The sequence below is a fragment of the Methylobacterium sp. NMS14P genome (assembly GCF_028583545.1).
Classification (GTDB): Bacteria; Pseudomonadota; Alphaproteobacteria; order Rhizobiales; family Beijerinckiaceae; genus Methylobacterium.
The window spans coordinates 6,127,118-6,184,788 of the sequence record NZ_CP087106.1 but is presented as its reverse complement, the minus strand read 5'-3'; the positions used below and the strand labels follow the sequence as shown (position 1 = coordinate 6,184,788).

The following is a 57,671-nucleotide window of genomic DNA, read 5'->3' as shown; positions in this document are numbered from 1 at the left end:
GGTCCCGGGTCACCTCGCTGTGCTCGTGATGACGGTGAGGACACCGCCCGAGGGCTTCAAGCGGAAACCGTCTTGGCCGATCGGGCCCGCATCCGGACACGCTGTACCGATCCGGCTCAGCGGGTCAGATGCCCCAGCGGCAGGGCGGTGGTGTACTTCACCTGCCCCAGGGCGAAGCTCGAGCGGATGTTGGCCACGCCGGGGATGCGTGTGAGGTGATCGAGGACGAGCTTCTGGTACTGGCCCAGATCCTCGACCACGACCCGGAGCATGTAGTCGGCCTCGCCGCTCATCAGGTAGCACTCCATCACCTCCGGGCGGCCGCGCACCGCCTCGTCGAACGCCCGGAGCGCGGCCTGGGTCTGCTTCTCCAGCGACACGTGGACGAACACGTTGACCGCGAGCCCGAGACTCAGCGGGTCGACCACCGCCACGCAGCCGCGGATCACCCCCGCCTCCTTCAGGTCGTTGACGCGCCGCCAGCACGGCGACGTCGACAGGCCCACCCGCTCGGCGAGGTCCGCGATGCTGATCTCGCTGTCCTGCTGCAGGCATTCGAGGATGCGCAGGCTCGCGGCGTCGAGGGTGGCCGGACGTGCGGGCATGGGTTCTGTCTCCGGTCTCGAGCCGCTTCGCGCAGCCTCGCGAGATCCGACAGCCACCGCCACGACCCGGCATGATTTGCCGCCTATCGTCGGCGTCGCGGAATATCAATCCGCCTGCTGGGGCATTGCAGCAAATATTCGGCATGTCCCGCCGCAGCGATCCCCGTATGATCGCGCCAGCCAGGGAGGCCGCGCCGATGAACGCCATACCGCCGAAAGCCACGATCGCGCGGTCCGCCGAGGTCGATCACGACCCGGCCGAGACCCAGGACTGGCTCGCCGCGCTGGAATCGGTCTTCCGCACCGAGGGCGCGGCCCGGGCCCGCTTCATCCTCGACCGCCTGGAGCGGCGCTCGAAGGAGATTGGCATCCTCGACGAGGCCCTGCCCTACTCGCCTTACCGGAACACGATCGCGCTGGAGAAGCAGCCGCGCTACCCCGGCGACCTCGACATCGAGGAGCGCCTGACCTCGATCATGCGCTGGAACGCGCTCGCCATGGTGGTGCGCGCCAACATGGCCTACGGCGAGCTCGGCGGCCACGTGGCGAGCTACGCCTCGGCGGCGGAGCTGTTCGAGGTCGGGTTCAACCACTTCTTCAAGGGCGGCGCGGACGGCGACCTCGTCTATTTCCAGCCGCACTCGGCGCCGGGCGTCTACGCGCGGGCCTTCCTCGAGGGCCGCCTCTCCGAGGAGCAGCTGAAGCACTACCGCCAGGAGATCGCCGGCGACGGGCTGTGCTCCTACCCGCATCCCTGGCTGATGCCGGATTTCTGGCAGGTCCCGACCGGCTCCATGGGCATCGGCCCGATCCACGCGGTCTACCAGGCGCGGTTCATGCGCTACCTCGGCGACCGGGGCCTCGCCGACACCGGCGGCCGCCACGTCTGGGGCGTGTTCGGCGACGGCGAGATGGACGAGCCCGAATCGATCGGCGGCCTCGCCCTGGCGGCGCGCGAGAACCTCGACAACCTGACCTTCGTGATCAACTGCAACCTGCAGCGGCTCGACGGGCCGGTGCGCGGCAACGGCCAGATCATCCAGGAGCTGGAGAGCCTGTTCCGCGGCGCCGGCTGGAACGTCATCAAGGTGCTCTGGGGCTCGGAGTGGGACGGGATCTTCGCCCGCGACACCAACCACGCCCTGCTGCGCCGCTTCGCCGAGACGGTCGACGGCAAGTACCAGACGCTGGGCGCCAAGGACGGCGCCTACAACCTCGCCCACTTCTTCGGCGAGGATCCGGAGGTGCGCGAGCTCGTCGCCCACATGTCGGACGCCGACGTCGACCGGCTGAAGCGCGGCGGCCACGACTTCCGCAAGCTCTACGCGGCCTTCGCGGCCGCCAAGGCCACCAAGGGCCGGCCCACGGTGATCCTGGCCAAGACCAAGAAGGGCTACGGCATGGGCGGCGCGGGTGAGTCGCGCATGACCGCCCACCAGGCCAAGAAGCTCGACGTCGACGCGCTGCGCGCCTTCCGCGACCGGTTCGCCCTGCCGCTGTCGGACGCCCAGGTGGAGGGCCTGGCCTTCTACAAGCCGGCCGAGGACGGCGCCGAGATGCGCTACCTGCGCGAGCGCCGCGAGATGCTCGGCGGCGTCCTGCCGGCCCGCCGCCGCACGGCGCCGACCGTCGCGGTTCCGGCGCTCTCGACCTACGCGGGCTTCGCCCTCGAGGCCGGCGGCAAGGAGATGTCGACCACCACCGCGGTGGTGCGCCTGTTCGGCAATCTCCTGAAGCACAAGGATCTCGGGCCGCGCATCGTGCCGATCGTCGCCGACGAGGCGCGGACCTTCGGCATGGCCAACCTGTTCCGGCAGGTCGGGATCTACGCGCCGCAGGGGCAGCTCTACGAGCCCGAGGATGCCGGCTCGATGCTCTACTACCGCGAGGCCCGGGACGGACAGCTTCTGGAGGAAGGCATCACCGAGGCCGGGGCGATTTCGTCCTGGACGGCGGCGGCCACGTCCTACAGCGTCCACGGCCTCTCGATGCTGCCGTTCTACATCTACTACTCGATGTTCGGCTTCCAGCGGGTCGGCGACCTGATCTGGGCGGCGGCCGACCAGCGGGCCCGCGGCTTCCTGATCGGCGCCACGGCCGGCCGCACGACGCTCGGCGGCGAGGGCCTGCAGCACCAGGACGGGTCGAGCCACATGCAGGCGGCCGCGATCCCGAACTGCCGGGCCTACGACCCGGCCTTCGCGTACGAGATGGCGGTGATCGTCGACCGGGGCGCCCGGGCGATGATGGAGGAGGGCGAGGACGCCTTCTACTACCTCACGGCGATGAACGAGAACTACGCCCAGCCCTCCATGCCGCACGGGGCGGAGGCCGGGATCCTGAAGGGCATGTACCGGCTGTCGGGGCCTGAGGCGGGGAGCGCCGCCGTGCGGCTCCTCGGCTCCGGGGCGATCCTGCCAGAGGTGATCGCCGCGGCGGCGCTGCTCGCGCAGGATTTCGGCGTCGCGGCCGAGGTGTTCAGCGTGACGAGCTTCAGCGAGCTGGCCCGCGACGCCCGCGAGGTCGAGCGGCAGGCGATGCTCAACCCGGAGGCCGAGGCGCCGGTCAGCCACGTGGCGGCGCTGCTGCCGGGCACGGCGCCGATCGTCGCGGCGAGCGACTACGTCCGGGCCTACCCGCAGCTGATCGCCTCCTATGTCGGCGCGCGCTTCGTCGCCCTCGGCACCGACGGGTTCGGCCGCAGCGACACCCGCAACGCGCTCCGTCGGTTCTTCGAGGTCGACCGGCAGCACGTCGTCATCGCCGCCCTGCACGCCCTCGCCGAGGCCGGCAGCGTGCCGCGCGCCACCGTGGCAGACGCCATCCGCCGCTACGGCATCGCGGCGGACGCGCCGGCGCCCTGGACGATCTGAGGCCGCGCGCCCCCTCAAGGGGCGCCGCCCGTCCCACCCCCTCTCCGAACGCCCGACCTACGGATATCCGCCCGCATGAGCGCCGCGCTGCAGATCGCCCTTCCGGATATCGGCGACTACCGGGACGTGCCGGTCATCGAGCTTCTGGTGAAGCCCGGCGACCGCCTCGCGGTGGACGACCTGATCCTCAGCATCGAGTCCGACAAGGCGACCATGGAGGTCCCGTCCCCGGTCGCCGGCGTCGTGCGCGAGTTGCTGGTGTCGGTGGGGTCGAAGGTCTCCGAGGGCACGCCGATCCTGACGGTGGAGCCCGCGGAGGGCGGCGGGGCCGAGACCGCGGCAGAGCCGTCTGCCCCGGCCGCAACGGTGTCGGCTTCCGGGCAGAGCGCCGATCCCCTCTCCCGAGCGGGAGAGGGACAGGGTGAGGGATCGGAGTTTTCCGGAGACGGCGCCCCCCTCACCCCAACCCACTCCCGCACGGGAGAGGGCGCCGGTCGCGCCTCGCCGGAGCCGGTTCAGGCCGATCCGATCCAGGCGACAAGCGGCGACGTGCATGCCAGCCCGTCCGTCCGCCAGCTCGCCCGCGAGCTCGGCGTGGGACTCGACCGCGTTGCCGCGACCGGGCCGAAGGGGCGGATCCTGCGCGAGGACGTGCACGCCTTCGTCAAGGCGGCCCTCGGCGCGCCGGCCCAGGCGCCCGCCGCCGCGTCCGGCATCGGCGCCGGCCTGCCGCCCTGGCCTGAGGTCGACTTCGCCAAGTACGGGCCGGTCCGGCGCGAGCCGCTGTCGCGGATCCAGACGCTGTCGGGCGCCAATCTGAGCCGCAACTGGCTGACGATCCCGCACGTCACCAACTTCGACCGGGCCGACGTCACCGAGATCGAGTCGTTCCGGGTCGGACTCAACAAGGAGACGCGCACCCCGCCCGCCCGGGTCACCATGGTGGCCTTCCTGATCAAGGCGGCGGCCTCGGCGCTCCGCGCCTACCCGCGGTTCAACTCCTCGCTGGAGGGCGGCGACCTCGTCCTCAAGGACTACGTCCATGTCGGCTTCGCGGTGGACACGCCGAAGGGCCTGATGGTGCCGGTGGTGCGCGACTGCGACCGCAAGGGCCTGATCGAGATCGCCACCGAGATGGCCGCGATGGCCGAGAAGGCCCGGGCCGGAACCCTCCCGGGTTCCGACATGCAGGGCGGCTGCTTCTCGGTCTCGTCGCTCGGCGGCATCGGTGGCGACGGCTTCACCCCGATCATCAACGCCCCCGAGGTCGCCATCCTGGGCGCGGCGCGCTCCCGCACCGAGGCGGTCTGGGACGGCGAGGCCTTCCAGCCGCGCCTGATCCTGCCGCTCAGCCTCTCCTGGGACCACCGCGTCGTGGACGGCGTCGCCGCCGCCCGCTTCCTCGGCCACGTGGCGTCGGTCCTGTCGGACCTGCGCCGCGCCCTCCTGTGACCGCCGCCGCCATGCCCGAGACGCTCGACATCCGCGTCCCCGACCTCGGCGACTACGCCGACGTGCCCGTCATCGAGATCCCGGTGGCGCCCGGCCAGCCGGTCGCCCGGGACCAGACCCTGCTGGTGGTCGAGTCCGACAAGGCGACGCTAGACATCCCCTCGCCGGCGGCGGGCCGCCTCGTGGAGATGCTAGTCGGCCTCGGCGACACCGTCTCGGCCGGAACCCTGGTCGCCCGCCTCGCGGTCGAGGCGCCCGAGGCGCGCGCCGAGCCGGCTCCCGCGCCGGCCGCCGCGCCAGTTCCGACCGCGCCGCCGCCGAGGCCGCGGGCGGAGGCGGGCTGCGACCTCCTGGTGATCGGCGGCGGACCGGGCGGCTACTCGGCCGCGTTCCGGGCCGCCGATCTCGGGCAGCGGGTGGTCCTGGTGGAGCGCCACGCGACCCTCGGCGGCGTCTGCCTCAACGTAGGCTGCATCCCCTCGAAGGCGCTGCTCCACGTGGCCGCGGTGACCGAGGAGGCCGTCCGGCTGGCCGCGCACGGGATCAGCTTCGGCGCGCCGACGGTCGATCTGGAGAAGCTCCGGACCTTCAAGGCCGGCACCGTCCGCCGCCTCACCGACGGGCTCGCCCAGATGGCGCGCCAGCGCAAGGTCGAGGTGGTCCGCGGGACCGCGCGCTTCACCGGCCCCGACACGGTCTCGGTGGCGCTGCACAAGGGCGGCACGCGGGACCTTACCTTCGCCGCCGCCGTCGTGGCGGCGGGCTCGTCGCCGGTGGCCCTGCCGATGCTGCCGGACGATCCGAGGATCATGGATTCCACGGGGGCGCTGGAACTGCCCGCCGTGCCGCGCCGGCTTCTGGTGATCGGCGGCGGCATCATCGGCCTGGAGATGGCGACCGTCTACAGCGCGCTCGGCGCGCGGGTGGACGTGGTGGAGCGCCTGCCCGGCCTGCTGGAGGGCGTCGACCGGGATCTCGTGAGCGTCTGGACGAAGCGCAACGCGCACCGCTTCGACCGGATCCTGACGGGGGTCGAGGTCGTGTCGGCCGAGGCGAATCCGGACGGCATCGCCGTGACCCTCTCGGACGCGTCCGAGCCCCGGACCTACGACCTCGTGCTCCAGGCCGCCGGCCGCCGCCCGAACGGCGCGACGCTGGGTCTCGACGAGGCCGGCGTGAAGCTGGACGGCGGCTTCGTGCCGGTGGACGCCCAGATGCGCACGAGCGTGCCGCATATCTTCGCCATCGGCGATTGCGTCGGCCAGCCAATGCTCGCCCACAAGGCAGTGCACCAGGGCCACGTCGCCGCCGAGGCGGCCGCCGGCCACAAGGCCGGGTTCGACGCCGCCGTCATCCCCTCCGTCGCCTACACCGACCCGGAGATTGCCTGGGCCGGGCTCACCGAGACGGCCGCGAAGGCGGCCGGGCGGGCCGTGGAGGTGGCGCGCTTCCCCTGGGCCGCGTCGGGTCGGGCCATCGCCAACGGCGCCGATTACGGCCTGACGAAGCTGCTGTTCGACGCGCAGACCCGGCGCGTCGTCGGCGGCGCCATCGTCGGCCCGAGCGCCGGCGACATGATCGGCGAGGTCGCGCTGGCGATCGAGATGGGCGCCGACGCCACCGATATCGGGCGGACGATCCACCCCCACCCGACACTCGGCGAGACGATCGGGCTCGCCGCGGAAGCCGGCCTCGGCGTCTGCACCGACCTGCCGCCGGTGACCCGTCGGTAGGTGCCGCGTCGGGCCCGGATTCGGTCGGCCCGTCGCGCGGCCGGCTCGACGGATCGCCGCGTCTTGTCTAGATCTCGCCCCGCGTCGCCGACTCGGCCGGGAAGCGGCCCGGTCGGCGCGCTCTGCCGGGCCTCGATGCTGCGGCACTTGGCGAAGATCTGGTGGTTCAGCTGCGAGGATATGGCCCGAGATGCTGTGGCACACCGGGAAGTCTTTCCGCCATGCCGTCCGCATTGTGCCGCTACTGGCGCGGGATCGATCAACGCGCGAGGACCCGCGGCGCACGAGGCCCGCAGCGGGGTTCCGCCTGCCGCCCATGGCCCTCGCGGTGCTGCTGGGATCGGTCGCGGTGACCGGATCGCCGGCCCGGGCACGCGATGCCGCCGTTGCGCCGAAGCCGGCCGATGCGCCGTCACCCGCCGAGGGACCGCAGGCGCTCATCGCCTCGCTGCGCAGCCGCATCCTGGCGGCGCACAGCGCAACCTTCGCTCTCGAGAGCTGGTGCGCCGACTACAAGCTCGCCGGGGATCCGCACCTCGTGGCGGAGCGCGTGTCCGTCGCCGACAAGCCGCTGACGGCCGCGCAGCGCGCGCGCCTGGCGATCGGCCCGGACGAGCCGGTCCGCTACCGCCGGGTCCGCCTCGCCTGCGGGGACCGCGTCCTGTCCGAGGCGGACAACTGGTACGTGCCGGCCCGCCTCACGCCGGAGATGAACGCGACGCTGGACAGCACCCGCACGCCGTTCGGCCGGGTCGTCCGCCCGCTCGCGCCGGTGCGCAACACCGTCGAGGTGCGCGCCCCGGTCCAGAGCGCCGTCCCCGGACCGAACGACCCGCTCTTCGAGATCGACGCCGTGCTGTCGACCGGTGCGGGGCAGCCGTTCTGCGAGGTCGTCGAGACGTATCTGGGCGGTGCGCTGCCGCAGGCATCGCGGTAAGAACCCGGCCGCGTTCTCGGTTGGGAGGAACAGGAATGGGTTCGAGGCTTCGTCGCACGATTCTGGCTCTGCTCGCGACGGGCGCGGCCTGCGGACCGGCCCTGGCGGCCGACCCGGCCGGCGTGTGGTTGACGGAGACGGGCAGCTCCCGGGTCCGCGTCGCGCCCTGCGGCGGCGGCTATTGCGGCACGATCATCAGCGCGCCCGGGAAGGGGCTCGACGCGAAGAACCCGGACCCGGCCCTGCGCGGCCGCAGCGTCGTCGGCGTCCAGATCCTCGACGCGCGCCAGCCCGAAGGCGGCGGCTTCTCGGGCTCCCTGTACAACCCGAACGACGGCAAGACCTATTCCGGCTCGCTGAAGCTCACGGGGCCCGACGCGCTCGAGGTTTCCGGCTGCGTCATGAGCGTGTTCTGCAAGCGGCAGACCTGGACGCGCGTGAAGTAGGCTTCGGCCTCGCCATCCGTCCGGCCTCGCGGCCGCGTCGGAACAGCGCGGGATCGAACGCGCGCGCCTGAGGTTGCCCGGGTCTGCAACCGACAAGGATTCTCATGACTCGGACACTACTCGCCGGCCTCCTCGCCCTCACCACCGTCGCGCCGGTGAGCGCCCAGGTCGAGACCCGGCCCGGCGGCCCGGCGCCCGGCGTGCCGGGCGTCGTGAGCCAGCAGAGCGACACGACCGGGAACGATGCCGCGGTGACCTATTCCCCCACCGGACGGCCCGCCGACACGATCTCCAACAACTCGGCGGCGGCGGGCAATGCCAACCAGCCGTCGCGGGTCGCGCCGCAGGGCAGTGGCGGGGGCGGCAGTCGGTGACTCTCGCCCACGATCGCGCCGGATGATCAGGCGCGATCCGCCGTAACTTGAGCGGCACGGGGCTCCTCGGCGGGGACGATACGCGAGTCCGGCGAGACCGCACAGATCCCGCGGAGCACGCTCGGCCCGCACCGGCGACGGTGCGGCCTGTCCGCGTCTCGGCGCGTCTCAGGCGGCCTCGGTGAGGGCCTGCGCGACGGCGTCGAGGGCGGCCTCCGCCCCGGCCCCGTTCGGGCCGCCGGCCTGCGCCATGTCGCGGCGGCCGCCGCCGCCCTTCCCGCCGAGCGCGCCGGCGCCGGCCCGGACCAGCCCGACCGCGTCGTAGCGCTCGGTCAGATCGTCGGTGACGCCGACCACCAGACCCGCCTTGCCGTCCGGTCCGACGCCGACCACCGCCACGATGCCGGAGCCCAGGCGCTTCTTCTCCTCGTCGACGATCGGCTTGAGGTCGCGCATGTCGAGCCCCTCGATGACGGAGCGGCGGAAGGCCACCCCGCCGATCTCGGTCTGCTGCGCGCCCGTGCCCGGGCCGCCCTCGCCGCCCATCGCGAGCTTGCGGCGGGTCTCGGCCAGCTCGCGCTCCAGGCGCCGCCGGTCCTCCATCAGCGCGGTCAGGCGGTCGGGCGCTTCCGAGACCGGCGCCTTCAGGATGCCGGCGAGCGCGGCCAGCGTCCGGGCCTCCTCGGCCCGGTGGCGGCGCGCCGCGTCGGCCGTCAGCGCCTCGATCCGGCGCACGCCCGCGCCCACCGCGCTCTCCGCCACGACGGTGATCGCCCCGATGTCGCCGGTGCGCGCGGCGTGGGTGCCGCCGCAGAGCTCGACGGAGAAGCTCTTCGGCTTCCCTGGGCCGGTCGCGTCGTCGACCGGCAGGCCCATGGAGACCACCCGGACCTCGTCGCCGTACTTCTCGCCGAACAGCGCCCGGGCGCCCGACGCGATGGCGTCGTCCACCGCCATCAGCTTGGTCACGACGGGCGCGTTCTGGAGCAGCACCGCGTTGGCGATGTCCTCGACGCGGGCGAGTTCGTCGGCCTCGATCGGCTTCGGATGGCTGATGTCGAAGCGCAGACGCTCGGGGCTGACCAGCGAGCCCTTCTGGGCGACGTGGTCGCCGAGCACCTGCCGCAGGGCCTCGTGGAGCAGATGGGTGGCCGAGTGGTTGGCCCGGATCGCCTTCCGGCGGGCGTTGTCGACCTTGAGCTCGACCGGCTGGTCGAGGCTCACCGTCCCCTCCTCCACGGTCACGTGGTGGACGAACACGTCGCCGAGCTTCTTCTGGGTGTCGGTCACCCGCGCCCGAACGCCCGGCGCCAGGATCAGGCCGGTATCGCCGACCTGGCCGCCCGACTCCCCGTAGAACGGCGTCTGGTTGACGAGCACGAGGCCGGTCTGGCCCGCCTCGAGGGTGTTCACCTCGGCGCCGTCGCGCAGGAGCGCGGTCACGATGCCCTCGGCGGTCTCGGTCTCGTAGCCCAGGAACTCGGTGGCGCCGACGCGCTCGCGCAGGCCGAACCACACCGTCTCGGTGGCCGCCTCGCCCGAGCCCTTCCAGGCCTCGCGGGCCGCCTGCTTCTGGCGCTGCATCGCGGCCGCGAAGGCGTCCGTATCCACGCCGATGCCGCGGGCCTTGAGGGCGTCCTGCGTCAGGTCGAGGGGGAAGCCGTAGGTGTCGTAGAGGGTGAAGGCGGTGTCGCCGGAGAGCTTGTCACCTTCCTTGAGCTCGCGGCTCTCGGCGTCGAGGATCGACAGGCCCCGCTCCAGGGTGCGGCGGAAGCGGCTCTCCTCCAGCTTCAGGGTCTCGGCGATCAGGCTCTCGGCCCGCATCAGCTCCGGGTAGGCCTGGCCCATCTCGCGCACGAGGGTCGGCACGAGGCGGAACATGGTGGGTTCGCGGGCCCCCAGGATCTCGGCGTGGCGCATGGCCCGGCGCATGATCCGGCGCAGCACGTAGCCGCGGCCCTCGTTGCCCGGCAGCACGCCGTCGGCCACCAGGAAGGAGGCCGCCCGCAGGTGGTCGGCGATCACCCGGTAGGACGCCATCGTGGCCGGCTCCGGCGCGCGCGAGACCGCGTGGGCCACGGCGTCGATCAGGGCGCGGAACAGGTCGGTGTCGTAGTTCGAGTGGACGCCCTGGAGGATCGCCGCCATGCGCTCCAGGCCCATGCCGGTGTCGATCGACGGCCGCGGCAGCGGGTTCCGGACGCCCGGCTCCAGCTGCTCGTACTGCATGAACACGAGGTTCCAGAACTCGAGGAAGCGGTCGCCGTCCTCGTCCGGGGAGCCGGGCGGGCCGCCCTGCAGCGCGGGGCCCTGGTCGATGAAGATCTCCGAGCAGGGGCCGCAGGGGCCGGTATCGCCCATCTGCCAGAAATTGTCGGAGGTCCCGATCCGGATGATCTTGTCGTCGGAGAAGCCGGCGATCTTCTTCCACAGGCCGGCGGCCTCGTCGTCGTCGGCGTAGACGGTGACGAGGAGCTTGTCGGGCTTGAGGCCGAACTCCTTGGTGATCAGCGTCCAGGCCAGCTCGATCGCCCGGTCCTTGAAGTAGTCGCCGAACGAGAAGTTGCCGAGCATCTCGAAGAACGTGTGGTGGCGCGCCGTGTACCCGACATTGTCGAGGTCGTTGTGCTTGCCGCCGGCCCGCACGCATTTCTGCGCCGTCGTCGCCCGGTCGTAGGCGCGCTTCTCCATCCCGGTGAAGACGTTCTTGAACTGCACCATGCCGGCGTTCGTGAACATCAGCGTCGGGTCGTTCTTCGGCACGAGGCTCGAGGAGGGCACGACCTCGTGGCCCGCCTTGGCGAAGTAGTCGAGGAAGGTCGACCGGATCTCGTTGACGCCGCTCATCGGGGCTGACTCTGGCAGTACGGACGGGAAAGGGCGGCCGCGCGTCATCCGCCCGGCGCCCGCATGGCGCCCTCTTAAGGAGGGATGCCGCGCGAGTCACGGGCGGCCTGCCCCGAAATCTCCTCGGGACGCCGCAACTCGGCCACAAGCGCGGCCGTGTTGTCGCCACATCTGTCAAGCGATGGTGAGTCCGTAGCGCCACAACGGCGTGTGGAGAGTCGGGATAACGATGCAGGGCCGCACGGTCGGATCGCCGAGGACCATCACCGGTAAGCAGGGCCATTTCGGCTCGGGCCGCGCCGACGTGATCGCCGCGCAGCCCATGCTGGGCCGTGCCCATGGCAGCCGCCCCGCGCTGTTCCGCTCGCTGCTCACCGTCTCGATGATCGCCGGCGGGCTCAGCGCCGCGCTGATCGGATCGGGCGTGGACCTCGCCAAGGTCGGCCTGTCGCCCGCCGTGTCGGTGGCGGAGGCCGCCACCGAGATCCCGATGCCGCGCCCGCGGATCCACACCGTCGCCCTCAGCACGCCGCTCGATCAGACGCCGCTGCGCGCCGCCGCCAGCTTCGCCGCGGTGCACGACCTCGACACCGAGCTCGGCTCCAACACGGTCGACCGGGTGTCGTACGACTTCCTGCTGTCCGAGAGCGCCGTCGGCGACCCGAACGACATCCTCGAATTCGGCCCGATGAAGATCCGGCGCCACCTCGTTCAGACGATCGTCCGGGCGGCCCAGGCCGTCCAGACCGATCCGGTGCTCCTGATGGCGGTGGCCGACAAGGAATCCAGCTTCGTCACGGCGGTCCAGGCCAAGACCTCCTCGGCGACGGGCCTCTACCAGTTCATCGAGCGGACCTGGCTCGGCGTGGTGCGCGACTTCGGCGCCAAGTACGGGCTGGAGAAGGACGCCGCGCTGATCACGTCCGACGCCAACGACCGGCCGGTGATCACCGACCCGGCGGAGCGCGCCCGGGTTCTGGAACTGCGCCGCGACCCGTACCTGTCGGCCCTGATGGCCGGCGAGATGCTGAAGCGTGACGCGGCCCGCATCGCCCTGCGCATCGGCCGCGAGCTGACCCTCGGCGAGGTCTACCTCGCCCACTTCCTCGGGCCGGACGATGCCCAGGAGTTCCTCACCAACGTCGTGAACAAGCCGGCCGCCGCCGCGGCGACCCTGCTGCCGGGCCCGGCCCGCGCCAACCGCTCGATCTTCTTCGCCGCCGGGCGCTTCGTCGGGCGCGGCCGCCACCGCAAGCCCCTGAGCCTGTCGGTCGCGCAGGTGCACGAGAAGTTCGAGGCGATGATGAGCACCCGCGGGACGCGCTACCAGAACGTCCGCGCAGTCTCCGGGATCATGGCGTATGCCGACGCCGAAGCCGGCCTCGCCACGCAGTAACGGCTCTGTGACGCCGGACGGGATTCCGAGCGCCCGGCGCAACCAGCGGCGGATTGCCGACTTTCCTCCTGTGAGCGCCGCGTCCTCGAGCGGCGCGGAAGTCGACTTCGGGGGGAGTCCTTGAAAAAGCACCAGACGAGCGCACCCCTGCCGCTCACCGATACGCTGTCACCGGGTATTCCGCTCGACCAGATCGGTCAGACACTGGCGTCGTTCTACGATAATCTCGTCACCGAGGGCCTGCCGGAACACCTCGCCGCCCTGGTCCGCCGCGTCCGGCAGAGCGAGGGCGACGCGATCGCCCGGAGCGGGCCGGATGTCGTGGCGGCCGAGGCCGATCCGCCGCGCCTCGCCCTCGTCGTCGAGGACGACCCCGAGATCCGCGCCCTAGCCGAGACCCTGCTGGAGGAGACCGAGCTCGACGTGGTCGGCTGCGACAGCGCCGAGGCCGCCCTGTCGGTCCTTCAGGCGCGCGGCGGCGACGTCGCGCTGGTCTTCGCCGACGTCCGGCTGGCCGGTGAGATGGACGGCCTCCAGCTCGCCCGCGCGGTGGCGACCCTGTGGCCCCGCGCCCGGCTGGTGATCACCTCCGGCCACGGCCTGCCGCGGCCCGAGCTGCCGACCGAGGCCGTCTTCATCGCCAAGCCCTGGCGCCCCCTCGACGTGCTCGTCGAGGCCGAGCGCGCCGCCGCCGATCCGGCTCCGCCGGTGGTCTGAGGCGCACCGCGCAGGCGCGCCCGGCCCTTGCATCGCCGGTGACCGTGTCGGCGCGAGCCCGGAGCCTGCGAAGTTGCCGATCCTCTCCGTCCGCCATCGTACGGTCTACCGCTACCGGCGTCCGGTCGCCTTCGGCGAGCACCGGATCATGTTCCGGCCGCGCGACAGCTACGATCAGCGGCTGATCGCGGCGACCGTCGACATCGCGCCGGAACCGGCGTCGCTGCGCTGGCTGTTCGACGTGTTCGGCAACTGCGTGGCGGTCGCGACCTTCGACACGCGTGCCGAGACCCTGACCTTCGACTGCGGCATCACCCTCGACCACACCCCGGAGCACGCGCCGGTCTTCCCGCTGGCGCCGCACGCGACCCACTACCCGTTCGGCTACGGGGCCGAGGACATGCCGGACCTCGCCCGCTCCATCGAGCGGCAGTGGCCGGACCCGCGGCACGAGGTCGATGCCTGGGCGCGGAGCTTCCTGCCGCCCCAGGGCCGCGTCCCGACGCAGGAGCTGCTGGCCGCCATGACGCGCAGCGTGCGGGCGAACTTCACCTACCTGGCCCGTTCCGAGAAGGGCGTGCAGGACCCGCTGACGACCCTGCGCACGAAGCTCGGCTCTTGCCGGGACTTCGCGGTGCTGATGATGGAGGGCGTCCGGGCGCTCGGCATGGCCGCCCGCTTCGTGTCCGGATACCTGTACAACCCGCGGAACGACCGGGCGCGCCACGTCGGCGGCGGCTCCACCCACGCGTGGCTGCAGGTCTACCTCCCGGGCGCCGGCTGGGTCGAGTTCGACCCGACCAACGGCATCGTGGGCAATCGCGACCTGATCCGCGTGGCGGTGACCCGCGACCCCGCGCAGGCCGTGCCGCTGCACGGCTCCTTCTTCGGCCTCGCCAGCGACGATCTCGGCATGCGCGTCGACGTCGACGTGGTGGAGCTGCCCGCCGACGGGCCGGCGGCCCGAACCGTGCAGGGGCCGCACACGTCCCCGGCGCGTTGAGTGTCCTCGAGGACCGGGACCCGGAACGAGCGTGCGTGGCGACTCCGCGCGGAAGGCGACAGAGCAAGGTGGCCGCGATGAAGATCAGGACCGGTTTCGATATCGCCTTCACGCTGTCGCAGCCGACGCCGATGATCCTGATGCTGAGCGTCCATCCCGCGCGGATCGGGGACGTGCTGACCCCGCACTCGATCGAGTTCGATCCGCCGCTCGAGACGCGCGAGTACCGCGACGCCTTCGACAACATCTGCCACCGCATCGTCGCGCCGCCCGGCCAGCTGACGATCGCGGCCGATTTCACGGTTCAGGATTCGGGTCAGCCCGACCCGGTCGTGCCGGAGGCGCGGCAGATCCCGGTCCAGGACCTGCCCGACGACGTCCTGATCTTCCTCCTGGGCTCACGCTACTGCGATACCGACAAGCTCTCGCAGACCGCGTGGTCCCTGTTCGGCGGCACCCCGGAGGGCTGGGCCCGCGTGCAGGCGATCGTCGACTACACGCACGAGCGGATCCGCTTCGACTATCAGCGCGCCGACGCCACCCGGAGCGCGCACGACGCCTTCATGCAGCGCGAGGGCGTGTGCCGGGACTTCGCGCATCTGGCGATCACCCTGTGCCGGTGCATGAACATCCCGGCGCGCTACGCCACCGGCTACCTGGGCGATATCGGCGTGCCGAAGGACCCGGCGCCGATGGACTTCTCCGCGTGGTTCGAGGTCTTCCTCGCGGGGCCCGAGGGGCCGCGCTGGTACACGTTCGACGCCCGCCACAACCGGCCCCGCATCGGCCGCATCGTCATGGCCCGCGGGCGCGACGCCACCGACTGCGCCATCTCGACGAATTTCGGCTACGCCCACCTCGCGCGGTTCGACGTCCACACGGACGAGGTGACCTGAGTCGCGCACGCCTGCGTGATCTCGCGCACCGCACGGCCGAGCCGGCCTGCGTATTCCGCCGGACAGCAAATTCCGGGCGGGTGTATGGAACTGCTTGCCTATGCTCACGCTTGTAATGGCAAAGGTTATTGCACAGGTAGGCCACTCATGAAGACCACGGTCACCGCACTCGCCGCGCTCCTGGGCGTGTCTGTTCTTGCCGCGACGCCCGTCCTCGCCGCCTCGTCGTACGATCCCTTCGGCACGGACAATGCCGACGAGTACTACTCCGATCAGGGGCAGTACGGTTACCAGGGCACTTACGCACCGGGCTACGGCCAGGGCGTGCAGGCCGCGCCGCAGGCGCAGGTCCAGCCGATCCCCCGCGAGATCGTGGCGTTCAACGCGCCCTACGCGCCCGGCACGATCGTGGTGTCCACGGCCGAGCGGCGCCTGTACTACGTGCTCGGCAACGGCGAGGCGATCCGTTACGGCGTCGGCGTCGGCCGCCCGGGCTTCAGCTGGAGCGGCACCAACAAGATCACCGCCAAGCGCGAGTGGCCGTCGTGGACGCCCCCGAAGGCCATGATCGCCCGTCGTCCCGACCTGCCGCGCTACATGGCGGGCGGCATCGAGAACCCCCTCGGCGCCCGGGCCATGTATATCGGCAGCACCGAGTACCGCATCCACGGCTCCAACGAGCCGGACACGATCGGTCAAGCGGTGTCGTCGGGCTGCATCCGGATGACCAACGACGACGTCACCGACCTGTACGACCGCGTGAAGGTCGGCGCCAAGGTCGTCGTCCTGAACTGAGGGCGCGGCGCGGGATCGCCCGCGCCCCTAGCCCGGCTGTGCCGCACGGGCCGCGTCATCCCACTTGGGAACGCGGCCCGTCGCCTTTGGGAACCTGAGCCTCTAGGGAACGACGCGGCCGACGGCGGTCTGCGGCGGGCTGAACGAGGCGATCGGCATGTCGCAGAAACAGCGCACGCCGAGGGGACGCGGCCCCGGCAGCGGGCAGGAGAACGGCTTCGGCCCCGTGATCCCCTGCTGGACGGCGTCGCAGTTGTAGCCGACGGGTGCGCGCTGCGCCCGGCGCGGGACCGGCCGGTATCCGCCGTCGTAGCCCGGATCGTCGTAGTACTGCGCCCAGGCCGCGCTGCCCGGAAGGACGGCGGCGAGCGCCAGGGCGGCGATCGCCAGGCGGAGAGGTCCACGCAGGCCGGACCGGCCGGAAACAGTGAGGCGCATCCCTGAACCCTTCACTCGGCGCGGACCGAACGCGTCCGCTCGGCGGCTCTCGGCGGCAATACCGGCGAAAACGAGACGGCCCGCCCCCGGAGACGGGAGCGGGCCGCAGCCCCGTTGGTCGGTGCCGGCCTCAGTGCGACGCGCGCTCGGCGGCGTCCTGAGCGTTCTGAGCCGTCTGCTTGGCGGCGTCCTGGCCCTGCTCCATGGCCTTGCGGGCCTCGTCGGCGCCCTGCTGCATCGCCGACTTCGCGCGCTCGGCGCCCTGCTGCATCGCGCTCTGCGCGAGGCCGCTGAACTCCTTCGCCTGAGCCTGGATGGCGGCGAACTGGCTGCGGACGAACTCGGCCTGATGCTGCATCGCCTCCTGCACGTCCCTGGAGCGAACGAGCTTCTGGGCGAGGTCGAAGGCCGCGTTCACGTTCTGCTCGGCATACTCGAAGCCGCGCGACGAGGCGTCCAGCGCGTTCGAGCGGGCCAGCTCGGCCGAACCCTGCACGGTGTCGGCAGTGCGGCGAGCGGCGCCGATGAAGCTGTCGAAAGCCTTGCGGGCCTGTTCGACGCTCTTCTCGGCGAAGTCGCGCATCTCGGCCGGAACTTCGTAGTTCGGGGGGTTGCTCATACGTCGTCTCCTCTCTTGATTAGCCTGTGGATGGCGCTTTGTGCGGTGCACAATAACTGATTCGCCGCCATATGCCACCCGCGCCCGGGGCGTTAAGGTTGACATAACGTAAACGTGTGACGGTTGCGCCGAGAGTCCAGCGTCGCGGCGCGAGGGAGTTTACAATAGGGCTACGGTCGCGGGCGTTTCTCGGGCAAAGCGGGACCGCGGAGCGTCTGGATCGCGTTTGGGTTCGAGGTCGCGGGCTTTGGAGACGACAGTGACACCGACGGCCGCTGCAGCCCCGCCCGGGCTGGCGAGTGCCTTCGCGACCTGGGAGCGGCTGCCCGTCCTGGCGGCCGCGCTGGCCGCGCGCGACGCCGTGCATCTCGTGGTCGACCCGTCGGACGCGCGGATCCTGTCCGCGTCCGAGGCGGCGGCGGGTCTCGCGGCGGCGCTGGCCGGCCCCGCCCTCGCCAGTGTGATCCGGCAGATCGTGACGGCGGCGGCGGGCGACGCCACGCCCCGCCTCGCGCGCCTGCGCCTCGATGCCCGCCGGATCGCGCCGCCGGTTCTGTGCTGGCTGGCGCGCGGCGCGCAGGCCGACGGCCGGCCCGCGATCCTCATCATTCCGACCGCGCCGGTGGCGGCGGGCCGCGCCCGCCCCGTCCGCCCGGCCGATGCGCCGCCCGACGTCCACGCCGAACGACCCGTGGCGGAGCGCGCGCCGCCCCATGATCCGCGATCGCCCCCGGCCGCGCCGCTGCGGCGCGACGACCGCTTCCTGTGGCGCCTCGATGCCGCGGGGGTCCTGACCACTCTGACCGGCCCGGAGGCCCTCGCCGGACTGGTCGGGCAGCGCTGGCAGGACCTGGCGGCGAGCGGGCGCCTCTCCGGCGCCGACGCCGTGCTGGCGGCCCTGCGCGACCGGCGCACCTTCCGCGGCGAACAGGCGGTGCTCGATGCCGGCACCGGGGCGTTCCGGGTCGACCTGTCGGGTGCCCCGCTGGGGCGGGACGACGCGGCCTTCTCGGGCTTCGGCGGCTTCGGGCTGATCCGGAGCGTCCCGGCCGGGAGCCAGATGCCGTCCGCGTCGCCGGAGCCGACCCCGGAGGCGGTACCGGAGCCGAATGCGACGCCGGTGCCGGCAGCCTGCGAGGATGCCGGGCCCGCCCTTGGCCCGGCCGAGACCGGCGCCGTCGCGGATCCTGTCGCCGTCGACGCGGACCCCGTCGCCGCGCCGCTGTCGAACGACGAGCACGCCGCGTTCCGCGAGATCGCCCGGGCGCTGGGCGCCCGCTACGCCGGTGACGAGGCCGAACCCGGGTCGCCCAGGACCGAGAGCGGCGCGGTGATGCCGTTCCCCGCGCCGCAGGCCGCTCCGGCGGAGACCCGGGCGGCCTCCGACGATGTCGGTCCCGACGCGGACGCGGCGGACGTCGGGCCGCTCGCCGACGCGGCACCGCCGCCCGCGACCGATCTCCTCGGCGGATTGCCGTTGCCGGTGCTGGTCCATCGGGACGGCACGATCGTCGCGGCGAACGGCGCCTTCCTGGACCTGACCGGCCATCCTGACCTGCCGAGCCTCGTGCGCATCGGTCTCTCGAGATTGCTGCCGGGTCTTCCCGCGACGCAGTCCCCCGAGCCGTCCGCGCGCCGGACGACCGTCGCGACGGTCGACGGCGGGGCCCGCCCCGTGGAACTGCTGGCGGGCGCCCTGCCCTGGGCGGGCGCGACCGCCACGTGCCTGGTCGTGCGCCCGGTCGAGGACGCCGACGTCGCGGACGCGCTCACGGCCGAGCGCCTCGCCCGCGCCGCCGAGACCGAGCGGACGGCCAGCGCCGAGGCGACGCTGGACGCGCTGGAGACGGGCGTCGTCACGATCGACGAGGCCGGGCGCATCGTCGCGCTGAACCGCGCCGCGTCCGGCCTGTTCGGCTGCGATCCCCGCGAGATCGTCGGGAGCAGCTTCGTCACCCTGTTCGACGGGGACAGCGTCCTGACGGTCGCCGATGCCCTGACGGGCACGCCCCCTGGCCGGCGCATCGCGCGCCTCGCGGGCGGGCCCGTGTCGCTGACCGTGGCGGCGGCGCAGGGCCGACGTGTGGTCCAGATCGCGCGGGCCGAGAGCCAGGCCGCGGAGCGGAGCGTCGACGTCAGCCCGGATCCCGCGCCGGGTCGGGCCGATGCCCTCGGCCGGCTCGACGGCGCCGTCCGCGAGCCCCTGACCGGGATCATCGACCTCGCCGGCGCGATGCTGAAGGAGCCGTTCGGCCCCCTCGGGGACGCGCGCTACAGAGGCTGCCTCGCCGAGATCAAGGCCTCGGGCGAGGCGATGCTGGAGCGCGTCGGGAAGCTGCTGGACCTCGCCGCCGTCGAGGCCGGCTCGCTCCACCTGGAGCCCCGCGCCCTCGACCTCAACGACGTCGTGGCGAGCTGCGTCGCCCGCCTCCAGGGCGAGGCGGCACGGGGCCGCATCGTCGTGCGGACGAGCTTCTCAACCGATATCGGCGACCTGGAGGCCGACGAGCCTTCGGTCAGCCGTGCGGCCAGCTTGGTGATCGAGAACGCGATCCGGCGGTCGACGGCAGGCAGCCAGATCATCGTGTCCACCGGATCCGCCGAGCGGGCGGGGATCGCCGTGCGGGTGCGGGAGACCGGCGCCGGCCACGCTCCGCGGCCTGAGGCTCCGCGGAGCGATGTCGAGGACGGGCTGGCGCTGCCACGGGCGCTGGTGGAGGCCAACGGCGGCCGCCTGCAGCTCTCCGCTCGGCCGGAGGACGGCACGCTCGTGGAGATCATCATGCCCACCCGCCGGGCGGCCAACGGCTAGGGTCGATCGCGGCCGCGGGAGGCGGAAACAGAGGGCTGCCGGTGACAGCCGCCTCGTGCCGGCGCGCTTGACAGCGCAGCATCGAAGCCTCAAGCAGCGCTTACATTGTGCCCAATCTATTCACGGGAATTGTGCTGCGCAGGTGCGCGCCAAACTGCGATGATATCGTCATCGTAGATTGTCGGCTACGTTACTTTGGAAGTCCTGGCTGCGCGGCGGAGACCGCGATACGATCGGGCACCAAAACAGGGATGGGACGCCATGGAAGGCAAGGTGATCGAGGTTCAATCCGCGTGGCGCGAGGGCGCTCACGTGGACGATGCCAAGTACCGGGAGATGTACGCGGCTTCGGTCGCCGATCCCAACGCGTTCTGGGCCGAGCACGGCAAGCGCATCGACTGGATGAAACCGTTCTCGACGGTGAAGAACACCAGCTTCGAGCCCGGCAAGGTCTCGATCAAGTGGTTCGAGGACGGCACGACCAACGTCGCCCATAACTGCATCGATCGCCATCTCGAGACGCGCGGCGACCAGACCGCGATCATCTGGGAAGGCGACAATCCCGACGAGTCCAAGCACGTCAGCTACCGCGAGCTGCACGCGCAGGTCTGCCGGATGGCCAACGTCCTGCGCAACCGCGGCGTCGGCAAGGGCGACCGCGTCACGCTCTACATGCCGATGATCCCGGAAGCCGCCTACGCGATGCTCGCCTGCGCGCGGCTCGGCGCGATCCACGCCATCGTGTTCGGCGGGTTCTCGCCGGACTCCCTCGCCTCGCGCATCCAGGGCTGCGGCTCGAAGGTGGTGATCACCGCCGACGAGGGCCTGCGCGGCGGCCGCAAGGTGCCGCTGAAGGCCAATGTCGACGAGGCGATCAAGCGCCTCGGCACCGACCTCGTCGACCACGTGATCGTCGTGCGCCGCACCGGCGGCAGCGTCGCCATGGAGGCGGGCCGCGACGTCTACTACGACGAGGCCGCCGAGCAGGTGACCGACGAGTGCCCCGCCGTGGCGGTGGAGGCCGAGCACCCGCTGTTCATCCTCTACACGTCGGGCTCGACCGGTCAGCCGAAGGGCGTGGTGCACACCACCGGCGGCTACCTCGTCTACGCGTCGATGACGCACGAGTACGTCTTCGATTACCGCGAGGGCGACGTGTACTGGTGCACGGCCGATGTCGGCTGGGTCACCGGCCACAGCTACATCGTGTACGGGCCTCTCGCGAACGGTGCCACGACGCTGATGTTCGAGGGCATCCCGACCTACCCGTCGACCTCCCGGTTCTGGGAAGTGGTCGACAAGCACAAGGTCAACATCTTCTACACGGCGCCGACCGCGATCCGCTCGCTGATGGGCGGCGGCGAGGGCCCGGTGAAGAAGACCTCGCGGCAGTCGCTGCGGGTGCTGGGCTCCGTCGGCGAGCCGATCAACCCGGAAGCCTGGGAATGGTACTACAACGTCGTCGGCGACAAGCGCTGCTCGATCGTCGACACGTGGTGGCAGACCGAGACCGGCGGCATCCTGATCACGCCGCTGCCGGGCGCCACCGCCCTCAAGCCGGGCTCCGCCACCCGCCCGTTCTTCGGCGTGGAGCCCGAGATGGTCGACGCCGAGGGCAAGGTGCTGCAGGGGCCCTGCGAGGGCAACCTCTGCATCGCGGATTCCTGGCCGGGCCAGATGCGCACCGTCTACGGCGACCACGAGCGCTTCGAGCAGACCTACTTCTCGACCTACCCGGGCAAGTACTTCACCGGCGACGGCGCCCGGCGGGACGCCGACGGCTACTACTGGATCACCGGCCGGGTGGACGACGTCATCAACGTCTCGGGCCACCGGATGGGCACCGCCGAGGTCGAGTCGTCGCTGGTCGCCCACCCGAAAGTCGCCGAGGCGGCGGTGGTGGGCTACCCGCACAACGTGAAGGGCCAGGGCATCTACGCCTACGTGACCCTCAACGACGGCGAGGAGGGCGACGATGCCCTGCGCAAGGAGCTCGTGACCTGGGTCCGCAAGGATATCGGGCCGATCGCCTCGCCGGACCTGATCCAGTTCGCGCCCGGCCTGCCCAAGACGCGTTCGGGCAAGATCATGCGCCGGATCCTGCGCAAGATCGCCGAGGACGATTTCAGCTCGCTCGGCGACACCTCGACGCTGGCCGAGCCGGCCGTCGTCGACGACCTGATCGAGAACCGGCAGAACCGGGCCTGATCGCATCCGCGCCGCCGCGGCGGCGCGGGTCCGGACCGGGGCGGGTGCCGGGACGGCGCCCGCCTCCAACAAGAACCACGAACTTCAACGCGACGAACCGGGGGGCCGAGAGCATGCCCTCGCGGGAGGAACAGCCATGAGCGGCACGACACTCGACACCCGAGGGCGCACGGCGCCCCCGGGAACACGCCCACTCGGGACCGGCGTCGACCCGCAGGTCGAGCGGATCGCCCGGACTCCGGAATTCCAGCAGCTCGTCGGCGAGCGCACGCGGTTCGCCTGGATCCTGACCGGCCTGATGCTGGTGGTCTATTTCGGCTTCATCGGCCTGATCGCCTTCGACAAGTCGCTCCTGGCCGTGAAGGTCGGCGGTACCGCCTCCCTCGGGCTGTTCGCGGGCGTGTTCGTGATCCTGTTCGCCTTCGCGCTCACGGGCGTCTACGTAGCCCGGGCCAACACCCGGTTCGACGCGCTGAGCGACGCCCTGAAGCGGAGCGTGGCCCGATGAACCGCCTCCTCCTCGGCCTGACGCTCGCCGTGATCGCGGCGAGCGCCGCCTACGCCGCCGGCCCGGATCTCGGCGCCGTGGCGCAATCGGCCACGAACTGGCCGGCCATCCTGATGTTCCTGTTCTTCGTGCTGCTGACGCTCGGCATCACCTACAAGGCGGCCAAGGGCACCAAATCGGCTTCCGACTTCTACGCGGCGGGCGGCGGCATCTCGGCCGGCACGAACTCGCTGGCGATCGCCGGCGACTACATGTCGGCGGCCTCGTTCCTCGGCATCTCGGGCCTCGTCTACACCTCGGGCTTCGACGGGCTGATCTACTCGACGGGCTTCCTGGTCGGCTGGCCGATCGTGCTGTTCCTGATCGCCGAGCGCCTGCGCAACCTCGGCAAGTTCACCTTCGCCGACGTGGCGAGCTTCCGCCTCGATCAGACCGCGATCCGCATCATCTCGGCGGTGGGCACCCTGGTGGTGGTGGCCTTCTACCTGATCGCCCAGATGGTCGGCGCGGGGAAGCTGATCCAGCTCCTGTTCGGCCTGCCCTACCTCTACGCGGTGATCATCGTCGGCGTGCTGATGATCGTCTACGTCGCCTTCGGCGGCATGAAGGCGACCACCTGGGTGCAGGTGATCAAGGCCTGCCTGCTGCTCGGCGGCGCGACCTTCATGGCCGGCGCGGTACTGTACAAGTACGGCTTCAATCCGGAGCTGCTGTTCGCCAGCGCCGTGCAGGTCCACCCGAAGGGCGACGCCATCATGGCGCCGGGCGGCCTCGTGTCGAACCCGGTCGAGGCGATCTCGCTCGGCGTCGGCCTGATGTTCGGCACCGCCGGCCTGCCGCACATCCTGATGCGGTTCTTCACGGTCTCGGACGCCCAGGCCGCGCGCAAGTCGGTGTTCTACGCCACCGGCCTGATCGGCTACTTCTACATCCTGACCTTCATCATCGGGTTCGGCGGCATCGCCCTGCTCATGTCGGATCCGGTCTACTTCAAGCTCGGACCGGCCGGCGCGTTCGACAAGCTGAAGGACATGATCGGCGGCACCAACATGGTGGCGGTGAACCTCGCCAACGCGGTGGGCGGCCCGTACTTCCTGGGCTTCATCTCCGCCGTGGCCTTCGCGACGATCCTCGCGGTCGTCGCCGGCCTGACGCTCGCCGGCGCCTCGGCCATCAGCCACGACCTCTACGCCCAGGTGATCGCCCGCGGGCGGACCACCGAGAAGCACGAGGTCAACCTGTCGAAGATCTCGGCCGTGGTGATCGGCATCGTGGCGATCTACCTCGGCTACGTGTTCGAGAACCAGAACGTCGCCTTCATGGTCGGCCTCGCTTTCGCGGTGGCGGCGAGCTGCAACTTCCCGGTGCTGGCCATGTCGATCCTGTGGCGCGGCACCACCACCTGGGGCGCGCTCGCCGGCGGCCTCGTCGGCCTGCTCACCGCGGTCGTCATGGTGGTTCTGTCGAAGGCCGTGTGGGTCACGACGCTGGGCAACCCCGCCCCGCTCTTCCCCTACGACAACCCGGCGCTGTTCTCGATGCCGCTGGCCTTCGCGACGATCTGGGTCGTGTCCCTCATGGACAAGACCCGCCGGGCCCAGCGCGAGCGGGCCGCCTTCGAGGCGCAGTACGTGCGCTCCGAGACGGGCATCGGGGCGGACGGCGCGCACGCGCACTGACAGCGACCCGACATGTCGGACAGGCGGAGGGCGCGGCGCGAGCCGCGCCCTCCGTCGTTCCGGTGACAACTCGGTACGCGCCCATGTTGATGAGGGTCTTCACAATCGCTTTACCGGTTGACCGCCCCGGCGCGTGCGATAACGCATAGGTGATCTGCGCCTTGCGCAGAACCGCCCGGGAAACGGGCCGGTGAGCGGGCGATCCAGGTCTCGGGCCGCCCATGTGCGTCTGGGAGGACCTGTTTCATGCCTGTGGCAACCGCGATCCCGCGAGCGGGAGACGCCGCGAGGCCGATGACGTCGGCCGAGAAGCGGGTGATCTTCGCATCCTCGCTCGGCACCGTGTTCGAGTGGTACGATTTCTACCTCTACGGCTCGCTGGCGGCGATCATCGGCGCGCAGTTCTTCTCGGCCTACCCGCCGGCCACGCGCGACATCTTCGCTTTGCTGGCCTTCGCGGCAGGCTTCATCGTCCGGCCGTTCGGCGCCCTGGTATTCGGCCGCGTCGGCGACCTCGTCGGGCGCAAGTACACCTTCCTGGTCACGATCCTGATCATGGGCCTGTCGACCTTCATCGTCGGCATCCTGCCCAACGCGGCGACCATCGGCATCGCGGCCCCGATCATCCTGATCGTCCTGCGCCTCGCTCAGGGCCTCGCGCTGGGCGGCGAGTACGGCGGCGCCGCCACCTACGTGGCCGAGCACGCCCCCAACGGCCGGCGCGGCTTCTACACGAGCTGGATCCAGACGACCGCGACTCTGGGCCTGTTCCTGTCGCTGATGGTGATCCTGGCGACCCGGACCATCACGGGCGAGGCCGCATTCGCCGAGTGGGGCTGGCGCATCCCGTTCCTGGTCTCGGTGCTGCTGCTCGGCATCTCGGTCTGGATCCGCCTTCAGCTGTCCGAATCCCCGGCCTTCCAGAAGATGAAGGAGGAGGGCAAGACCTCGAAGGCGCCGCTCACGGAGGCGTTCGGCCAGTGGCGGAACGCGAAGTTCGCGATCATCGCGCTGTTCGGGCTCGTCGCCGGCCAGGGCGTGGTCTGGTACACGGGCCAGTTCTACGCGCTGTTCTTCCTGCAATCGATCCTGAAGGTCGACGGCTACACGGCCAACCTGCTGATCGCGTGGTCGCTGCTCTTCGGCACCGGGTTCTTCGTGGTCTTCGGTTGGCTGTCCGACAAGATCGGCCGCAAGGTCATCATCCTGGCGGGCTGCGCGATCGCGGCGGCGACGTTCTTCCCCATCTTCAAGGGGATCACCTCCACGGCCAACCCGAAGCTCGAGGCGGCGATCGAGAACGTGAAGGTGACGGTGACGGCCGATCCGGCCGCCTGCGGAACCCTGTTCAACCCGGTCGGCACCCGGGTGTTCACCCAGCCCTGCGACCTCGCCCGCGACTTCCTGTCGAAGTCGTCGGTCCGCTACTCGACCGCTCCCGGCGCGGCCGGCCAGCCCACCACGATCCGGGTCAACGACACCGAGATCCCGTACCCGCAGGGCGGCAACGCCGAGGCCAACAAGGCCACGGCCGCCGCGCTCCAGGCCGCGGGCTACCCGAAGGCCGGCGACCCCGAGATCGTCAAGATGTCGAACCCGTTCGACATCTTCCGGCCGCAGGTCGCGCAGGTGATCGGCCTGCTGTTCATCCTCGTGCTCTTCGTCACGATGGTCTACGGCCCGATCGCCGCCATGCTGGTGGAGCTGTTCCCGACCCGGATCCGCTACAGCTCGATGTCGCTGCCCTACCATATCGGCAACGGCTGGTTCGGCGGCCTCCTGCCGGCGACCGCCTTCGCCATGGTGGCCCAGACCGGCGACATCTATTTCGGCCTCTGGTACCCGATCGTCATCGCGGTCGCGACGGTGATCATCGGCGTGTTCTTCGTGCCGGAGACCAAGGATCGCGACATCTTCGCGGACACCTGATCGGCGCGAGCCGACCGGATCGCGGTCAGACCCGCGTCAACGGCGCCCAGGCAGCACACGCTGCCTGGGCGTTTCCGTTCGGGCCGGCGCCCCGCGGCCGTCCCGCTTGTGTCGAGCCGGCAACGCCGCGGCGAAATAGCGACCGGTGCGGTTCCTCACGGATTGCGTTTCGTCGGATCCTATACAGAGGTGACCAGTATCGAGGCCCGGCGGCAACGGGGCTCTGTCGGATGGCGCCGTTGCGCCAACTGTCTTCGAGCGAAGTCTCGACGCTGTAAGAGACGCCCTATTGAAACTGGAAGTAAATTAGCGGACGGCCCCGGACTTACCGAGCGGCGCGCCAACCACATGAGCCTGTACGAAATTTAACCTGCCGACAATCGGCCCGCCGGAACCCTATGCGGTACAAGTCCGTATCAGATTTCCCTCCGCTCCGGGCTCCTGGGATCTCGAACGTGAACACCGTCCTGGCACATTTGCGCCGTCAGCCCGGCACGAAGCCACCGCTTCGACTTGTGATTACGTGGTGCCTCGTGGCTGTGGGGATGTGGATCCTGATCAACAGTCTCGCCGGACGCCCCGTCTGGTGGTGGTGATCCGCCTCAACGCCCCTCGTTGCTCTCGGGGTAGCCGCTGAGATAGGCGCCGAGGAGATATCCCGCCTGGTGTGCGGTCAGATATCCCATCACGAGCAGCACGCGCAGCAGGTCGATCCCGTAGACGGACATGAAGATCGTCATGGCCGTGAACAGGATCACCGACGAGGTCATGGCGACGACGATCACCGAGTAGGATCGGCCGATCAGCCATCCCACGAGAAACAAGAGCGCTGCGACCACCATCTCGTCACCCGACCCGGACTCGTTCCAGGAAGTTCTTCACACGAGCTTCCGGCGCATATCCGTGTGATGATGGCGTGCGGTCGAGAAAATTTCAACCCGGGCGGCAGATGCGGCACATATTCGCAAAGACCGAAATATTACACCGGTAATAATGCTCAAAAAATAGCGTTCTCGGATGCCGGATATCCATTGCTGAGCTTCGGCCGGATCCGAACCTGTTCACGGCAATGCTGGGCGGAGTCGCGCGCTCGGCGGAAAATCAACCCGTCCGATCCGATCGCGGCGGATCGTTAACGGAGCGCGACGGCGCGACCTCCGCGGCGTCCGGACCGGTCCGGACGCCGCGGAGATTGCGGGCCTTCTCGGAGGGCCGGAGAACGGCCCGCCGTCTCAGTGCCGGAAGTGGCGGTGCCCCGTCAGCACCATGGCGAGACCGGCCTCGTCGGCCGCCGCGATCACGTCCGCGTCGCGCATCGAGCCGCCGGGCTGGATCACCGCGGTGGCGCCCGCCTCGGCGGCGGCCATCAGCCCGTCCGCGAACGGGAAGAACGCGTCCGACGCCACGACCGAGCCGACCGCGAGGCTCTCCGAGAGCCCGAGCCGCTTCGCGCCCTCGGCGGCCTTCCAGGCGGCGATGCGCGAGGAATCGACCCGCGACATCTGACCCGCGCCGACGCCGACCGTGGCGCCGGCCTTCGCGTACACGATGGCGTTCGACTTCACGTGCTTGGCCACCCGGTAGGCGAACCGGAGATCGGCCAGTTCGGCCTCGCTCGGCGCGCGCTTGGTCACGACCGTGAGCGGCATGTCGTCGACGACCGCCGCGTCCCGGCTCTGGACCAGCAACCCGCCCGCGAGGGTGCGCACGGTCTCGCCGCCGGCGCGCGGGTCGGGCACGCTGCCGGCCAGCAGCAGGCGCAGGTTCTTCTTGCCGGCCACGATAGCCGCCGCCTCGGGCGTGGCGTCGGGGGCGATGATCACCTCGGTGAAGATCTCGACGATCCGCCGGGCCGCCTCGGCGTCGAGGGTCCGGTTCAGGGCGACGATGCCGCCGAAGGCCGAGGTCGGGTCGCAGCTCAGAGCCCGCTCGTAGGCCTCCAGCAGGCTCCCCCCTTCGGCGACGCCGCAGGGATTGGCGTGCTTGATGATCGCCACCGCGGCGGTCCGGGCCGGGTCGAACTCGGCCACGCACTCGTAGGCGGCGTCCGTGTCGTTGAAATTGTTGTAGGACAGCTCCTTGCCCTGGAGCTGGCGGGCGGTGGCCACGCCGGCCCGGACCTTGCCGGGCGCGCGGTAGAAGGCGGCCGACTGGTGGGGGTTCTCACCGTAGCGCAGCTCCTGGCCCAGGGCGCCGCCGAAGGCGCGGAACCGGGCCGGCCGGTCGGCGCCGAGTCGTTCGGCCATCCAGTTGGCGATGGCGGCATCGTAGGACGCTGTGCGGGCGAACGCCTTCTGCGCCAGGCTCCGGCGCAGGTCCGCGCCGAGCGTCCCGTCCTGCGCCTCCAGGGCGGCGAGCACGCCGGCATAGTCCGACACGTCGGTGACGACGGCGACGTCCGCGTGGTTCTTGGCCGCCGCGCGGATCATGGCCGGGCCGCCGATATCGATGTTCTCGATGCAGTCGGCGTCCGACCGCTCGGCCGCGATGGTGGCCTCGAACGGGTACAGATTGACCACGAGGAGATCGATGGCCCCGATCCCGTGGGCGGCGAGTGCGGCCTGATGCTCCGGGTTGTCGCGGATGGCGAGCAGGCCGCCGTGGACCGCCGGGTGCAGCGTCTTGACCCGGCCGTCCATCATCTCCGGGAATCCCGTCAGGTCGGCGACCTCGGTGACCGGCAAGCCGGCCTCCTGCAGGGCCCGGTGGGTGCCCCCGGTCGAGACCAGCGCGATGCCGCGGGCGTGGAGCGCCCGGGCGAAGTCGACGAGGCCGGTCTTGTCCGAGACCGAGAGGAGCGCGCGGGAGACCCGCACCTGATCGTGCGCCATAGCTTCGTGCCGAAAGTTCGAGATTTTCCGGCGCGGTAGCATGGAAACGGTGACCCCGGCCAGCCGGCCCTGTCGGGGACCGGTCAGGGCGCCACGCCGCGCAGGGGCGCGGAGGCCTGGCGCTCGAAGGTCCAGCGGACCTCGACGTCGTCGGACACCCGCAGATGGAGGACGATCTGGTCGGTCCGGCGCGGTCCGGTCAGCCCCGAGAAGTAGACGCTCTCCTCGATGGCGATCTCGGCGTTCTCGGCGCGGAACGTCCAGATCTCCCCGAGCGCCGAGGCGAGTTCCAGCCCCTCGGGGATGCTGCGCACCGCGATGGCGGGATGGAGGTGGAAACGGACCGCCACGTCCTGCGGGCGCAGCCGCCGCCCGCGGCTCAGCCCCTTCCCCTGGCGCAGGAAGGCGTCGCGGCCCTCCAGGCAGGCCGTCGCGTGGAAGAGCTGCCAGCGGCGCTCGTGCACGATGCCGAAATCGGGGGCGTAGCCGTTGTGCCGGGCCGCGAGGACGACGCTGTCGGCCTCCTCGGCCCGCTCGGCGGCCACCGCCGACGGACCGCTCAGCACCACCGGCCCGCGCCGGCGGATCAGCCAGTCGGCCAGGAGCCGCTCCCCCCACCATCCGGTGCGGGTGAGGAACCGGCAGGACGAGGCGTGGGCCACCGCGGCCGTGGAATGGGCCGGTGTCGAGCGGGCGAGGAGGCGCAGATCCGCCCCGCTGGCCGGCAGGCCGCAATTGACCACGATGCGCTGCGGCCCGCTCGACATCTCGAAGGCGAGGCAGCCGGCACCGGCATTCACCGAGTAGGGCAGCGGCGGGCTGGCGCCGACATCGGCCACGATCACGACCCGGCCGCCCTCGAGGCGCTCGTAGCCCGAATTCGGTGCGTGCATCAGCGGGCGGGCGAGCGCGCCGTCGTAGACCAGCAGGGTCGCGAGGTGGTCCGCGTCCGTCGCGCCCATGCCATTGAAGTGGCTCAGCGAGGCGTCCGGGTGGCGCAGGAGCCGCAGCAGCGGCAGCATCCGGTCGATGGCGCGCAGGAGCGCCAGCGGCGGCTCGACGCTGCGGCTCAGATAGCTCTGGCGCAGCGGCAAGAGGTCGAGGAGCAGCTCCATGGCGTATCGCGGATCGCGGGAGCGGTGGCCGCCGTCGGTCAGGATCTGCCGGTCGAGCTCACGCGTCAGGATGCGGGTCGCCCGGCGCAGGATCGGCTGGATACCGTCGCAGCACAGGCCGGCGTAGCAGAGCGCCACCGCGGCGTTCAGGCGCCATTGCGGCGGCACGCCGCGCCGGAGGTCGCGTTCGAGCTGCTGCGCGTTGCGGCCGATCGCCCTCAGGAAGTTCTGGTAGAAGCCGTGGTCGGCGCCCTCCAGCACGAGGGGCGACTGGCACAGGAACGAGATCAGCCGGCGCGCCGCCACCGGCGTCTGCCGGGCGAGCGCCGCGTCGCCGCGGCCGGCGATGAAATCGCCCACGAAGGCGCGGGCATTGGCCCGGGCGAGCGCGGTGTCGGCGGCGCGCAGGTGGCGCAGCCAGCCGAAGCCGTAGAGCTCGTCGGCCCATTCCGGCGACGGCGCCGCGTAGTCGAAGGGCGAGCCGCCGCTCGCCGCGAGCGACCGGCCGGCGAAGACGAACAGCCCGGCATAGATGTCGTCCGCGAAGGTCGCGTCGGAGGTGCGCAGATCCTGCGGCGCGATCACCAGCCCGGCCACCCGCATCCGGGCGAGGATGTCGGGCGGGGCGGTGACGCTGGCGCCGGCGGCGCGCGCCGCGCGCGCCGCCTCGCGCGCGACGAGCCGATAGAAGCGCCAGCGGTCAGGCCCCCAAGCCACGCGATCTCCGAGCTACGCGATCTGACAAGGCCCCAAGGCCTTGAGCCCTCGCGCACGAGGATCGGCTGGCACCCGTTTCGTAAGGCTAGTGGGGGCCTCTTAACCGGCGGTTTACGCTATGTCATGTCCGACGCCGTGAAGGCGAACGACCGCGGCGGCCCGCCTGCGCGAGGGGCTAGCCCGGCATCAGCGCGGCGTCGAAGGCCTTCAGGTTGGACCGCATCAGATCGAGATACGTCGCGGCCGGGCCGTCCGGCGCCGAGAGCGCGTCGGAATAGACCTTGCCGCCGACGCGGGCGCCGCTCTCGCGGGCGATCTGCTGCATCTGGCGCGGGTCGCTGATGTTCTCGAGGAACACAGCGGGCACGCGCTCCTTCCGGATCTGGCGGATGATCGCCGCCACGTCCCGCGGGCTCGCCTCGCTGTCCGTCGACACGCCCTGCGGCGCGATGAAGCGCAGGCCGTAGGCCGCCGCGAAGTAGCCGAAGGCGTCGTGGGTCGTGATGATCCGCCGCCGCTCCGGCGGGATGCGGGCGATCGCCGCCCGGACGTCCCGCTCGAGCGCGTCGAGCTCGGCGAGGTAGGCGGCCGCCGCGGCACGGTAGGCGTCGGCATGGGCCGGATCGACCTCGGCGAGTCCGTCCCGGATGTTCGCCACGTAGATCCGCACGTTGGCGACGTCCTGCCAGGCATGCGGGTCCACGGCGTGGTCGCCGTGTCCGTGGTCGCCGTCGCCGTGGGCGTGCTCGTCCTGCGCGGGGATCGGCTTCACGCCCGCGGAGGCCACCACGACAGGCGCGCGCGTCCCGGAGGCCCGGATCAGCCGGTCGAACCAGCCCTCCAGCCCGAGGCCGTTGACGAACACGATGTCGGCCTCGGCGAGTTTGCGCGCGTCGGCCGGGGACGGGCTCAGGCCGTGCGCGTCGGAGTCCGGCCCGACCAGTGTCGCCACCGTCACGCGCGATCCGCCGACCTGCCGGACGAGGTCGCCCAGGATCGAGAAGGTCGCGACCGCCCGCACCGGCCGGTCCTGCGGTGCGGCCGAGGCCGGCCCCGCCGATCCGAACCACAGGGACAGGATCGCGAGCGCCGCGATCCGGAATGTTCTCGCCACGCGCCGCACCGCTCCACCTGCCCGAATCCTTGTCGCGCCTGCCACTAATGTAACATTGTTACATACACAAGCGGGATACACGGCAGGCGCTCTATGCGCGGCGTTGGGCGCCGGCGCGGGCCGCGGCGACGTCCCGAGCGTAAGACGGAGATTTCCATGTCCCGACGTTTGACGACGGCCATACTGGTGAGCGGGGCCCTCGGCCTGGGGCTCGCCGGCGCGGCCGTTGCGCGCGATCACGGGGCCGACGGTTTCCGCGGGCACGGGCGCTGGAGCGCGCTGACCCCCGAGGACCGCGCGGCCTTCACGGATGCCCGCATCGCCGCCCTGCATGCCGGCCTGAAGCTGACGCCCGACCAGGAGAAGCTGTGGCCGCCGGTGGAGACGGCGATCCGCGACATGGCCAAGCTGCGCCAGCAGCGCCGCGAGGCGATGCGGGACCGGCCGAAGTTCGGCGACGACGCCCCGGCGGCGCTGCGGGCGATGGCGGACGCGGCGAGCGCGCGGGGCGACGCCCTGCGCAAGCTCGCCGACGCGTCGCAGCCGCTCTACGCCAGCCTCGACCCGGATCAGAAGCGGCGCGCCATGATCCTCGCCCGGCCCATGGGCCCGATGGGCGGCCACGGCATGCGGGGCGGCTGGCACCGTGACGGCGGCGACGATCGCGGCGACGATCGCGGGCCGCGCGGCGGCGACCGCTGAGCAAAAGCCTTGATCCGCGGCGGCGGCGGCGGCAAACCGCTGCCGCCGCGCATCCTGCCCGAGGGCGGCACTGATCCGACCCGGTAGGTTTCATGGCGCGCCTTCCCGGCGACACGGCTCCCCTCCTCGCCCGGCTCTGGCGCACCTGGCTCTCCCCGCACCGGGCCACCCTGGCGGTGGTGCTGGTGCTGATCGCTCTGGTCGGCGCCTCGACGGGGCTCTACCCGGCGCTGATCAAGGCCGCCTTCGACGCCTTCGACCGCAAGGACGCCGCCGCCATCGCGTACGGACCGCTGGTGGTGATCGTGGTCACGGCCACGCGCGGCTTCGCCCTCTACGGCCAGACGGTCCTGACCAACCGCGTGGTGACCCGGGTCGAGGCCGACATGCAGGCGGCGCTCTACGGGCATCTCATCGATTCGGATCTCGCCCAGCTCGGCCGCGAGAGCCCGGCGGCGCTCACCCAGCGCTTCACCACCGACTTCGCCTTCATCAAGGAGGCGCTGACCCGCATCTCGACGGTCCTCCTCCGCGACATCGCGATGCTGATCGGGCTCGTCGGGGCGCTGATCTGGATGGATCCGGTGCTGACCCTGGTGGCCGGCGTCACGGTCCCGTTCGTCGCCGGACCGATCGGTCGGATCGGCCGGAAGCTCCGGCGGGTCTCGACCTCGACGCAGGAGCAGATGGGCGCCACCGCCAGCCTGATCTCCGAGAGCCTGCAGGGGGCCCGGGTCGCCAAGACCTTCGCCATGGAGAGCTACCTCAAGGGCCGTGCCGCCGCCGCCCTCGACGAGGTGCGCCGCCTGAAGATGAAGGCCGCCAACGCCCGCGGCCGTCTCGACCCGCTCCTGGAGATCGGCGGCGGCATCGCGGTGGCGGGCGTGCTGGTGCTGGTCGGGCAGCGGGTCCTGGCCGGGGAGAAGACGGTCGGTGACTTCACCGGCTACGTGGCGGCGCTGCTGCTCGCCGCGCAGCCGGCGCGGGCACTCGGCAACCTCAACGCCATCCTGCAGGAGGCCGCCGCCGCGCTGCGGCGCTACTTCGACGTCATGGACGAGGTCCCCACGATCCGCGAGGCGCCGGACGCCCGGCCGCTGGCGATCACGGGCGGCGCCTTACGGTTCGCGGACGTCCGGTTCCGCTACCGGCCGGACGCGCCGGCGCTGGAGGGCATCGACCTCGCGGTCCCCGCCGGCTCCGTGACGGCGCTCGTCGGGCGCTCGGGCTCGGGCAAGTCCTCGCTGCTCAACCTCGTTCCGCGCCTCTACGACGTCACCGGCGGCGCCGTGACCATCGACGGCCAGGACGTCCGGGCCGTGACGCTGGCCTCGCTGCGCGCCGCGGTCGCGGTGGTCTCGCAGGAGGTCGTGCTGTTCGACGACACGATCGCCGCCAATATCGGCTTCGGCCGGCCCGGGGCCACGCGCGCGGAGATCGAGGCGGCGGCCGAAGCCGCCGCGGCCCACGGCTTCGTCTCGGCCCTGCCGGAGGGCTACGCGTTCCGGGTCGGATCGGGCGGCGGGCGGCTCTCCGGCGGCGAGCGGCAGCGGGTGGCGCTGGCCCGCGCCTTCCTCAAGGACGCGCCGATCCTCCTCCTCGACGAGGCGACCTCGGCCCTCGATTCCGAATCGGAGCGCCTGGTCCAGGAGGCGCTGACCCGGCTGATGCGCGGCCGCACGACCCTGGTGATCGCCCACCGGCTGTCGACGGTGCGCGAGGCCGATCAGATCGCCGTGATGGACGCCGGCCGCGTGCTCGAGATCGGGCGGCACGACGACCTGCTCGCGGCCGGCGGCCCCTACGCGCGCCTCCACCGGTTGCAGCTGTCGGAGCCGGCCACCGCCGAGTGAGTCGCGTAGCGCCTCGCATGTGCGGCGGCTCCGTCATGCGCCGGCTCCGTAGATTCGCGCGCCGGAGCGCGCCATAAGGGCCTCAGTCGATGAGGACCACACCGTGAGCGACCTGACGTTCGAGATCCAAAGTCACCACGCCCCGCGCACCGCCGAGGAGCGGGCCGCGCTGATGGCGAATCCTGGCTTCGGCAAGGTGTTCACAGACCACATGGTGGTGGCGCGGTACACGGCCGGCCGCGGCTGGCACGACGCGCGGATCCAGGCGCGCGAGGCCATCCCGCTCGATCCCGCCGCCGCGGTGCTGCACTACGCGCAGGAGATCTTCGAGGGGCTCAAGGCCTACCGCACCGCCGACGGCGGCGCGGCCCTGTTCCGGCCCGAGGCCAACGCCCTGCGCTTCCGCCGCTCGGCCGAGCGCATGGCGATGGCGCCCTTCCCCGAGGACGCCTTCGTGGAGGCCATGCGCAAGCTCGTCGAGATCGACCGCGCCTGGATCCCCGACACGCCGGACGGCAGCCTCTACCTGCGCCCGTTCATGATCGCCAGCGAGGCCTTCCTCGGGGTCAAGCCGGCCTCGGAATACCTGTTCGTGACGATCGCCTCGGCGGTCGGCTCGTACTTCAAGGACCCGACCGGGACCGTCACCGTGTGGGTCTCGGAGCACTTCACCCGCGCGGCCCCGGGCGGCACCGGCGCGGCCAAGTGCGGCGGCAACTACGCGGCGAGCCTCGCGGCGCAGTCGGAAGCCGCCTCCCAGGGCTGCGAGCAGGTGGTGTTCCTCGACGCGGCCGAGCGCCGCTACGTCGAGGAGCTCGGCGGCATGAACGTGTTCTTCGTCTTCGAGGACGGCACGCTGGTGACACCGCCGCTCTCGGACAGCATCCTGCCCGGCATCACCCGCGACTCGGTGATCACGCTCGCCCGGGAGGCCGGCCTGACCGTGAAGGAGGAGCCCTACACGATCGACGCGTGGCGCGCCGACGTGCGCGAGGGACGCCTCACCGAGGCGTTCGCCTGCGGCACCGCCGCGGTGATCACGCCGATCGGCACCGTGAAGGGCCGTGAGGAGAGCTTCACCATCGGGACCGGCAAGGCCGGACCCGTGGCCCAGCGGCTGCGGAGCCTGCTGGTGGACATCCAGCGGGGCAATTCCAATGACGCCCATGGCTGGTTCCAGAAGATCTTCTAGGGATCTTCGCGCGCCCGCGGCGGTGCGGACGGCGTCGGGACGTCCGGGTTCGCCTCTCGGACCCGGCGGGCGCCCGTCCGGCTCTTGTCCTGAGCTCCTCGGGCCCACCGTGCGGCCCCGCGGCCTGAGGCGATCCGACCGGAGCGTCCGGCCCGCGATACGGCGGCCGCGCGCGTGACGGACGCGGCCGCCCACTCCCCCGAGACACCGATCGGCCCCTGGAACCCGGGCGTCCGGTCCGATCTGCCGTCCGCGTTCCTGCCCCTCGTCACCGTCTACCGGCCGGAGCACGTCGAGACGCCGCTCCGCGACGCCCTGGACCTGAGCGACCTGTGCGGGCTGCCCGCCCGCCAGCTCACCCGGTTCCGGGCCGGCCGCCTCGTCGTTCACGAGGTCCTGATCCGGGTCATGTCGGACCTGTCCGTGCCGGTCGGCGCGGTCTACGCCGATCTCGGCGTGAACTTCCGGGCCATCGTCGCCACAATCCTGCGCGAGGGGATCGAGCCGCGCCTCGGCGAGATCGAGGCCGCCCTCGCGGGGATCCGCGCCGAGGCCGACGCGGTACTCGCCCGCGAGGTCGCCGCCATCCTGGACGAGCGGCCGCCCGCCCCGCCGCCCGAGCCGCGCTGGCTCGACCGTCTCCTCGGACGGCGCCCTCCGGCGGTCGAGGCCCCGCGCGAGGATCTCGCGACCCGCGCCCTACGCCATCTGGAGACCTGGCAGCGGCGGGCCGCCGAGACCGGCGACGCTTTGGAGATCGCCGCCTGCGAGGCCCTGCGCGCCGTCGTGTCCGGCCTGATCGCCCGGCAGAACACGGTCGTCCGCGACGCCGCCCTGCTGCGGACCATCGCGGGGACGCTGGTCTCGAACGGCTACGGAAGCCGCCGCATCGGCGAGCAGATCGAGCCCTGGATCGACGCGGTCGTGGAGGCGCAGCGGTACCGGCGGCTGGTGCCGCAGGATCATCCGGTGGTGATGAACGTGAAGGGCGCCTCGGCGTCCGGGAAGAGCACGATCCGCCCCTACCAGCTCGGTCTCGCCAAGCGCCTGGGGATGGCGTGGTCGGACTTCGCCGTGATCACCCCCGATGTCTGGCGCAAGTACCTCCTCGACTACGACAGCCTGGGCGAGGCCTCCCGCTACGCCGGGACGCTGACCGGCTACGAGGTCGAGATCATCGACATGAAGCTCGACCGCTACGTCACCCGCAAGGCGGCGGAGCGGCGGATCTCGAACCTGCTGATCGACCGGTTCCGGTTCGACAGCTTCCAGGCCGAGGCGGGCTCGGACGGTGGCGGCCAGCTGCTCACCCGGTTCGGCGACCGGGTCTACATGCAGTTCATGGTCACGCCCCCGGCCGACACCGTGGAGCGCGCCTGGAAACGCGGCGAGCTGTTCGGCCGCTACAAGGCCGTGGAGGACCTGCTGGCCCACAACGTCGAGGCCTATACCGGCATGCCGCGCCTGTTCTTCAACTGGGCCCTCGCCCGGGACAAGCAGGTGGTCTGCGAGTTCCTCGACAACAGCGTGCCGCTGGGCGAGCGCCCGCGCACCATCGCGTTCTGGGCGGACGGGATCCTCAACATCCTCGACGTGAAGGGGCTGATCGACATCGACCGCTTCCGGAAGGTCGACATCTTCGCCCACGGGCCCGAGGCGGTGTTCAAGGGCGCCGACCTCTCGGCATCCGCCAACACCACCTTCCTGCGCGAATGCCTGCGCCAGATGGCGATCGTCCGCTTCGTTCAGGCGGAGTCCGGCCGGGCCTTCCTGCGCCTCGATCGCGGACGGGTCACCGCGCTGGATCCGGCCACCCTGGCGGCGGTGAAGGCGGGTCCGGACTGGGAGGCCGCCTGTGCGGTGATCGGCTTCCCGACCGATCCCGCCGCGCTCCCCGCCCTCGACGAGACTCTGCACCCGGCCGAGGCGCCGACGCTCGGCGCCTGGGGCCCGATTCCTCCGGCCGGCCAAACGGAATAATATCGCCGCCCTGACAGTTCATCCCGTCCGTCTCACGCTGGTATATTGCATACCTAGAACGGATGTGCATGATCGTCGGGGCACGAGAGACGCCGCCATTGCAAGGCCGCGCCGCCCAAGAGAGAGGCTCAGGGATGGAACGCCAGGATTCGCCGTCGGCGAAATGGTGGCAGCTCGCCTTCGGCGTGATCTGCATGGCCATGATCGCCAACCTCCAATACGGTTGGACACTGTTCGTCGACCCGATCGACCAGCGCTACCACTGGGGCCGCGCGGCGATCCAGCTCGCGTTCACGCTGTTCGTCGCCACCGAGACTTGGCTGGTTCCGGTCGAGGCGTGGTTCGTCGACCGCTACGGCCCGAAGATCGTGGTCGCCTTCGGCGGCGTGATGATCGCCCTGGCCTGGACGATCAACGCCTACGCCGACAGCCTGGCGATGCTCTATCTCGGCGCCGTCGTCGCCGGCATCGGTGCGGGCTCGGTCTACGGCACCTGCGTGGGCAACGCGCTCAAGTGGTTCCCGGATCGCCGCGGTCTCGCCGCCGGCGCCACGGCGGCCGGCTTCGGCGCCGGTGCCGCCATCACGGTGGTGCCGATCGCCCGGATGATCGCGTCCAGCGGCTACCAGGACGCCTTCCTGTACTTCGGTATCGGCCAGGGCGCCGTGGTGCTGGCCCTCGCCTTCCTGCTGCGCAAGCCGTCGACCAACACGCCGGTCCAGCGCAAGAAGACCCGCCTGCCGCAGACCAAGGTCGACCGCAGCCCCCGCGAGGCGGTGCGCACCCCGGTCTTCTGGGTGATGTACGTGATGTTCGTGATGGTGGCCTCCGGCGGCCTGATGGCGGCGGCGCAGATCGCCCCGATCGCCCACGATTTCCAGGTGGCCGGCGTGCCGGTGAGCCTGTTCGGCCTCCAGATGGCGGCGCTGACGCTGGCGATCTCGCTCGACCGGATCTTCGACGGGTTCGGCCGGCCGTTCTTCGGCTACGTGTCCGACCATATCGGCCGCGAGAACACGATGTTCATCGCCTTCTCGACGGCGGCGTTGGCGGTGATCGTGCTGCTGACCTACGGCCACATCCCGATGGTCTTCGTGCTGGCCACCGCGGTGTATTTCGGGGTCTTCGGCGAGATCTACTCGCTGTTCCCGGCGACCTGCGGCGACACGTTCGGCTCCAAGTACGCCGCCAGCAACGCCGGCCTGCTCTACACCGCCAAGGGTACCGCCGCCTTCCTGGTCCCGTTCGCCAGCCTGCTCTCGGCGGCTTACGGCTGGTCGGCGGTGTTCACGCTGATCATCGTCCTCAACGTGACCGCGGCGGCGATGGCGATGTTCGTCCTGCGCCCGATGCGCGCCCGCTACCTCGCCACGGAGGAGCAGCCCGCGGCGCTCGGCGCCCAGCCGATCCGGGCGGCCTGACCGGCCCTCGCCCCACGGCGTCGCCCGAGCGACGCCCGACCGTCACGGATCTCCCGCCCTCACTCTCTTCGGGAGTGCGGGGGATCCCCCAGCCAGCCGGCGCCGAGCGCCGCCCGTACACACCGATCCTCCGGGAGAAACCGTGATGACCGCAGTCGCCAAGATCGTCCACACCGCCCCCGAGGTCGAGGCAGAGCCCGAGCTGACCGACGGCTTCCACCTCGTCATCGACGCCCTCAAGCTCAACGGCATCGAGACGATCTACGGTGTCCCGGGGATCCCGATCACCGACCTCGGCCGCATGGCCCAGGCCGAGGGGATGCGGGTGGTCTCGTTCCGCCACGAGCAGCACGCCGGCAACGCCGCCGCGATCGCGGGCTTCCTCACCCAGAAGCCGGGCATCTGCCTCACCGTCTCGGCCCCGGGCTTCCTGAACGGCCTGACGGCCCTCGCCAACGCCACCACCAACTGCTTCCCGATGATCCTGATCTCGGGTTCCTCCGAGCGCGAGATCGTCGACCTGCAGCAGGGCGACTACGAGGAGATGGACCAGCTCGCCATCGCCAAGCCCCTGTGCAAGGCGGCCTTCCGGGTGCTGCACGCGGCGGATATCGGTATCGGCGTCGCCCGCGCGATCCGCGCGGCCTGCTCCGGCCGTCCGGGCGGCGTCTACCTCGATCTGCCCGCCAAGCTGTTCTCCCAGGTCATGGACGCCGAGGCCGGCCAGAAGTCGCTGGTCAAGGTGATCGACCCGGCGCCGGCCCAGCACCCCGCCCCCGAGGCGATCGCCCGGGCGCTCGAGGTCCTGAAATCCGCCAAGCGGCCGCTGATCGTGCTCGGCAAGGGCGCCGCCTACGCGCAGGCCGACGAGGCGATCCGTTCGCTGGTCGAGACCAGCGGCATTCCGTACGTGCCAATGAGCATGGCCAAGGGCCTCCTGCCCGACACCCACCCGCTCTCGGCCGGCGCGGCGCGCTCGACGGCGCTGAAAGACTCGGACGTGGTGCTGCTGGTCGGCGCCCGGCTGAACTGGCTGCTGTCGCACGGCAAGGGCAAGAGCTGGGGCGAGCCGGGCTCGACCAAGTTCATCCAGATCGACATCGAGCCGCGCGAGATGGACTCGAACGTCGAGATCGTCGCCCCGGTCGTCGGCGACATCGCCTCCTGCGTGCAGGCGCTGCTCGACGGCATGGGCCAGGGCTGGCAGCAGCCCCCGTCCGACTGGATCGAGACCCTCAAGACCAAGCGTGAGGCGAACATCGCCAAGATGGCGCCGAAGCTCATGAGCAACGCCTCGCCCATGAACTTCCACGCCGCGCTCGGGGCGCTCCGCACCATCGTCAAGGAGCGGCCGGACGCGATCCTGGTCAACGAGGGCGCCAACACCCTCGACCTCGCCCGCGGCATCATCGACATGTACCAGCCGCGCAAGCGCCTGGACGTCGGCACCTGGGGCATCATGGGCATCGGCATGGGCTTCGCCGTCGCGGCCGCCGTCGAGACCGGCAAGCCGGTGCTCTGCGTCGAGGGTGACAGCGCTTTCGGCTTCTCCGGCATGGAGGTCGAGACGATCTGCCGGTACGGCCTGCCGGTCTGCATCGTGGTGTTCAACAACAACGGCATCTACCGCGGCACCGACACGGATCCGACCGGCCGCGACCCCGCCACCACGGTGTTCGTGCCGGATTCCCGCTACGACAAGATGATGGAGGCCTTCGGCGGCGTCGGCTACCACGTCACCACGCCGGACGAGCTGACCCGCGCGGTCAACGAGGCGATGAACTCGGGCCGCCCGGCCCTGGTCAACGCCGTGATCGACCCGGCCGCCGGCAGCGAGAGCGGCAACATCGGCAGCCTGAACCCGCAGAGCGGGATCAAGAAGAAGAAGTGAGGCCGAACCCCTCGCGAGATCTCTGATCCGCTACCATCGAAGCCGGGCTCGCGCGTCGAGCCCGGCTCTTTGCCTGGATCGGAACGGCGTCGCGGGTCCGTGCGGGATGGCGTTCCGCGGGAGCTCCCGGCCACCGGGAGTTCCTCGCCCGCACCGTCATCGCGGGCGAAGCGAAGTGACCCAGGGCAGCGCCGCCGCGATCCGCGCGGAGCAACGGGATGGCTTCCCTGCGCGCGCAGAGACGGCGGCGGATCCGTCATCCGTGCGGTGACGGTGCATCCATGATCGATCCAGACCTCGCCGGCCGCCTGCACTTCCGACACCGTCTCCCGACCGAGGAGCCCCTCCCCCCGGGCCGGCACGACCTCGGCCTCTTCGCCGAGCGGGACGCGGTGCTGGTGGTTCCCGAGGGCCTCGATCCGCGCCGCCCCTGCCCGCTCGTGGTGCTGTTCCACGGCGGCGGCGGCGGCGCCGAGCGGATCCTGCCGATGCTGGAGGCGCACGCCCGGACCGAGGGCTTCCTGCTCCTCGTGCCGCAATCCCTGTTTCCGACCTGGGACGTCGTCATCGCCGGCCACGGGCCCGACCGGGAGCGCGTCGCGGCGGCGCTGGCGCACGTCGCCGACCGGTTCCTGCTCGATCCGCAGCGGCTCTGCTTCGCCGGGCATTCCGACGGCGGCAGCTACACGCTCTCGCTGGGGCTCGCGAACGGCGACGTGGCGCGCCACCTGATCGTCTCGTCGGCCGGGTTCCTGTCGGTGCACCTGCAGGTCGGCGCGCCGCGCATCTTCCTGTCGCACGGGACGCAGGACGAGCAGATCCCGATCGACCGGAGCGCTCGGGTCCACGTGCCGGCCCTGCGCGAGGCCGGCTATCCGGTGACCTATGTCGAGTATGACGGCCCGCACGCCCACCAGCCGGCCGTGGTGGCGCGGGCGGTCGCGTTCTTCCTGGCGGATCCGCCCGCGGGCCCCTGAGGCTCAGGCCAGGGCGGCCCGTGACGGCGCGCGGCCGCGGACCGGCGCCTCGGGGGCGTCGGTCTCGGACAGGAGCGCCGGGATCAGGTCCGTCTGCGAGACGATCCCGACCAGGCGGCCGTCTGCGTCGACCACCGGCAGGTGGTGAAGCCCCGCCTCCGACATCCGCGGCACCAGGGCGGCCACGGGCGTGTCGGGACCGACCGGCTCGACCGCGCTCATGATGTCGGCCGCGGAGCCGTGGGGCGCGCGGCCGCGCTCGGCGGTGAGGCGCAGGCGGCGGCCGAGCCCGAGGCGCGGCCCGCTCCGGTCCCAGGCGGCCTTGTCGAGCAGGTCGGTCTGCGTGACGATGCCGAGGACGCGCGCGCCCTCGTCGGTGACCGGGAGCGCCTTGATCCGGTGACGGCGCAGCAGCCGCATGGCCTCGGCGAGCGGCGCGTCCGGCGCCACCGCGATCACGTCGCGCGACATGATCGCCGCGCAAGTGATCGGCCCCGAGCGGCGGCCGTAGACCCGCATCTGCACGCGCCGGAGGATCTGCTCCAGGTCGCTCCGGTCGACGTCCAGCAGCTGGTCGAAATCCTCCAGCGCGGCGTCGAGGTCCGAGGCCCGGAAGCCGACGCGGGCGCCGGAGGGCGGATCGGCCGTCCGCGGCCCGGCGGGGCGCAGGTGCGGGTAGGCGCGCCCGGTCAGGTTGTTGAACAGCAGGGCGGTGGTCAGCAGCAGCAGCGAGTTGGCCGCGACCGGCCACAGCACGAAGCCGTAGCCCAGCTCCCGGATCGCCGGGCCGCCCAGCACCGCCGTCAGCGCCACGGCCCCGCTCGGCGGGTGCAGGCAGCGCAGGGCCATCATCAGCGCGATCGCCACCCCGATGGCGCAGGACGCCGCCACGAACGGGTCGCCGATCCAGGCCGCCGCCGTGACGCCGACCAGCGCCGCCACGATGTTGCCCCCGAGGATCGACCAGGGCTGCGCGAGGGGGCTCGCCGGTACCGCGAAGAGCAGCACCGCCGAGGCCCCCATCGGGGCGATCAGCACCGGCAGCGCCTCGGCCGGGACGGAGACCCGACAGAGGAGGCCGGTGGCCAGGATCCCCACCAGGGCACCGGCGGCCGAGCGCAGGCGCTCGCGCTTGCTGACCGGGGTCAGCTCCGGCAGGAAACGGCTCAGGAATGCGCGCATCGGATCCGGGGCTCGCACATGAAAAGGACGGCGCCCGGGGAGCGCCGTCCTGTCTCAGGAACGCTGAGGTCGGGCGGTCTCTATCAGACCGCGCGGGCCTCGTGCATCGCCCGGATCTGCTCCTGCGTGTAACCCAGGTCTGCGAGCACCTCATCGGTGTGCTCGCCCAGCAGCGGCGACGCCTTCACCTCGACCTGCATGTCGGAGAACTTGATCGGGCTTCCGACGGTCAGGTACTTGCCGAGCTTCGGGTGCGCCACCTCGACGACGGTGCCGCTCTCGCGCAGGGACTTGTCCTCGGCGATCTCCTTCATCGACAGCACCGGCGCGCAGGGGATGTCGTAGGTGCGCAGGATGTCGACCGCCTCGAACTTGGTCTTGTCGGCGAGCCACTCCTCGATCGTCTTGAAGATGTCGAAGATCTTGTCCTGGCGGGCGCGCGGGGTGTTGTAGCCCGGATCGGTGATCCACTCCTCCTTGCCGAGCGCCTTGCAGATCGGCGCCCAGGCGTGGCCCTGGATCGTGAAGTAGATGTAGGCGTTCGGGTCGGTCTCCCAGCCCTTGCACTTCAGCACCCAGCCCGGCTGGCCGCCGCCGCCCGCGTTGCCGCCGCGCGGCACCACGTCGGAGAACTCGCCGTGGGGGTACTGCGGGTACTCCTCGAGGTAGCCGAGCGCGTCGAGGCGCTGCTGGTCGCGCAGCTTCACGCGGCAGAGGTTGATCACCGAGTCCTGCATCGACACGGCGACCTTCTGGCCCTTGCCGGTCTTGTTCTTCTGGTGGAGCGCCGTGAGGATGCCGATGGCGAGGTGCATGCCGGTGTTGGAATCGCCCAGCGCGGCGGCGCTGACGGTGGGCGGCCCGTCCCAGAAGCCCGTGGTCGAGGCGGCACCGCCCGCGCACTGGGCGACGTTCTCGTAGACCTTCAGGTCCTCGTAGTGGTGGCCGTCCGAGAAGCCCTTCACCGAGGCGAGGATCATGCCCGGGTTCAGCTCCTGGATGCGGGCCCAGGAGAAGCCCATCCGGTCGAGGGCGCCGGGGCCGAAATTCTCGACCATGACGTCGGAATCCTGGATGAGCTTCTCGAGGACTTCCTTGCCGGCCTGGGTCTTGGTGTCGAGGGTGAGCGAGCGCTTGTTGGAGTTCAGCATCGTGAAGTAGAGCGCGTCCGCGTCCTCGACGTGGCGCAGCTGGGTCCGGGTCACGTCGCCGGCGCCGGGGCGCTCGACCTTGATCACGTCGGCGCCGAACCAGGCGAGCAGCTGCGTGCAGGCCGGGCCGGCCTGAACGTGCGTGAAGTCGATGATCTTGATGCCTTCCAGCGGCTTGCTCATTGGGCGTTCTCCCTGTGCGGTTCGGTGATCGGGTCCTTCGGATCGTCCGGCGGGCTCAAGGCGCCCGGCGGGCCGCATCCGAGGAAGCTTCGAGTTCGGCCACGCGCTGGCGCAGGCGCTTCTCCTCGGCCCAGCGCTCGGTCTCGTCGCGGATCACCGCGACGATCCCGGTCACCCGGTCGGAGGCGTCCCGCACCATTCCCACCGTGAAGGCGATGGAGAGCTGGCGGCCGTCCTTGTGGAGCGCCGGCACCCTCAGGGTCTCTGCCCCGTAGCGGGTGACGCCGGTGCGCATGGTCTTGGCGTAGCCGTCCCAGTGGCGGCGACGGTGCCGCTCGGGCGTGATCAGATCGAGCGTCTGTCCCAGCGCCTCGGCGGCGGCGAACCCGAAGATCCGCTCAGCGGCCGGGTTCCAGACCGTGATGGCGCCGTCCGGATCGGACACCACCACGGCGTCGCCGATCGCCTCGGCCAGCCCGTGAAGATCGGAGGAACCGGGCACGGCCTGGGTCGGCCCGGTCGCCATCATGGGCGCCACCCGGTCGGCGGCGCGGATGAGAGTTGGCTCGCGGCAGTCCGGCGCCTTGTCATGGGGGCGGCCCTTCCTGAACGTCGCTTGCGGGAACGGCGCTAAAATTCCAGTCCCGCATCCTTGAAGGGCTGTCACCCGCCCTCTTCGGTTGGTATTTGGTATGCCAAATGGAGAATGGCGTCAACCGACGGGGTGACAGGTGGAACTTTTCTTCAAGCGGCCGGGCGGCGTTCTGGGTGAGGCCGAGCCGCGGCGGCGCGCTGCACGGCGGCGGCCGCGCGGCCCGGGAGAGCGCCCATGTCTTTCTCAGAATTGCCGCTTTCCGCGAGCAGGAGATCGTCCGTCAGGCAGCTCGGACCGGCGGTTCGGCGAACCGCCCGGGAGACCATTTCGGTGATCCGTTTCGAGAAAGTCAGCAAGGTCTACCGCACGGAAGGCCACCGCCGGACCATCCTGGAGCAGGTGTCGTTCACCCTGAAGCCGGGCGTCTCCTACGGGATCCTCGGCATCAACGGCGCCGGGAAATCGACCACGATGCGGCTGATCGCCGGCACCGAGGACGCGACGCGGGGCCGGATCCACCGCGGCCTCAGGGTCTCCTGGCCCCTCGGCTTCGCCGGCGGCTTCCACCCCAAGATGACCGGGCGCGACAACGTCACGTTCGTAGCGCGCATCTACGGCGAGGACCCGCGCCGGGTACTCGAATTCGTCGAGGACTTCTCGGAGCTCGGTAGCTACCTCGACGTGCCGATCTACACGTACTCGTCGGGCATGGGCGCGCGGCTCGCCTTCGGCATGAGCATGGCGATCCCGTTCGACTGCTACCTGATCGACGAGATCACCTCGGTCGGCGACGCGCGGTTCTCCAAGCGGTGCGACGAGGTCTTCTCCCAGCGGCGGAAGAACGCCGACATCATCATGGTCTCGCACTCCATGGAGACGATCCGCCAGTGGTGTACGCAGGGTTTGGTCCTGCTCAACGGGCGCGCGATCATCTACGAGGACGTGAACGACGCCATCGAGGTGTACCGGCGCCTCAACGCCTGATCGCGCCGGCGGCGGCCGGACCGTGACGACATGCTTTTGCCGCCTCGCCGTGCGAGAGACGATCGTGGCGCCGCGTGCGACGCGGTCGGGATCCCGGTGACGGATCGACCTTCGAGGCCGGGGAGGCCGGGAATCAGACCATGAACATGGAGATCCGGAAGGCCGAGGGGCAGCCGGTCACGCCCGCGGACCGCCAGCTGGCCGTCAGCGAGTCCCTGCGGCAGATCGCGCGCATGTCGCGCTTCGCCGACCGCAAGAAGGGCATCCGGTCCTACCAGGCCGACGCCAAGAGCGATCCCTGGATCCCGGTCCTGTTCGTCGTCTGCTTCCTGCTGCCGACGCTCGCGGGGGCAGTCTATTACGGCCTGATCGCCTCGGACCGCTACGTCACCGAGGCGCGGTTCGCGATCCGGCCGGCGCTCGGCTCCGCCGAGAAGACGTCCTCCGAGACCGGCGGGACGAATTCCGGCATGGCGAACCAGATGGTGGCCCAGGATACGCTGATCACGCGCGAGTTCATCCTGAGCCGGCCGATGCTGGAGCTGCTCGAGGCGCAGCTGCCGCTGCGCCAGTGGTTCAGCAACGAGTCCATCGACTACTTCTCGCGGTTCGATCCGGAGAAGCCGATCGAGAAGTTCCTCCGCTACTGGAAGCGGCGCGTCGGCGTCGAGGTCGAGTCCGGGTCCGGCATCATGTCGGTGGAGGTCGAGGCCTTCGATCCCGAGGAATCCCTCGCCATCGCCAAGGCCGTCATGAAGGAGGCCGAGCGCAAGGTGAACGACCTCACGGTCAAGTCGCGCGAGGATGCCGTCGCCGAGAGCACGCGGGAGCTGCGGCTCGCCGAGGAGCGGATGACCAAGATCCGGCTCGCGACGCGCGACCTGCGCAATCGCGAGGGCGTGCTCGACGCTCAGAAGACGAACGACATCAACGTCAAGATGGTCGCCGAATTGCGGGCGTCGCGAATCAACCTCGCGCTCCAGCTCGCGATCGGGCAGCGGGACCTCGGTCCCGACGCGCGACGGATCATCGACATCAAGCAGCAGATCAAGGACATCGACGAGAACATCGCCCGGATCGAGCGGCAATCCGCCAGCCAGGATCCGGAGCAGAAGCGCCTGCTCTCCGACGCGCTGACGCGGTTCGAGGTCCTGGAGAACGACCGCAAGAACGCCGAGAAGTACTATCAGCAGGTGCTGACCGCCCACGAGCGCGCGCGCATCATCGCGGCCCGGCAGATCGAGTTCTTCAGCCCGATCGTCGAGCCGGTGAAGGCGGAATCCTCCACCGAGCCGCGGCGGCTCCTGATGATCGGGCTGATCACCGCGGGCGCGGGCGTCCTGTTCGGCGCCGCGATGTTCGCCCGGAAGATGATGGCCTGACGACCGCCCTGCCGGGCCTCCCCGGGACGGTCCGAGATCCTCAGAGGCCGGCCCCGGTTCCCCGGTCGTCGGCCGCCGGGCCGATCGTGCCGCCGGTCCAGCCCTGCGCCCGCCAGCCCTCGGCGCGCTCGTCGAGATCGATCGACCCCGCGTGGTCGAGAATGGACAGGACGCGCTCGGCCCGGGCCTCGTCGGCCCGCACCGTCACCAGGGTGCCGCCCCGGCGCACGCCCTCGGCGTAAGTCGCGGCCTCGTCGGCGCTGAGCCCCGCCGCCGTCAGACCGCCGATCAGGCCGCCGGCCGCGGCGCCCACGCCCGCCCCCGTCACGGTGGCGACGAGCCAGCCCGCCGCCACTACCGGGCCGAGCCCCGGGATCGCCAGCAGACCCAGGCCCGCGAGCAGGCCGGCGCCGCCGCCCAGCACCGTGCCCACCGTGGCGCCGGTGCCGGCGGAATCCGCCGCGTCCATCGGTCGGGGAACGGCCGTCCCCGGCGCCCGCGGCGGGGCCGCGGGCTCGTTGCGGTTCGCGATGATGCTGATGTCCGCGTGGGGGATGCCGGCGGCCTCCAGCCGGTCGACCGCACCTGCGGCGGCGTCGTAATCGTCGAACAGGGCGGTCAGGGCGCGCAGGGCCATCGAACTCTCCCGGGATTCGCGGGCCTGGGCCCGGAGACGTGGCGGCGGCGCGGGTGGCCCGGACGCGGGCTCGGCCACATGCCGGATCGACGCGCTCGCCGTCCGATCAAGCGATCGCGGCGGCCCGGGTTCCCGTCGCCGTCGGCCGCATCTTAACGCCGCGCTAACCATCCGCTCGGCAGATCTTGCCGGGTACGTCCCGGGCCCGTCCCGGACGAACGGCAGCGGGTGGCATCGATGGCAGAGACGGCGAGCGCGCCGGCACAGACAGGGGCGGCGGCGGTCCTCGGCCAGCTCGCGCTGCCGACGCGCGGCGACCTCCAGGCGCTGTCGAAGCGGTCGGACCTGCTGTTCGCGACCGGCGTGCTGGGGATCCTGGCGGTCCTGATCTTCCCGCTGCCGGCGATCCTGCTCGACCTGCTGCTGGCCGTGTCGATCATCCTGTCGGTGCTGATCATGATGACCGGCCTGTCGATCGACAATCCGCTGGAATTCACCGTCTTCCCGACGCTGCTGCTCATCGCCACGATGCTGCGGCTCGCCCTCAACCTCGCCTCGACGCGCCTGATCCTCGGGCACGGGCACGAGGGCACCGCTGCGGCCGGCCACGTCATCGAGGCCTTCGGCCACTTCGTGATGGGCGGCAACTTCGTCATCGGGATCATCGTGTTCGCGATCCTGATCATCGTGAACTTCGTGGTCATCACGAAGGGCTCGGGCCGCATCGCCGAGGTCGCGGCGCGCTTCACCCTCGACGCGATGCCCGGCAAGCAGATGGCCATCGACGCCGACCTGTCGGCCGGCCTGATCGACGAGAAGGCCGCGAAGGCCCGGCGCGCGGCCCTGGAGGAGGAATCCTCCTTCTTCGGCGCCATGGACGGTGCCTCGAAGTTCGTGCGCGGCGACGCGGTGGCGGCCCTGCTGATCACCTTCATCAACGTGGTCGGCGGCATCATCATCGGGGTGGCGCAGCAGGGCCTGAGCTTCGGAGAGGCCGCCAAGAGCTACACCCTGCTGACCATCGGCGACGGCCTCGCGAGCCAGGTCCCGGCGCTGATCGTCTCGACGGCGGCGGGCCTGCTGGTCTCCAAGGCCGGCGTGCGCGGCGCCGCCGACAAGGCGCTCGGCAAGCAGCTCGCGCACTACCCCAAGGCGCTGGGCATGTCGGCGGCGGTGATGCTGCTGATCGCCCTCCTGCCCGGCATGCCGATGCTGCCCTTCGTCCTGCTGGGCGGCGGGGCCGGCTACGCGGCGTGGCGCATCAACAAGACCGCCAAGCTGGCGCCGCCCCTCGATGCCCAGGGCGTCCCGATGGATGCGGCCGCGGTCGCCGCGGCCAGCGCCGCCAAGGAGGAGACGGTCACCGACCTGCTGAAGCTCGACGATCTCAAGCTCGAGATGGGTTACGCGCTCCTCGCCCTGGTCAACGGCGAGGGCCAGGACCGGCTCACCGACCAGATCAAGGCCCTGCGCCGCCAGCTCGCCGCCGAGCTGGGCTTCGTGATGCCGTCGGTGCGCATCCTCGACAACGTCCAGCTCGACGCCAACGCCTACGTCGTGCGGGTCAAGGAGATCGAGGCGGGCACCGGACGGATCTTCCCCGGCCAGTTCATGGCGATGGACCCGATGGGCGGTCAGGTCCAGCTGCCCGGACAGCACATGCTGGAGCCGACCTTCGGCCTGCCGGCGACCTGGATCGACGCGGCCCTGCGCGACCAGGCCCAGCTCAAGGGCTACACGGTGGTCGACGCCGCCACCGTGGTGTCCACGCATCTCACCGAGGTCATCAAGGCCCACGTTTCCGAGCTCCTCAACCACGTCGAGGTCTCGAAGCTGCTCCGCGAGCTGCCCAAGGAGCACGCCGAGTTGCTCAAGGAGATCGTGCCGTCGCAGATCTCCACCACCGGCATCCAGCGCGTGCTGCAGTTCCTGCTCTCCGAGCGGGTCTCGATCCGCGATCTCGGGGCGATCGTGGAGGCGATCGCCGAGGTGGCGGGCGCCGTGAAGAACCCCCGCGACGTCGTCGAGCACATCCGGGCGCGCCTGGGCCGGCAGATCTGCGCCCAGTATCAGGATCCGAACGGCATGCTGCCGATCATCACCCTGTCGCCGGCCTGGGAGCAGGCGTTCATGGAGTCGATCGTGGGCGAGCGCGAGGAGCGCTACCTCGCGATGCAGCCCTCGAAGCTCAGCGAGTTCGTCAACACCGTGCGCGACCGCTTCGAGACCGCGGCGCGCCAGGGCGAGATGCCGGTGCTCGTCACCTCGGCCCAGACGCGGCCGTTCGTGCGCTCGATCATCGAGCGCTTCCGCCGCGAGACGCCGGTGATGAGCCAGGCGGAGATCCACCCGCGGGCGCGGCTGCGGACGGTGAACTCGATCTGAGGATCGATCGGCCGCGGCGCCCGCGCGGCCGCGGGCGCCTCCGCTCTGCGGAGGCCGCCGCACCCGTCACGCGGGTCGTCCGACGGATCGGTGCGGGCCGCGCGGCGTCACGCGCGCGCGGCGGGCTGATCCGAGCGGGTGTGCGGCGTGAAGGTCGAGGGCCGACGCGACGGCGTGACGCCGCTCGTGGCGTCGGCATCCAGCCCCCTCAGATCGCCTTCTGCTTGAGCTCCCGCTCCAACTCGTGCGCGTCGAGACCGGGAACGACGACGGGCGGCTCCGGCACGGCCGCTGCCTTGTGCCCGTGCGCGGCCGTGCCGATCGCCGCGGCCAGCCGCGAGCGCTCGAAGGCGATCACCACGATCACCGAGACCAGCGCAGGCAGCCAGAAGTAGAAGATCCGGAAGATGATCACCGCCGCGATGATCGCGTCCTTCTGCGCCTCGTCGGTGATGTGCATCGCGGTGATGAACACGATCTCGAACACGCCGAGGCCGCCCGGCGCGTGCGAGGCCAGCGCCACCGAGAACGAGGCTAGGAAGATCGCCAGGACCGGGATGAAGCCCGGATTCATCGCCTCCGGCAGGGCGAAGTAGATGATGCCCGCCGCGCCCAGAAGCTCCAGCGGCGCCGCCAGCAGCTGGCGCCCCATGATGCCGGGCCGGGGATACTCGAGCTTGAACGACCGGATGTGCAGCGGCCGCAGGTGCAGGATCGAGCCGATCACGTACAGGCCGACGAAGCCCAGCATGCCGATGCCGACGATCAGCGCGGTCTTGGAATCGGTGAGGAAGCTCGGCAGCTTGCCCTCGAGGCGCGTCAGCAGGTGCGGGTCGACCACCAGCGTGAAGCCGCCGAGCAGGATGGTCCCGAGGAAGAAGGTGAACGAGCAGAGCGCCACCAGCACGGCGACCTGCGCCGCCGTCAGGCCCTTGGCCGTGTAGGCCCGGTAGCGGACCAGGGCGCCCGAGAAGACCGAGGCGCCGATATTGTGCGAGAGCGCGTAGGTCGTGAACGAGCAGAGCGAGACGAAGAGCCACGAGATGTGGCGCACGCCCAGGTGCAGCAGGGCGATCCGGTCGTACCAGGCGAGCGCCGCGTAGGCGACCAGGGTCGAGAGGGCCGCCAGCAGGATCCGGTGCGGCGGGATCGCCAGGATCGCGGCCCAGATCGCCGAGAGCGAGGTCGTCTTCAGTTCCTGGTAGAGGAAGTAGCCCGATATCACGACGGCCGCGAGGCCGATCAAGGGCCAGATGAACTCGCTGATCTTCTTCATGAACACCGACGCCCTGGGGAGAGCCCCTGATGCGCCGGCACGCGACGCGCTGCAAGCGGCATGGCACCGCCGCGATCCCCCTTGTCAGGTGATCGTGACGGTTTCGTGCCGCGGGAGCCGGCCGAGCGGTCCGACGGACCGCGTCAGCCCCGGGCGCGGTTGAGGCCGATCCCGTCCATGGCGGCCTGGTCGCGGGCCGATTCGGCCGCGCGCTCTGCGGTCCGCTCGCGGTCGTTCAGGATCTCGACCTTCTTGAGCTCCTCGAACGCCTCGCCCAGCTCGGCCTTCGCCTCGGCGAGCTGGCCCTCGAGAGCCTGGGCGGACTGGATCATGTTGTCCCGGCGCGTCGCCGCCGCGCGGGCGTAAGTCGGGTAGGCGAAGTGACCGACGTCGGTGATTCCGGCTCGGGCCTCCTCGACGGCGACCTCGCGATCGAGCTCCACCGCCATGCGCTGGAAATCGGCCATCATCATCTCGATCTGGGTCACGCGCCGGCGCTTCTCGTCGACCTGGAAGCGGCGCAGGCGGATCAGCGTGTCACGCGATTTCATCAGGACGCTCACTCCACGCAACGCTTGAGGCCGCGCCCGGGACCGTGCCCGGACCGTGCCTGTGCGCGAGCCTGCCCACGGCAGACCCGCCCGGATCCCCCACGCGCACCATGATCGCGCCGAAGCGTTAACGCCCCGGCCCATAGTGCCTAGGCCCCGCCGATGATCTCGGAGAGCCGTGCGTAACCATCGCCGATGGACGTTGCTTCTTCCTTACCCTGCCCCAGAAAAGCCTCAAGATGCGGCATGAGCGCGACCGCCTCGTCGACCTCCTGGGAGGAGCCGGCCCGGTAGGCGCCGAGGCGGATCAGCTCCTCCATGTCGGCGTAGGTCGACAGCAGCCGCCGCGCGCGCCGCACGACCGGGAGATAGGCCGGGTCGCAGGAGCGCGGCATGGTGCGCGAGACCGAGCGCAGCACGTTGATCGCCGGGTAGCGCCCGCGCTCCGCGATGGCGCGCTCCATCACGATGTGGCCGTCGAGGATGCCCCGCACCGCGTCGGCGACGGGCTCGTTGTGGTCGTCGCCCTCGACCAGGACGGTGAACAGGGCCGAGATCGTCCCCTGCCCCACCCCGGGGCCGGCCCGCTCGAGCAGCCGCGGCAGCTCCGAGAAGACGGTGGGCGTGTATCCCTTGGCGGTCGGCGGCTCGCCGGCGGCGAGGCCGATATCGCGCTGGGCCATCGCGAAGCGCGTGATCGAGTCGATCATGCACAGGACCTTGGCGCCCTGATCGCGGAAGTGCTCGGCCACCGACAGGGTCACGTAGGCCGCGTTCCGGCGCATCAGGGCCGGCTCGTCGGAGGTCGCCACCACGACCACCGAGCGCGCGAGGCCGGCAGCGCCCAGATCGTCCTGAAGGAATTCCTGCACCTCGCGGCCGCGCTCGCCCACGAGGCCGATCACCGCCACGTCGGCGGCGGTGTAGCGGGCCAGCATCGACAGCAGCACGGACTTGCCGACGCCGGACCCGGCGAAGATGCCCATCCGCTGGCCGGCGCACATGGTCAGGAAGGTGTTGATGCACCGGACGCCCAGATCCAGCGGGCCGCCGACCCGGGTGCGGGCATGGGCGGGGGGCGGATCCGCGCGCAGGGAGTAGACGTCGCCGCCCTGCGCCAGGGGGCCGAGCCCGTCGACCGGCCGCCCGAGGGCGTCGATCACCCGGCCGAGCCACGCGCCGGAGGGCCGGATCGCGCCGGCCGATTCGTCGCGAACATAGGCGGGGCAGCCGCGCCGCACGCCCTCGAGCGAGCCGAACGGCATCGCGAGTGCCCGGTCGCCCTGGAAGCCGATGACCTCGCAGGGGACGAGCCCGTGGCCGTTGGCCCCCTCGACGTCGACCCGGCCGCCGAGTCGCATCGCGGCCACAGGGCCGGCGACTTCGACCAGCAGGCCGCGGATCGCCACGACCCGCCCGAAGGTCTCCAGCACCTCGATCCGCTCCAGGGCCGCCTGCGCCGACGCGAGGGAAGCAACGGATCTTGCCGGATCCTGTGTCATCGGCCTGGCTCTCAACGCTTCGTTTACCGGCCTCCTTAACACTGCGGGTCACGGGCTCGTAGCGGCTCGATCCGGGTCGCGGCCACGGTCGCGCCCGACGAAGTCGTACCGGTGTGTCCGACGGACAACACCGGGGATCGAATCGTTGCGCAGGAAGTACTTACGCCGAAGGGGGCGAGCGGCCTGGACGTGGACGGAACGGAATCGGGGCCGTGGGCGCGATCGGAGGAACGCTGTTTCTCCTGTCAAGCTCGCGGAACTGCGAACGAGACGCTTGCGGGCAGGAATCAGGTTTTGTTAACGATTAATCCATAGCGTTCCACGTCAAGAGCGACGGAGCGCCCGTCCACAGGCCGGTGGCGGGCGAAGGCTGGGACGTGTCTGCGCGCTGATGCGGCCGGCGGGGCTGGGGACCGACGATGCGGGTACTTTTGATCGAGGACGACAGCGCGACCGCGCAGAGCATCGAGTTGATGCTCAAGTCCGAGAACTTCAACACCTACACCACCGACCTCGGGGAAGAGGGTGTCGATCTCGGTAAGCTCTACGATTACGACATCATCCTCCTCGATCTGAACCTGCCCGACATGTCGGGCTACGAGGTGCTCCGCTCGCTGCGCGTGGCGAAGGTGAAGACCCCGATCCTGATCCTGTCCGGCATGGCCGGCATCGAGGACAAGGTGAAGGGCCTCGGCTTCGGCGCCGACGACTACCTCACCAAGCCGTTCCACAAGGACGAGCTGGTGGCGCGCATCCACGCCATCGTGCGCCGCTCGAAGGGCCACGCCCAGTCGGTCATCACCACCGGCGACCTGATCGTGAACCTCGATCAGAAGACCGTCGAGGTCGGCGGCGCCCGGGTGCACCTCACCGGCAAGGAGTACCAGATGCTGGAGCTCCTCTCGCTCCGGAAGGGCACGACGCTCACCAAGGAGATGTTCCTCAACCATCTCTACGGCGGCATGGACGAGCCGGAGCTGAAGATCATCGACGTCTTCATCTGCAAGCTGCGCAAGAAGCTTGCCAACGCCAGCCAGGGCAAGAACTACATCGAGACCGTCTGGGGCCGCGGCTACGTGCTGCGCGAGCCGATGGACGGCGAGGAGCGCATGGCGGTCTGAACCGCCGGTCGCACCATCCCGTGAAAAACCCCGTGCGGTCCGGCCGCGCGGGGTTTTCGCGTTCCGGGGGTGTCCGCGGACCTCACCGCGTCCCGGTGGCGGAGAAGACCTGCGCGGCCGGCGCGATCACCACGTAGCCGCCGCAGGGCGCGGCCCGGCTGATCACCGCGCTGGCGACACCCCAGATGTAGGTGCCGCGGCGATCCTGCGCGACGACCGGGCCGCCCGAATCGCCGAAGCAGACCCGGGCGCCGTTGGCCCGGGCGATGGTGAGCCCGGTGCTGCTCGCCGCGATCGGCGTCAGCGTGGCGGTGCGCAGGCGCCCGACCGTCCGGCCGGAAAGTCCCGCGCCGGCGATGCGCAGGCTCTTCGGGACGCGGCCGGGATCCGCCGCCAGCGGCACGGGCCGCCGATCGCGCACCGGCTCGGTCAGCCGCAGGACCGCGAGGTCGAGGGAGAGGTCGGAGAGGCTGACGCCCGACGCCTCGTTCGGCAGCATCTCCCCCGGATCCGGACTGTAGCGGGCGGCGACCCGCGCCCCGTAGACCGGCCGCGCCGGCTCGGCGCCGCGGAAGAACACCACCAGCGCGCCGAGGGGATCGCCGTTCACGCAGTGCGCCGCCGTGAGCACGAGGTCGGGGGCGATCAGGACGCCCGAGCAGCGTGTGAGCTGCAGCGCCTCCTCGGGCCGGGTGATCGTGCCGATCGCCACGGTGGCCTGCGCCAGGGCATCCCGGCCCGCGGCCGACCCGCCGTCGATGGCGGCGGCCGGCCCCGACAGGCCCAGACCGAGGGCCAGGGCCGAGGCGGCGGCGGCGCACCGCGCCCCGATGGTCCCGAAATTGGTCCCGTAGCTGGTCACGTGCTGCTCTTCTCCGCGGCGAGCCCCCGGACCACAGATGCCGCCCGCACCGCGCCGCGCAAGCGGGCGCGAGGACGCGGCCGCCGTGACATCCGTGTCATCGGTGGACGGCCCGGCGATCAGCGCGACACCGTCCAGGTCGTGGTTCCGTCCTTGTTATCCTTCACGGCGACGCCCATCGCCGCGAGGGCGTCGCGCGCCCGGTCGGAAGCGGCCCAGTCCCTGGCGGCCCGCGCCGCGCGGCGCTCGGCGATCAGCGCCTCGACCGCCGCGACGTCGACCCCGGACGCCGCGACCTGATCCTGCTCGCGGTCGCTACGGGTGCGCGCGAGGAAGCCCAGCAGGTTCGCGCCGGCGCGCAGCGCCCCGGGCTGCGCCTCCGCACCGCTGCCGAGCCGGTGCAGCTCGTTGATCGCCGCCGGCGTGTTGAGGTCGTCGCAGAGCGCCTCGACCACCCCGACGGGTATGTCGGGCGCGGCGGGCGCGTCGCCGGCGGCGTTGTACCAGCGGTCGAGCACGCGGGCCGATTCCTCCAGGCCGCGCAGGGTCCAGTCGATCGGCTGCCGGTACTGGGTCTTGAGCATGGTGAGGCGCACGACCTCGCCCGGCCAGTCGTTCAGGACATCGCGGATGGTGATGAAGTTGCCGAGCGACTTCGACATCTTCTCCCCCTCCACCTGGAGGAAGCCGTTGTGCAGCCAGACGTTGGCCATCACCGGCGTGCCGAAGCAGCAGCGCGACTGCGCCACCTCGTTCTCGTGGTGCGGGAAGATCAGGTCGATGCCGCCCGCGTGGATGTCGAAGGTCCGGCCGAGATGCTTGGCCGACATGGCCGAGCACTCGATGTGCCAGCCCGGCCGCCCCGCGGCCGCGATGCCGGCGGGCGACGGCCAGGACGGCTCGCCGGGTTTCGCGGGCTTCCACAGGACGAAGTCGAGGGGCGAGCGCTTGTAGGGGGCGACCTCGACCCGGGCGCCCGCCTCCATCTCGTCGAGGGGCCGCTTCGACAGGCCGCCGTAATCCGGCATCGAGGGCACGTCGAACAGCACGTGGTCCGCCGCCACGTAGGCGTGGCCGGCCCGCACCAGCCCCTCGATCATCGTCACCATCTCGGCGATGTGGTCGGTGGCGCGGGGCTCGACGAAGCGCGGCCGCGCGCCCGGCACGTTCACGTCCTCCGGCGTGAGCACGCCGAGGTCGCGCACATCGCGGTGGAACTGCGCGAGCGTTCCGTCGGTCAGCTCGCGGATGGTGATACCGCGCTCGGCCGCCCGGGCGTTGATCTTGTCGTCCACGTCCGTGACGTTGCGCGCGTAGGTGACGTGCTCCGGCCCGTAGAGGTGGCGCAGGAGCCGGAACAGGAGGTCGAAGACGATGATCGGCCGGGCGTTGCCGATATGGGCGGCGTCGTAGACCGTCGGGCCGCAGGCGTAGACGCGGACATGCTGCGGGTCGATCGGCGCGAAGGCTTCCTTGGTGCCGGTCAGCGTGTTGTAGAGCCGCAACATCGGCGCCATGAAACCCATCCCTCTTCCGGCGCCGCGGATGACGTCCCGCCCGGAGCCGTGGCCGGAAATCCGGCCCTGCCTTCAACGACCTGAGGGCCCCGCGCGGCGAAGAGCGGCCGAAACGTGGCGGATCCGCCAGCCCCGGCACGGCACCCTGTTGCATCGCGGCGACGGCGCGGCCCGTGCGATGGGGCTAACCCAAAAGCGTGAGGAATTCGAGATGGCCTGCGCGCCATGCGGGTAAGGCTTCCTTAACCGCGCCGTCGGACCGTCCCGGCCACGATCCTCACGC

General features: G+C 71.1%; 44 protein-coding genes. 27 read left to right on the top strand and 17 right to left on the bottom strand.

Annotation, left to right across the window (positions count from 1 at the left end; translation table 11 throughout):
* Positions 1–116 precede the first annotated feature (116 nt).
* Positions 117–605 (bottom strand): Lrp/AsnC family transcriptional regulator, encoded by a 489-nt coding sequence (locus LOK46_RS29400; protein ID WP_273561815.1) that lies wholly within the window; start codon positions 603–605, stop codon positions 117–119.
* A gap of 197 nt (positions 606–802) precedes the next feature.
* Here LOK46_RS29400 and mdeB point away from each other — a divergent pair, with 197 nt between their 5' ends.
* The 6 genes from mdeB to LOK46_RS29370 all read left to right on the top strand — a co-directional run bounded on the left by mdeB (position 803) and on the right by LOK46_RS29370 (position 8,420).
* Complete coding sequence (gene mdeB / locus LOK46_RS29395) at positions 803–3,478, top strand: alpha-ketoglutarate dehydrogenase (protein ID WP_273561814.1); 2,676 nt, start codon at positions 803–805, stop codon at positions 3,476–3,478.
* Positions 3,479–3,553: 75 nt separating this feature from the next.
* Positions 3,554–4,930, top strand: coding sequence for a 2-oxo acid dehydrogenase subunit E2 (locus tag LOK46_RS29390; RefSeq protein WP_273561813.1), 1,377 nt, complete (start codon positions 3,554–3,556; stop codon positions 4,928–4,930).
* An 11-nt stretch (positions 4,931–4,941) separates the two neighbouring features.
* Complete coding sequence (gene lpdA, locus LOK46_RS29385; protein ID WP_273561812.1) at positions 4,942–6,663, top strand: dihydrolipoyl dehydrogenase; 1,722 nt, start codon at positions 4,942–4,944, stop codon at positions 6,661–6,663.
* A 316-nt stretch (positions 6,664–6,979) separates the two neighbouring features.
* Positions 6,980–7,600: a hypothetical protein gene (locus tag LOK46_RS29380; RefSeq protein WP_273561811.1), complete on the top strand. Its 621-nt coding sequence runs from the start codon at positions 6,980–6,982 to the stop codon at positions 7,598–7,600.
* Positions 7,601–7,635: 35 nt separating this feature from the next.
* On the top strand, positions 7,636–8,046 hold the full coding sequence (locus tag LOK46_RS29375; protein WP_273561810.1) for a DUF2147 domain-containing protein: 411 nt from the start codon (positions 7,636–7,638) through the stop codon (positions 8,044–8,046).
* A gap of 104 nt (positions 8,047–8,150) precedes the next feature.
* A complete protein-coding gene (locus LOK46_RS29370; protein ID WP_273561809.1) occupies positions 8,151–8,420 on the top strand; it encodes a hypothetical protein in 270 nt (89 codons plus the stop codon).
* Between the two features lie 168 nt (positions 8,421–8,588).
* Here the strand turns inward: LOK46_RS29370 and alaS are convergent, their stop codons facing one another.
* Complete coding sequence (alaS, locus tag LOK46_RS29365; RefSeq protein WP_273561808.1) at positions 8,589–11,267, bottom strand: alanine--tRNA ligase; 2,679 nt, start codon at positions 11,265–11,267, stop codon at positions 8,589–8,591.
* A gap of 229 nt (positions 11,268–11,496) precedes the next feature.
* On the opposite strand from alaS, the gene LOK46_RS29360 reads away from it, so the two are divergent.
* The 5 genes from LOK46_RS29360 (at position 11,497) to LOK46_RS29340 (ending at position 16,074) form a co-directional block, all read left to right on the top strand.
* Entirely contained in the window at positions 11,497–12,663 is a 1,167-nt protein-coding gene (locus LOK46_RS29360; RefSeq protein WP_273561807.1) for a transglycosylase SLT domain-containing protein, read from the top strand.
* 120 nt (positions 12,664–12,783) lie between these two features.
* On the top strand, positions 12,784–13,380 hold the full coding sequence (locus LOK46_RS29355; RefSeq protein ID WP_273561806.1) for a response regulator: 597 nt from the start codon (positions 12,784–12,786) through the stop codon (positions 13,378–13,380).
* A gap of 73 nt (positions 13,381–13,453) precedes the next feature.
* A complete protein-coding gene (locus tag LOK46_RS29350; RefSeq protein ID WP_273561805.1) occupies positions 13,454–14,383 on the top strand; it encodes a transglutaminase family protein in 930 nt (309 codons plus the stop codon).
* 77 nt (positions 14,384–14,460) lie between these two features.
* Positions 14,461–15,279: a transglutaminase family protein gene (locus LOK46_RS29345; RefSeq protein WP_273561804.1), complete on the top strand. Its 819-nt coding sequence runs from the start codon at positions 14,461–14,463 to the stop codon at positions 15,277–15,279.
* Between the two features lie 147 nt (positions 15,280–15,426).
* Positions 15,427–16,074, top strand: coding sequence for a L,D-transpeptidase (locus LOK46_RS29340; protein WP_273561803.1), 648 nt, complete (start codon positions 15,427–15,429; stop codon positions 16,072–16,074).
* Between the two features lie 102 nt (positions 16,075–16,176).
* Here LOK46_RS29340 and LOK46_RS29335 read toward each other — a convergent pair whose 3' ends face one another.
* Positions 16,177–16,512, bottom strand: a complete 336-nt coding sequence (locus tag LOK46_RS29335) for a hypothetical protein (RefSeq protein ID WP_273561802.1) — start codon at positions 16,510–16,512, stop codon at positions 16,177–16,179.
* Between the two features lie 130 nt (positions 16,513–16,642).
* Positions 16,643–17,131 carry a phasin gene (locus LOK46_RS29330; RefSeq protein WP_273561801.1) on the bottom strand — a complete coding sequence of 163 codons (489 nt, stop codon included), beginning with the start codon at positions 17,129–17,131 and terminating at the stop codon, positions 16,643–16,645.
* A gap of 259 nt (positions 17,132–17,390) precedes the next feature.
* Here LOK46_RS29330 and LOK46_RS29325 point away from each other — a divergent pair, with 259 nt between their 5' ends.
* From LOK46_RS29325 to LOK46_RS29305, 5 genes are all read left to right on the top strand, one after another.
* On the top strand, positions 17,391–19,943 hold the full coding sequence (locus LOK46_RS29325) for a sensor histidine kinase (RefSeq protein ID WP_273561800.1): 2,553 nt from the start codon (positions 17,391–17,393) through the stop codon (positions 19,941–19,943).
* Positions 19,944–20,204: 261 nt separating this feature from the next.
* Positions 20,205–22,151: an acetate--CoA ligase gene (gene acs / locus LOK46_RS29320; RefSeq protein ID WP_273561799.1), complete on the top strand. Its 1,947-nt coding sequence runs from the start codon at positions 20,205–20,207 to the stop codon at positions 22,149–22,151.
* Positions 22,152–22,287: 136 nt separating this feature from the next.
* Positions 22,288–22,659 carry a DUF485 domain-containing protein gene (locus LOK46_RS29315; RefSeq protein ID WP_273561798.1) on the top strand — a complete coding sequence of 124 codons (372 nt, stop codon included), beginning with the start codon at positions 22,288–22,290 and terminating at the stop codon, positions 22,657–22,659.
* Positions 22,656–24,338: a cation acetate symporter gene (locus LOK46_RS29310; protein ID WP_273561797.1), complete on the top strand. Its 1,683-nt coding sequence runs from the start codon at positions 22,656–22,658 to the stop codon at positions 24,336–24,338. Before LOK46_RS29315 ends, LOK46_RS29310 begins: the two co-directional genes overlap by 4 nt.
* 294 nt (positions 24,339–24,632) lie before the next feature.
* The gene (locus LOK46_RS29305; protein WP_273561796.1) at positions 24,633–26,267 is read left to right on the top strand and encodes an MFS transporter; all 1,635 of its coding nucleotides are present in this window, start codon (positions 24,633–24,635) and stop codon (positions 26,265–26,267) included.
* A gap of 602 nt (positions 26,268–26,869) precedes the next feature.
* Here LOK46_RS29305 and LOK46_RS29300 read toward each other — a convergent pair.
* From LOK46_RS29300 to LOK46_RS29285, 4 genes are all read right to left on the bottom strand, one after another.
* The gene (locus LOK46_RS29300; RefSeq protein ID WP_273561795.1) at positions 26,870–27,109 is read right to left on the bottom strand and encodes a hypothetical protein; all 240 of its coding nucleotides are present in this window, start codon (positions 27,107–27,109) and stop codon (positions 26,870–26,872) included.
* 390 nt (positions 27,110–27,499) lie between these two features.
* The gene (purH, locus tag LOK46_RS29295; RefSeq protein ID WP_273561794.1) at positions 27,500–29,098 is read right to left on the bottom strand and encodes a bifunctional phosphoribosylaminoimidazolecarboxamide formyltransferase/IMP cyclohydrolase; all 1,599 of its coding nucleotides are present in this window, start codon (positions 29,096–29,098) and stop codon (positions 27,500–27,502) included.
* Between the two features lie 83 nt (positions 29,099–29,181).
* Complete coding sequence (locus tag LOK46_RS29290) at positions 29,182–30,930, bottom strand: heparinase II/III family protein (RefSeq protein WP_273561793.1); 1,749 nt, start codon at positions 30,928–30,930, stop codon at positions 29,182–29,184.
* Positions 30,931–31,105: 175 nt separating this feature from the next.
* Entirely contained in the window at positions 31,106–32,044 is a 939-nt protein-coding gene (locus LOK46_RS29285) for a metal ABC transporter solute-binding protein, Zn/Mn family (RefSeq protein ID WP_273561792.1), read from the bottom strand.
* 156 nt (positions 32,045–32,200) lie between these two features.
* Here LOK46_RS29285 and LOK46_RS29280 point away from each other — a divergent pair, with 156 nt between their 5' ends.
* The 7 genes from LOK46_RS29280 (at position 32,201) to LOK46_RS29250 (ending at position 42,060) form a co-directional block, all read left to right on the top strand.
* The gene (locus LOK46_RS29280) at positions 32,201–32,746 is read left to right on the top strand and encodes a Spy/CpxP family protein refolding chaperone (RefSeq protein ID WP_273561791.1); all 546 of its coding nucleotides are present in this window, start codon (positions 32,201–32,203) and stop codon (positions 32,744–32,746) included.
* Positions 32,747–32,838: 92 nt separating this feature from the next.
* Positions 32,839–34,599, top strand: coding sequence for an ABC transporter ATP-binding protein (locus LOK46_RS29275; protein WP_273561790.1), 1,761 nt, complete (start codon positions 32,839–32,841; stop codon positions 34,597–34,599).
* Between the two features lie 172 nt (positions 34,600–34,771).
* Complete coding sequence (locus tag LOK46_RS29270; RefSeq protein ID WP_443192915.1) at positions 34,772–35,791, top strand: branched-chain amino acid aminotransferase; 1,020 nt, start codon at positions 34,772–34,774, stop codon at positions 35,789–35,791.
* A 174-nt stretch (positions 35,792–35,965) separates the two neighbouring features.
* Complete coding sequence (locus tag LOK46_RS29265) at positions 35,966–37,771, top strand: hypothetical protein (RefSeq protein ID WP_273561788.1); 1,806 nt, start codon at positions 35,966–35,968, stop codon at positions 37,769–37,771.
* 134 nt (positions 37,772–37,905) lie between these two features.
* A complete protein-coding gene (gene oxlT / locus LOK46_RS29260; protein WP_273561787.1) occupies positions 37,906–39,192 on the top strand; it encodes an oxalate/formate MFS antiporter in 1,287 nt (428 codons plus the stop codon).
* A gap of 145 nt (positions 39,193–39,337) precedes the next feature.
* Complete coding sequence (oxc, locus tag LOK46_RS29255) at positions 39,338–41,083, top strand: oxalyl-CoA decarboxylase (protein ID WP_273561786.1); 1,746 nt, start codon at positions 39,338–39,340, stop codon at positions 41,081–41,083.
* A 281-nt stretch (positions 41,084–41,364) separates the two neighbouring features.
* Positions 41,365–42,060 (top strand): alpha/beta hydrolase, encoded by a 696-nt coding sequence (locus LOK46_RS29250; protein ID WP_273561785.1) that lies wholly within the window; start codon positions 41,365–41,367, stop codon positions 42,058–42,060.
* A 3-nt stretch (positions 42,061–42,063) separates the two neighbouring features.
* On the opposite strand, the gene LOK46_RS29245 is transcribed toward LOK46_RS29250, so the two are convergent.
* From LOK46_RS29245 to LOK46_RS29235, 3 genes are all read right to left on the bottom strand, one after another.
* Positions 42,064–43,242: an HPP family protein gene (locus tag LOK46_RS29245; protein ID WP_273561784.1), complete on the bottom strand. Its 1,179-nt coding sequence runs from the start codon at positions 43,240–43,242 to the stop codon at positions 42,064–42,066.
* 83 nt (positions 43,243–43,325) lie between these two features.
* Complete coding sequence (gene frc, locus LOK46_RS29240) at positions 43,326–44,576, bottom strand: formyl-CoA transferase (RefSeq protein WP_020092898.1); 1,251 nt, start codon at positions 44,574–44,576, stop codon at positions 43,326–43,328.
* Between the two features lie 55 nt (positions 44,577–44,631).
* Positions 44,632–45,105 (bottom strand): PAS domain-containing protein, encoded by a 474-nt coding sequence (locus tag LOK46_RS29235; protein ID WP_441011507.1) that lies wholly within the window; start codon positions 45,103–45,105, stop codon positions 44,632–44,634.
* A gap of 396 nt (positions 45,106–45,501) precedes the next feature.
* Between LOK46_RS29235 and LOK46_RS29230 the strand changes: the two genes are divergently transcribed.
* Both LOK46_RS29230 and LOK46_RS29225 read left to right on the top strand, forming a co-directional pair.
* Complete coding sequence (locus LOK46_RS29230) at positions 45,502–46,155, top strand: ABC transporter ATP-binding protein (protein ID WP_273561783.1); 654 nt, start codon at positions 45,502–45,504, stop codon at positions 46,153–46,155.
* Positions 46,156–46,295: 140 nt separating this feature from the next.
* Positions 46,296–47,537: a capsule biosynthesis protein gene (locus tag LOK46_RS29225; RefSeq protein ID WP_273561782.1), complete on the top strand. Its 1,242-nt coding sequence runs from the start codon at positions 46,296–46,298 to the stop codon at positions 47,535–47,537.
* Positions 47,538–47,577: 40 nt separating this feature from the next.
* Here LOK46_RS29225 and LOK46_RS29220 read toward each other — a convergent pair whose 3' ends face one another.
* Positions 47,578–48,174 carry a hypothetical protein gene (locus tag LOK46_RS29220; RefSeq protein ID WP_273561781.1) on the bottom strand — a complete coding sequence of 199 codons (597 nt, stop codon included), beginning with the start codon at positions 48,172–48,174 and terminating at the stop codon, positions 47,578–47,580.
* Between the two features lie 237 nt (positions 48,175–48,411).
* On the opposite strand from LOK46_RS29220, the gene flhA reads away from it, so the two are divergent.
* On the top strand, positions 48,412–50,559 hold the full coding sequence (flhA, locus tag LOK46_RS29215) for a flagellar biosynthesis protein FlhA (protein ID WP_273561780.1): 2,148 nt from the start codon (positions 48,412–48,414) through the stop codon (positions 50,557–50,559).
* 208 nt (positions 50,560–50,767) lie between these two features.
* Here the strand turns inward: flhA and LOK46_RS29210 are convergent, their stop codons facing one another.
* From LOK46_RS29210 to fliI, 3 genes are all read right to left on the bottom strand, one after another.
* Positions 50,768–51,835, bottom strand: a complete 1,068-nt coding sequence (locus LOK46_RS29210) for a lysylphosphatidylglycerol synthase domain-containing protein (RefSeq protein WP_273561779.1) — start codon at positions 51,833–51,835, stop codon at positions 50,768–50,770.
* Positions 51,836–51,978: 143 nt separating this feature from the next.
* Positions 51,979–52,386 (bottom strand): flagellar export protein FliJ, encoded by a 408-nt coding sequence (gene fliJ / locus LOK46_RS29205; protein ID WP_012322462.1) that lies wholly within the window; start codon positions 52,384–52,386, stop codon positions 51,979–51,981.
* 149 nt (positions 52,387–52,535) lie between these two features.
* The gene (gene fliI / locus LOK46_RS29200) at positions 52,536–53,888 is read right to left on the bottom strand and encodes a flagellar protein export ATPase FliI (protein WP_273561778.1); all 1,353 of its coding nucleotides are present in this window, start codon (positions 53,886–53,888) and stop codon (positions 52,536–52,538) included.
* A gap of 419 nt (positions 53,889–54,307) precedes the next feature.
* Between fliI and ctrA the strand changes: the two genes are divergently transcribed.
* Positions 54,308–55,009, top strand: a complete 702-nt coding sequence (ctrA, locus tag LOK46_RS29195) for a response regulator transcription factor CtrA (RefSeq protein ID WP_010683835.1) — start codon at positions 54,308–54,310, stop codon at positions 55,007–55,009.
* Positions 55,010–55,091: 82 nt separating this feature from the next.
* Here ctrA and LOK46_RS29190 read toward each other — a convergent pair whose 3' ends face one another.
* Both LOK46_RS29190 and cysS read right to left on the bottom strand, forming a co-directional pair.
* A complete protein-coding gene (locus LOK46_RS29190) occupies positions 55,092–55,871 on the bottom strand; it encodes a trypsin-like serine protease (protein ID WP_273561777.1) in 780 nt (259 codons plus the stop codon).
* A gap of 119 nt (positions 55,872–55,990) precedes the next feature.
* Positions 55,991–57,388: a cysteine--tRNA ligase gene (gene cysS / locus LOK46_RS29185; protein WP_273561776.1), complete on the bottom strand. Its 1,398-nt coding sequence runs from the start codon at positions 57,386–57,388 to the stop codon at positions 55,991–55,993.
* Between the last annotated feature and the right edge of the window lie 283 nt (positions 57,389–57,671).

Coding starts and splice junctions, on each gene's coding strand:
- fliI (WP_273561778.1), bottom strand. CDS start 53,888: ATGACACAGGATCCGGCAAGATCCGTTGCTTCCCTCGCGTCGGCGCAG.
- LOK46_RS29375 (WP_273561810.1), top strand. CDS start 7,636: ATGGGTTCGAGGCTTCGTCGCACGATTCTGGCTCTGCTCGCGACGGGC.
- LOK46_RS29280 (WP_273561791.1), top strand. CDS start 32,201: ATGTCCCGACGTTTGACGACGGCCATACTGGTGAGCGGGGCCCTCGGC.
- LOK46_RS29330 (WP_273561801.1), bottom strand. CDS start 17,131: ATGAGCAACCCCCCGAACTACGAAGTTCCGGCCGAGATGCGCGACTTC.
- fliJ (WP_012322462.1), bottom strand. CDS start 52,386: ATGAAATCGCGTGACACGCTGATCCGCCTGCGCCGCTTCCAGGTCGAC.
- LOK46_RS29250 (WP_273561785.1), top strand. CDS start 41,365: ATGATCGATCCAGACCTCGCCGGCCGCCTGCACTTCCGACACCGTCTC.
- purH (WP_273561794.1), bottom strand. CDS start 29,098: ATGGCGCACGATCAGGTGCGGGTCTCCCGCGCGCTCCTCTCGGTCTCG.
- LOK46_RS29380 (WP_273561811.1), top strand. CDS start 6,980: ATGGCCCTCGCGGTGCTGCTGGGATCGGTCGCGGTGACCGGATCGCCG.
- LOK46_RS29360 (WP_273561807.1), top strand. CDS start 11,497: ATGCAGGGCCGCACGGTCGGATCGCCGAGGACCATCACCGGTAAGCAG.
- LOK46_RS29305 (WP_273561796.1), top strand. CDS start 24,633: ATGACGTCGGCCGAGAAGCGGGTGATCTTCGCATCCTCGCTCGGCACC.
- LOK46_RS29390 (WP_273561813.1), top strand. CDS start 3,554: ATGAGCGCCGCGCTGCAGATCGCCCTTCCGGATATCGGCGACTACCGG.
- LOK46_RS29300 (WP_273561795.1), bottom strand. CDS start 27,109: ATGGTGGTCGCAGCGCTCTTGTTTCTCGTGGGATGGCTGATCGGCCGA.
- LOK46_RS29270 (WP_443192915.1), top strand. CDS start 34,772: ATGGCGAATCCTGGCTTCGGCAAGGTGTTCACAGACCACATGGTGGTG.
- LOK46_RS29235 (WP_441011507.1), bottom strand. CDS start 45,105: ATGATGGCGACCGGGCCGACCCAGGCCGTGCCCGGTTCCTCCGATCTT.
- LOK46_RS29275 (WP_273561790.1), top strand. CDS start 32,839: ATGGCGCGCCTTCCCGGCGACACGGCTCCCCTCCTCGCCCGGCTCTGG.
- mdeB (WP_273561814.1), top strand. CDS start 803: ATGAACGCCATACCGCCGAAAGCCACGATCGCGCGGTCCGCCGAGGTC.
- LOK46_RS29210 (WP_273561779.1), bottom strand. CDS start 51,835: ATGAAGAAGATCAGCGAGTTCATCTGGCCCTTGATCGGCCTCGCGGCC.
- acs (WP_273561799.1), top strand. CDS start 20,205: ATGGAAGGCAAGGTGATCGAGGTTCAATCCGCGTGGCGCGAGGGCGCT.
- LOK46_RS29220 (WP_273561781.1), bottom strand. CDS start 48,174: ATGGCCCTGCGCGCCCTGACCGCCCTGTTCGACGATTACGACGCCGCC.
- LOK46_RS29335 (WP_273561802.1), bottom strand. CDS start 16,512: ATGCGCCTCACTGTTTCCGGCCGGTCCGGCCTGCGTGGACCTCTCCGC.
- oxc (WP_273561786.1), top strand. CDS start 39,338: ATGACCGCAGTCGCCAAGATCGTCCACACCGCCCCCGAGGTCGAGGCA.
- LOK46_RS29225 (WP_273561782.1), top strand. CDS start 46,296: ATGAACATGGAGATCCGGAAGGCCGAGGGGCAGCCGGTCACGCCCGCG.
- LOK46_RS29345 (WP_273561804.1), top strand. CDS start 14,461: ATGAAGATCAGGACCGGTTTCGATATCGCCTTCACGCTGTCGCAGCCG.
- cysS (WP_273561776.1), bottom strand. CDS start 57,388: ATGGCGCCGATGTTGCGGCTCTACAACACGCTGACCGGCACCAAGGAA.
- alaS (WP_273561808.1), bottom strand. CDS start 11,267: ATGAGCGGCGTCAACGAGATCCGGTCGACCTTCCTCGACTACTTCGCC.
- LOK46_RS29400 (WP_273561815.1), bottom strand. CDS start 605: ATGCCCGCACGTCCGGCCACCCTCGACGCCGCGAGCCTGCGCATCCTC.
- lpdA (WP_273561812.1), top strand. CDS start 4,942: ATGCCCGAGACGCTCGACATCCGCGTCCCCGACCTCGGCGACTACGCC.
- ctrA (WP_010683835.1), top strand. CDS start 54,308: ATGCGGGTACTTTTGATCGAGGACGACAGCGCGACCGCGCAGAGCATC.
- LOK46_RS29245 (WP_273561784.1), bottom strand. CDS start 43,242: ATGCGCGCATTCCTGAGCCGTTTCCTGCCGGAGCTGACCCCGGTCAGC.
- LOK46_RS29340 (WP_273561803.1), top strand. CDS start 15,427: ATGAAGACCACGGTCACCGCACTCGCCGCGCTCCTGGGCGTGTCTGTT.
- LOK46_RS29315 (WP_273561798.1), top strand. CDS start 22,288: ATGAGCGGCACGACACTCGACACCCGAGGGCGCACGGCGCCCCCGGGA.
- frc (WP_020092898.1), bottom strand. CDS start 44,576: ATGAGCAAGCCGCTGGAAGGCATCAAGATCATCGACTTCACGCACGTT.
- oxlT (WP_273561787.1), top strand. CDS start 37,906: ATGGAACGCCAGGATTCGCCGTCGGCGAAATGGTGGCAGCTCGCCTTC.
- flhA (WP_273561780.1), top strand. CDS start 48,412: ATGGCAGAGACGGCGAGCGCGCCGGCACAGACAGGGGCGGCGGCGGTC.
- LOK46_RS29370 (WP_273561809.1), top strand. CDS start 8,151: ATGACTCGGACACTACTCGCCGGCCTCCTCGCCCTCACCACCGTCGCG.
- LOK46_RS29310 (WP_273561797.1), top strand. CDS start 22,656: ATGAACCGCCTCCTCCTCGGCCTGACGCTCGCCGTGATCGCGGCGAGC.